The sequence below is a fragment of the Actinoallomurus sp. CA-150999 genome (assembly GCF_050942425.1).
Classification (GTDB): Bacteria; Actinomycetota; Actinomycetes; order Streptosporangiales; family Streptosporangiaceae; genus Actinoallomurus.
Map to the genome: position 1 here is coordinate 8159315 of NZ_CP192063.1, position 57671 is coordinate 8216985.

48 protein-coding genes and 3 riboswitches (2 of these 51 running past the window's edge) are annotated in these 57671 nt (G+C 68.8%); of the genes, 24 read left to right on the forward strand and 24 right to left on the reverse strand.

The annotated features are described in order from the left end of the window. Both ACQP2O_RS37725 and ACQP2O_RS37730 read left to right on the forward strand, forming a co-directional pair. Positions 1–783: the final stretch of a phospholipase C gene (locus ACQP2O_RS37725; RefSeq protein WP_433173682.1), read on the forward strand. 846 nt of this gene lie to the left of the window's left edge; the window shows 783 of its 1629 coding nt (coding positions 847–1629); its start codon lies beyond the left edge, outside the window; its stop codon occupies positions 781–783. Positions 784–977: 194 nt separating this feature from the next. Further along, positions 978–1436 carry a hypothetical protein gene (locus ACQP2O_RS37730; RefSeq protein WP_433173684.1) on the forward strand — a complete coding sequence of 153 codons (459 nt, stop codon included), beginning with the start codon at positions 978–980 and terminating at the stop codon, positions 1434–1436. On the opposite strand, the gene ACQP2O_RS37735 is transcribed toward ACQP2O_RS37730, so the two are convergent. From ACQP2O_RS37735 to ACQP2O_RS37745, 3 genes are all read right to left on the reverse strand, one after another. Beyond that, on the reverse strand, positions 1433–2275 hold the full coding sequence (locus ACQP2O_RS37735) for a TauD/TfdA dioxygenase family protein (RefSeq protein ID WP_433173686.1): 843 nt from the start codon (positions 2273–2275) through the stop codon (positions 1433–1435). The genes ACQP2O_RS37730 and ACQP2O_RS37735 overlap by 4 nt on opposite strands. 238 nt (positions 2276–2513) lie before the next feature. Next, positions 2514–3449, reverse strand: a complete 936-nt coding sequence (locus ACQP2O_RS37740; protein WP_433173688.1) for a YihY/virulence factor BrkB family protein — start codon at positions 3447–3449, stop codon at positions 2514–2516. Between the two features lie 190 nt (positions 3450–3639). Next, positions 3640–4422 carry a TIGR03084 family metal-binding protein gene (locus ACQP2O_RS37745; protein WP_433173690.1) on the reverse strand — a complete coding sequence of 261 codons (783 nt, stop codon included), beginning with the start codon at positions 4420–4422 and terminating at the stop codon, positions 3640–3642. Positions 4423–4573: 151 nt separating this feature from the next. Between ACQP2O_RS37745 and ACQP2O_RS37750 the strand changes: the two genes are divergently transcribed. The 9 genes from ACQP2O_RS37750 to ACQP2O_RS37790 all read left to right on the forward strand — a co-directional run bounded on the left by ACQP2O_RS37750 (position 4574) and on the right by ACQP2O_RS37790 (position 13413). After that, positions 4574–4726 carry a hypothetical protein gene (locus ACQP2O_RS37750; RefSeq protein ID WP_433173691.1) on the forward strand — a complete coding sequence of 51 codons (153 nt, stop codon included), beginning with the start codon at positions 4574–4576 and terminating at the stop codon, positions 4724–4726. Positions 4727–5050: 324 nt separating this feature from the next. Beyond that, positions 5051–6706 (forward strand): nitrite/sulfite reductase, encoded by a 1656-nt coding sequence (locus ACQP2O_RS37755; RefSeq protein ID WP_433173694.1) that lies wholly within the window; start codon positions 5051–5053, stop codon positions 6704–6706. After that, entirely contained in the window at positions 6703–6879 is a 177-nt protein-coding gene (locus tag ACQP2O_RS37760; protein WP_433173696.1) for an Insertion element protein, read from the forward strand. The genes ACQP2O_RS37755 and ACQP2O_RS37760 overlap by 4 nt, the downstream gene beginning before the upstream one ends. Further along, the gene (locus ACQP2O_RS37765; protein WP_360895326.1) at positions 6876–7589 is read left to right on the forward strand and encodes a phosphoadenylyl-sulfate reductase; all 714 of its coding nucleotides are present in this window, start codon (positions 6876–6878) and stop codon (positions 7587–7589) included. Before ACQP2O_RS37760 ends, ACQP2O_RS37765 begins: the two co-directional genes overlap by 4 nt. Then, the gene (locus tag ACQP2O_RS37770) at positions 7571–8332 is read left to right on the forward strand and encodes a sirohydrochlorin chelatase (RefSeq protein ID WP_433173699.1); all 762 of its coding nucleotides are present in this window, start codon (positions 7571–7573) and stop codon (positions 8330–8332) included. Before ACQP2O_RS37765 ends, ACQP2O_RS37770 begins: the two co-directional genes overlap by 19 nt. Before the next feature lie 448 nt (positions 8333–8780). Next, a riboswitch (cyclic di-AMP (ydaO/yuaA leader) is annotated at positions 8781–8925 on the forward strand. Between the two features lie 105 nt (positions 8926–9030). Continuing rightward, positions 9031–9172, forward strand: a riboswitch (cyclic di-AMP (ydaO/yuaA leader). A gap of 12 nt (positions 9173–9184) precedes the next feature. Next, positions 9185–9949 (forward strand): CHAP domain-containing protein, encoded by a 765-nt coding sequence (locus tag ACQP2O_RS37775; protein ID WP_433173701.1) that lies wholly within the window; start codon positions 9185–9187, stop codon positions 9947–9949. Positions 9950–10101: 152 nt separating this feature from the next. Continuing rightward, a complete protein-coding gene (locus ACQP2O_RS37780) occupies positions 10102–10704 on the forward strand; it encodes a hypothetical protein (RefSeq protein WP_433173703.1) in 603 nt (200 codons plus the stop codon). 260 nt (positions 10705–10964) lie between these two features. Further along, a complete protein-coding gene (locus ACQP2O_RS37785) occupies positions 10965–11819 on the forward strand; it encodes a TetR/AcrR family transcriptional regulator (protein WP_433173705.1) in 855 nt (284 codons plus the stop codon). Further along, positions 11806–13413, forward strand: a complete 1608-nt coding sequence (locus tag ACQP2O_RS37790; protein WP_433173707.1) for an acyl-CoA dehydrogenase family protein — start codon at positions 11806–11808, stop codon at positions 13411–13413. Before ACQP2O_RS37785 ends, ACQP2O_RS37790 begins: the two co-directional genes overlap by 14 nt. Positions 13414–13569: 156 nt before the next feature. Here ACQP2O_RS37790 and ACQP2O_RS37795 read toward each other — a convergent pair whose 3' ends face one another. After that, positions 13570–14841 (reverse strand): hypothetical protein, encoded by a 1272-nt coding sequence (locus ACQP2O_RS37795; RefSeq protein WP_433173709.1) that lies wholly within the window; start codon positions 14839–14841, stop codon positions 13570–13572. 353 nt (positions 14842–15194) lie between these two features. On the opposite strand from ACQP2O_RS37795, the gene ACQP2O_RS37800 reads away from it, so the two are divergent. The 3 genes from ACQP2O_RS37800 to ACQP2O_RS37810 all read left to right on the forward strand — a co-directional run bounded on the left by ACQP2O_RS37800 (position 15195) and on the right by ACQP2O_RS37810 (position 18011). Further along, positions 15195–15611 carry a DUF6153 family protein gene (locus ACQP2O_RS37800; protein ID WP_433173711.1) on the forward strand — a complete coding sequence of 139 codons (417 nt, stop codon included), beginning with the start codon at positions 15195–15197 and terminating at the stop codon, positions 15609–15611. A gap of 71 nt (positions 15612–15682) precedes the next feature. Continuing rightward, positions 15683–16285, forward strand: a complete 603-nt coding sequence (locus tag ACQP2O_RS37805; RefSeq protein ID WP_433173713.1) for a DUF305 domain-containing protein — start codon at positions 15683–15685, stop codon at positions 16283–16285. Between the two features lie 241 nt (positions 16286–16526). Then, positions 16527–18011 (forward strand): multicopper oxidase family protein, encoded by a 1485-nt coding sequence (locus tag ACQP2O_RS37810; RefSeq protein ID WP_433173715.1) that lies wholly within the window; start codon positions 16527–16529, stop codon positions 18009–18011. Between the two features lie 103 nt (positions 18012–18114). Here ACQP2O_RS37810 and ACQP2O_RS37815 read toward each other — a convergent pair whose 3' ends face one another. The 7 genes from ACQP2O_RS37815 to ACQP2O_RS37845 form a co-directional block, all read right to left on the reverse strand. Next, the gene (locus ACQP2O_RS37815) at positions 18115–19734 is read right to left on the reverse strand and encodes a UDP-N-acetylmuramoyl-L-alanyl-D-glutamate--2,6-diaminopimelate ligase (protein WP_433173717.1); all 1620 of its coding nucleotides are present in this window, start codon (positions 19732–19734) and stop codon (positions 18115–18117) included. Then, positions 19689–20210, reverse strand: a complete 522-nt coding sequence (locus tag ACQP2O_RS37820; RefSeq protein ID WP_433173719.1) for a hypothetical protein — start codon at positions 20208–20210, stop codon at positions 19689–19691. Before ACQP2O_RS37820 ends, ACQP2O_RS37815 begins: the two co-directional genes overlap by 46 nt. A gap of 241 nt (positions 20211–20451) precedes the next feature. Beyond that, the gene (locus tag ACQP2O_RS37825; protein WP_433173721.1) at positions 20452–21183 is read right to left on the reverse strand and encodes a hypothetical protein; all 732 of its coding nucleotides are present in this window, start codon (positions 21181–21183) and stop codon (positions 20452–20454) included. 319 nt (positions 21184–21502) lie between these two features. Continuing rightward, positions 21503–22450 (reverse strand): M56 family metallopeptidase, encoded by a 948-nt coding sequence (locus ACQP2O_RS37830; protein ID WP_433173723.1) that lies wholly within the window; start codon positions 22448–22450, stop codon positions 21503–21505. Next, entirely contained in the window at positions 22447–22821 is a 375-nt protein-coding gene (locus tag ACQP2O_RS37835; RefSeq protein ID WP_433173725.1) for a BlaI/MecI/CopY family transcriptional regulator, read from the reverse strand. The genes ACQP2O_RS37830 and ACQP2O_RS37835 overlap by 4 nt, the downstream gene beginning before the upstream one ends. Positions 22822–23032: 211 nt before the next feature. Beyond that, positions 23033–23965 (reverse strand): hypothetical protein, encoded by a 933-nt coding sequence (locus ACQP2O_RS37840; RefSeq protein WP_433173727.1) that lies wholly within the window; start codon positions 23963–23965, stop codon positions 23033–23035. A gap of 268 nt (positions 23966–24233) precedes the next feature. Beyond that, the gene (locus ACQP2O_RS37845) at positions 24234–25250 is read right to left on the reverse strand and encodes a CHAP domain-containing protein (RefSeq protein WP_433173729.1); all 1017 of its coding nucleotides are present in this window, start codon (positions 25248–25250) and stop codon (positions 24234–24236) included. Next, positions 25250–25394, reverse strand: a riboswitch (cyclic di-AMP (ydaO/yuaA leader). Its footprint overlaps the gene before it by 1 nt. Before the next feature lie 512 nt (positions 25395–25906). Between ACQP2O_RS37845 and ACQP2O_RS37850 the strand changes: the two genes are divergently transcribed. Continuing rightward, on the forward strand, positions 25907–26065 hold the full coding sequence (locus ACQP2O_RS37850; protein ID WP_433173731.1) for a hypothetical protein: 159 nt from the start codon (positions 25907–25909) through the stop codon (positions 26063–26065). Positions 26066–26225: 160 nt separating this feature from the next. Here ACQP2O_RS37850 and ACQP2O_RS37855 read toward each other — a convergent pair whose 3' ends face one another. Then, positions 26226–26915, reverse strand: coding sequence for a ThuA domain-containing protein (locus ACQP2O_RS37855; protein ID WP_433173733.1), 690 nt, complete (start codon positions 26913–26915; stop codon positions 26226–26228). 428 nt (positions 26916–27343) lie between these two features. Between ACQP2O_RS37855 and ACQP2O_RS37860 the strand changes: the two genes are divergently transcribed. From ACQP2O_RS37860 to ACQP2O_RS37870, 3 genes are read left to right on the forward strand one after another with little or no spacing between them, the layout of a single operon-like run. After that, on the forward strand, positions 27344–28657 hold the full coding sequence (locus ACQP2O_RS37860; RefSeq protein ID WP_433173735.1) for an ABC transporter substrate-binding protein: 1314 nt from the start codon (positions 27344–27346) through the stop codon (positions 28655–28657). A gap of 6 nt (positions 28658–28663) precedes the next feature. Then, entirely contained in the window at positions 28664–29548 is an 885-nt protein-coding gene (locus ACQP2O_RS37865) for a carbohydrate ABC transporter permease (protein ID WP_433173737.1), read from the forward strand. Then, positions 29545–30474, forward strand: coding sequence for a carbohydrate ABC transporter permease (locus tag ACQP2O_RS37870; protein ID WP_433173739.1), 930 nt, complete (start codon positions 29545–29547; stop codon positions 30472–30474). Before ACQP2O_RS37865 ends, ACQP2O_RS37870 begins: the two co-directional genes overlap by 4 nt. A gap of 58 nt (positions 30475–30532) precedes the next feature. Here ACQP2O_RS37870 and ACQP2O_RS37875 read toward each other — a convergent pair whose 3' ends face one another. The 3 genes from ACQP2O_RS37875 to ACQP2O_RS37885 form a co-directional block, all read right to left on the reverse strand. Continuing rightward, positions 30533–32116, reverse strand: a complete 1584-nt coding sequence (locus ACQP2O_RS37875) for a glycoside hydrolase family 43 protein (RefSeq protein WP_433173741.1) — start codon at positions 32114–32116, stop codon at positions 30533–30535. Positions 32117–32187: 71 nt separating this feature from the next. Beyond that, complete coding sequence (locus ACQP2O_RS37880) at positions 32188–33255, reverse strand: LacI family DNA-binding transcriptional regulator (protein WP_433173743.1); 1068 nt, start codon at positions 33253–33255, stop codon at positions 32188–32190. 65 nt (positions 33256–33320) lie between these two features. Then, the gene (locus tag ACQP2O_RS37885; RefSeq protein ID WP_433173745.1) at positions 33321–34328 is read right to left on the reverse strand and encodes a hydroxyacid dehydrogenase; all 1008 of its coding nucleotides are present in this window, start codon (positions 34326–34328) and stop codon (positions 33321–33323) included. Positions 34329–34651: 323 nt separating this feature from the next. Between ACQP2O_RS37885 and ACQP2O_RS37890 the strand changes: the two genes are divergently transcribed. The 3 genes from ACQP2O_RS37890 to ACQP2O_RS37900 are packed head-to-tail and all read left to right on the forward strand — an operon-like array spanning position 34652 to position 40792. Then, the gene (locus tag ACQP2O_RS37890; protein WP_433173747.1) at positions 34652–36169 is read left to right on the forward strand and encodes a glycosyl hydrolase family 28 protein; all 1518 of its coding nucleotides are present in this window, start codon (positions 34652–34654) and stop codon (positions 36167–36169) included. Further along, positions 36166–39531 (forward strand): alginate lyase family protein, encoded by a 3366-nt coding sequence (locus ACQP2O_RS37895; protein WP_433173749.1) that lies wholly within the window; start codon positions 36166–36168, stop codon positions 39529–39531. The genes ACQP2O_RS37890 and ACQP2O_RS37895 overlap by 4 nt, the downstream gene beginning before the upstream one ends. Before the next feature lie 34 nt (positions 39532–39565). After that, positions 39566–40792, forward strand: coding sequence for an alginate lyase family protein (locus ACQP2O_RS37900; protein ID WP_433173751.1), 1227 nt, complete (start codon positions 39566–39568; stop codon positions 40790–40792). A gap of 49 nt (positions 40793–40841) precedes the next feature. Here the strand turns inward: ACQP2O_RS37900 and ACQP2O_RS37905 are convergent, their stop codons facing one another. The 3 genes from ACQP2O_RS37905 to ACQP2O_RS37915 are packed head-to-tail and all read right to left on the reverse strand — an operon-like array spanning position 40842 to position 49659. Next, a complete protein-coding gene (locus ACQP2O_RS37905; protein WP_433173752.1) occupies positions 40842–42185 on the reverse strand; it encodes a hypothetical protein in 1344 nt (447 codons plus the stop codon). Between the two features lie 19 nt (positions 42186–42204). Next, complete coding sequence (locus tag ACQP2O_RS37910) at positions 42205–46149, reverse strand: hypothetical protein (protein ID WP_433173754.1); 3945 nt, start codon at positions 46147–46149, stop codon at positions 42205–42207. 24 nt (positions 46150–46173) lie between these two features. Beyond that, a complete protein-coding gene (locus ACQP2O_RS37915; RefSeq protein ID WP_433173756.1) occupies positions 46174–49659 on the reverse strand; it encodes a hypothetical protein in 3486 nt (1161 codons plus the stop codon). 364 nt (positions 49660–50023) lie between these two features. Here ACQP2O_RS37915 and ACQP2O_RS37920 point away from each other — a divergent pair, with 364 nt between their 5' ends. Together ACQP2O_RS37920 and ACQP2O_RS37925 are read left to right on the forward strand one after the other, a co-directional pair. Then, a complete protein-coding gene (locus tag ACQP2O_RS37920) occupies positions 50024–50506 on the forward strand; it encodes a DUF6194 family protein (protein ID WP_433173758.1) in 483 nt (160 codons plus the stop codon). 118 nt (positions 50507–50624) lie between these two features. Next, on the forward strand, positions 50625–51833 hold the full coding sequence (locus ACQP2O_RS37925) for a phosphodiester glycosidase family protein (RefSeq protein WP_433173760.1): 1209 nt from the start codon (positions 50625–50627) through the stop codon (positions 51831–51833). A gap of 181 nt (positions 51834–52014) precedes the next feature. Here the strand turns inward: ACQP2O_RS37925 and ACQP2O_RS37930 are convergent, their stop codons facing one another. From ACQP2O_RS37930 to ACQP2O_RS37950, 5 genes are all read right to left on the reverse strand, one after another. Further along, positions 52015–52911, reverse strand: a complete 897-nt coding sequence (locus ACQP2O_RS37930) for a TauD/TfdA dioxygenase family protein (protein ID WP_433173762.1) — start codon at positions 52909–52911, stop codon at positions 52015–52017. A gap of 33 nt (positions 52912–52944) precedes the next feature. Beyond that, positions 52945–53862, reverse strand: a complete 918-nt coding sequence (locus tag ACQP2O_RS37935; protein ID WP_433173764.1) for an ABC transporter permease — start codon at positions 53860–53862, stop codon at positions 52945–52947. Then, on the reverse strand, positions 53859–54755 hold the full coding sequence (locus ACQP2O_RS37940) for an ABC transporter ATP-binding protein (RefSeq protein ID WP_433173766.1): 897 nt from the start codon (positions 54753–54755) through the stop codon (positions 53859–53861). The genes ACQP2O_RS37935 and ACQP2O_RS37940 overlap by 4 nt, the downstream gene beginning before the upstream one ends. 29 nt (positions 54756–54784) lie before the next feature. Beyond that, entirely contained in the window at positions 54785–55801 is a 1017-nt protein-coding gene (locus ACQP2O_RS37945; RefSeq protein ID WP_433173768.1) for an ABC transporter substrate-binding protein, read from the reverse strand. 148 nt (positions 55802–55949) lie between these two features. Continuing rightward, complete coding sequence (locus ACQP2O_RS37950) at positions 55950–56027, reverse strand: putative leader peptide (protein WP_360890854.1); 78 nt, start codon at positions 56025–56027, stop codon at positions 55950–55952. A gap of 128 nt (positions 56028–56155) precedes the next feature. On the opposite strand from ACQP2O_RS37950, the gene ACQP2O_RS37955 reads away from it, so the two are divergent. After that, the gene (locus ACQP2O_RS37955; protein WP_433173770.1) at positions 56156–57469 is read left to right on the forward strand and encodes an MFS transporter; all 1314 of its coding nucleotides are present in this window, start codon (positions 56156–56158) and stop codon (positions 57467–57469) included. Here ACQP2O_RS37955 and ACQP2O_RS37960 read toward each other — a convergent pair. After that, positions 57454–57671, reverse strand: partial view of a winged helix-turn-helix transcriptional regulator gene (locus ACQP2O_RS37960; RefSeq protein WP_433173772.1) — the 3' portion only. The gene runs 157 nt beyond the window's last position; the window shows 218 of its 375 coding nt (coding positions 158–375); its start codon lies off the right edge, out of view; the stop codon is at positions 57454–57456. The two genes, ACQP2O_RS37955 and ACQP2O_RS37960, sit on opposite strands and share 16 nt — an antisense overlap.

Genomic DNA, 57671 nt, shown 5'->3' on the forward strand with positions numbered 1-57671 from the left:
GTCACCTGGGGTTGGTTCCAGGGCGGCTTCCGGCCCACCGGTAAGACCAACGGGTACGCCGTCTGCGGCGCGTCGCACCAGAACGTCGGCGGCAACACCGCCACCGACTACAGCCCGCACCACGAGCCGTTCCAGTACTACAAGTCGACGGCGAACGAGAAGCACCTGCCGCCGACCTCCGTCGCGGCGATCGGCCAGACCGACCAGGCCAACCACCAGTACGACCTGAGCGACTTCGACTCGGCGCTCGCGGCGCACAACCTGCCCGCGGTCAGCTTCCTGAAGGCGGCCGAGTACCAGGACGGCCACGCGGCCTACTCCGACCCGCTCGACGAGCAGCAGTTCATCGCGGGCACGATCAACAAGCTGCAGAAGTCGCCGGAATGGAAGTCCACGGCCGTCGTCATCGCCTACGACGACTCCGACGGCTGGTACGACCACAAGGCTCCGAAGATCCTCAACGGGTCGACGGACTCCGCGACGGACACGGCGCTGTGCGGCAAGGCCAAGGTGGCCGGCGGCTACCAGGACCGCTGCGGTCCCAGCCAGCGTCTCCCGCTCCTCGTCATCTCGCCGTACTCGAAGGTCAACCACGTTGACCACAGCTACACCGAGCAGACGTCGGTGCTGAAGTTCATCGAGGACAACTGGGGCACCGGCCGGATCGGCGACTCGTCGTTCGACCAGCGGGCCGGCGGCCTGTGGGGCATGTTCAACTTCTGGCACCCGCGTGCCGGCAAGCTGATCCTCGACCCGAAGACCGGCGCTCCGGTCTCCGGCTGATCCATCTTCACCATCCTTTTCCCGGAAGCCCCCGCCTCGGCGGGGGCTTCCCCCGTACGGGCGCCGGTTCGGCTCCTCCCGGGACGCACCATCCGCCCGTCCTGCGACGCGACTCGAGCGTCCCACCCCGCGGCTCATGGCGTGGCGTCCTCGCGAGCGCCCCGGCGGCGTCCTAACGTGACGCTGTGATCGCGATGGAATCTGTCCCCGCATGGTGCCTGGTCAACGGCGAGTGGACGGAGCGCGAGGACCCGGTGATGGCGGCGTGCGACCCGCAGGGCGGTGACGTGTACGCCGCGATGGCCGCGCTCGGCTTCGAAGCGTGGTGCCGGATCGGCGACGAGGAGTTCGCCACGACCCCGGTCACGCTGGCGGTCTACTCCCGTGAGAAGCCCCCGCTGCAGTTCCTGCTGCAGCTCGAGGGCAACGCCGGGAACGTCGTCGAGCACGTCTTCGCCGAGAGCCTGCCGGACGCCATGAACCTCCTGGCCGCCTGGGCGCCGGTGGCGCAGGCCGGCGCCCTCGTCGAACTCGCCCGGCGACTGACCGCGGACGGCGGCGAGGACTCCCCCGCGCTGCGGCGTACGGCCCCGCCCCAGCCGTTCACGACCGGGGCGACCCCCTCGACCGCGATGGACCGCATCGGTACCTAGAGCGACCGAGGCCCTTTGGGCACACCGTCGTCGATCTCGGCGGGCGCGTTGATCGTGACGCGGTGCATCTTGCGGCGCTGGGTGTAGTCGGCGACCGCGTAGTGCTGAGTGGGCCGGTTGTCCCAGAACGCGAGTGTGCCGACCCGCCACTTGAGCCGGACCTGGAACTCCGGCGAGCGGACCGCGTCCTGGAGGAGCGGGAGCAGCGCCTCGTTCTCGCGGTCGTCGAGGCCGACCAGGCGGGTCGTCGAGCTGCGGTTGACGAACAGCGCCTTGCGCCCGGTCTCCGGGTGGACGCGTACGACCGGGTGCCGTACGGGCGGCCACTTGCGCTGCATCTCGGCCAGGTCCAGCTGGTGGCCCTTGGTGATGGCCTTGGACACCGACATCGTGAGGTCGTGCTCGGCCTCGAGTTCGTCGCACAGCCGCTGGATCGACGTGGGCAGTGACTCGTAGGCGAGGTACATGTTGGCCCAGTTGGTGTCGCCGCCGACGTCCGGCAGGATCACCGCGCGCAGCAACGACCCCATCGGGGGCACCTTCATGAAGGTGTTGTCGCTGTGCCAGGAGTCCCCGCCCTCGCCCTTGGGATCCTTCTGGTCGAGGATGTGGATCGCGCTCGCCGACGTCTTCATCGGCGGCTCGTTCAGCGTGCCGAACCGCTCGGCGAACGCCAGGTGCTGCTCGTCGCTGATCTCCTGATCGCGGAAGAACAGGACCAGGTAATCGAGCAGGCCCCGGCGGATCTCCGCGACCTCCTCGTCCGACGGTGGTTTGCGCAGGTCCAGCCCTGTCACCTCGGCGCCGATGTGCCGTGTTACGGGATGAAATTCGATCATGCCGGGAGCCTCCGTCGGTGAACCCCGCTCTAGACAAGCAATCGCTAGGTTGCCACTTTTCCGCACGTCTGACCACCCCTCGGCGCGATGGCGTGCCCGACGTCACGTCGGAGACAGGTCGAGCGGCCGCGAACGGCGGCGTGGATCAGCGCCCGGAGGCGGCGTGGACCAGCCTGCGGAGGCGTCGTGGATCAGCGCCCAGAGGCGGTATGGGATCAGCGCCCGTAGGCGGCGTGGATCAGCCCGCGGAGGCGTCGTCCTCCAGACGGGCGCGCGAGGTGAACTCCCCCGGCCAGAGCTTGTCGATCTCGGCGTTCAGGGCGGCGCCGATCAGGACGGCGAGCGCGGTGACGTACAGCCAGGCAAGTACGGCGATGGCCGCCCCCAGCGACCCGTACACCGACACCGCCGACGTGGAGCCGTCCAGGTAGAGCCGGAGGACCAGGCTGCCGAGCGCCCAGATGGCCAGGGCGGTGACCCCGCCCGGGACCTCGCGCCACCACGCCGTCCGCACCGGAACGCTGAGGTGGTAGAGCAACGCGAGGAAGATGACGGCGACGATGATGAGGATCGGCCAGTAAAGAATGCGCACGACCGCGGCGCCGGCCGGGACCCAGTGCAGCACCAGCGTCGGCCCGGCGACCAGGACGGGAATGATGATGAGGCCGACGCCGAGCCCGGCGAGGTAGAGGAAGAACGCGCGCAGGCGGGTCCGGATCACGCCGCGGACGCCCGACAGGCCGTGCGCGATGGTGATCGTGTCGACGTAGACGTTGAGCGCCCGGGATCCGGCCCACAGGGAGATCAGGAAGCTCAGCGAGACGATCCCGACCTTGCCGCCGCGCAGGACCTCGTCGAGGAGGGGTTCGACCACGGACTTCACGGTCTTCGCGGTGAGCACCGTCTCCGCACGGTCCAGCACCCACTTACGGGTCTCGGCGATCGTCGCGGCGCCCAGGACGTTCCGGAAGTGGCCGATCATGCCGATCAGCCCGAGGGCCAGGGGCGGCAGCGACAGGAGCGTGAAGAACGCCGCCTCCGCGGCCAGGCCGGTCACCCGGTAGCGGAACGCCGACACGGCGGTGCCCCGGAGGATCTGCCAGAGGGCCGCGCGCGCACGGGAGACGACGGACGCCTCGGCAACGCCGGTCCGAGCGTCGGAGGCGGTGGTCATGACGATCTACAGTAGGGGCTTACGCACCCAGAGTGGTGCATGAGGCTCATCTCGCCGAACACCTCCGGCCGGCCGCCCGGCCCCGGGGGGAACCGGAATCCCCATCCCTGACGGGGAAGCGAAGGCTCTCCGATCAGATGACCCCATTCGCGCGACGGACGCATCGACAAGTTGTGACGATCCTCACATGTCAGGCGAACTGCCCTGGCAGCCGCCCGTTCCCGGGCGGTCCGGCGAACGCCTGTGCGACGTCCAGCCATTCCTCGGCGACCGGGCCGACGACCGTGAGGTCCGCGTCGTCCCGGTGCCGTCGCTGCGTGACGACCAGGCAGAAGTCCAGCGCCGACCCCTGGACGAGGTCGTCGGCGCCCTCCGGGCCTGCGACCCAGCGGGCCCCGCTCGGAAGGTTGAGTTCCACGCGTACCGGCGTCTCCGGGACCGGCCTGCCATGGACGGCGAAGCTCCACGGCAGCGTCCGCACGCCGATCTGGGCGATATGGCGGAGCCGGTCGGTGGGCGCGTGGCCGGCGCCGACGGCGTCGGCCACGTCCTGTCCGTGCGCCCAGGTCTCCATCAGGCGGGCGGTGGTGAACGAGGCCGCCCCCATGTCAGGTCCGTACCAGGGGATCCGCGCCTTCGGCTCCAGGCCCGCCAGGGCCTCGACCATCCGGCCGCGGGCCGTCCGGAACCAGCCCAGGACCTCCTCGCCGGGCATGGAGCGCCGCTCGGTGATGATCTGGTCCGTGTCGAAGCCCTCCGCGACCAGCGTGCGGACCTCCTCGCGGAAGGCGCCGGGGTCGGTCACGGCGCGTACGGCCGCCTCGTCGAACCACGCCAGGTGGATGACCTGGTCGCGTACGGTCCATCCCTCGGCGGGGGTGGGCAGGTCCCACGCCTCGGGCTTCAGGAGTCGCTCGAGGTCGCCCGTCTCCTCGCGCAGATCGGTGAGCAGTTCGTCCATCGCAACGGCCACGGGCCACAGCGTACAGAACCGGGTTCGGCCATCGCCGAGCGAGCCGACGAGCGAGCGGAGTGGCCGGTGAGGAACGATCCGGCCGCGAAGCGAGTGAGGAGGCGAGAGCGGTCGTAAGCGCGTACGCGATGACAACAGGCACAATGAAGGGGTGATCTGCCAAGCGTGTCGCGAGCGGCGGCACGACGAGTGCCGGGGCGGCTCGTGGTGCGAGTGCCAGCACCTGCCGCCCGAGCCCGCCGAGGAGCGGTCCGCGTCCGGCGACGGCACCGAACCGGACGTCAACTGGCTGCGGCAGGGCTAGAGCCTGGACGAGTCCGCGCCGCGGCGGGAGATCGGCATGCCCGAGCGGGCCAATGTGACGTTCGTCCGCATTCCGGACAGAGTTGGACAGTCATCGAACCACATGTCATCATCGGTGTATGGCTGCTGCGAATCCGTTGCTGGTGATGCGCCGGCACGTTGACTACCTCCGTGTGGGCAGCGCCATCTGTCGTTGACGCCTGATCACCGCCACTGCCTCATGGGCGCGCGGTATGCCGGTGTCACCCCTATAGCTCAGCGTTGAGCCAGCAGTGCGACCTGCCGGCGTGCTACGTGTCCCCCATCACCACGGAGGACGCGCACGATGCCACCCCGTCTGCAGCGGAAACGAGGCGAGGGCCAATGGGCCCTGGGCTATCGCGAACCGCTCAACAAGAACGAAGAGAACAAGAAGAACGACGACGGGCTGAACGTCCGCCGTCGCATCATCGACATCTACGCCAAGGCCGGCTTCGACTCGATCGACCCCGCTGATCTGCGGGGCCGGTTCCGCTGGTACGGCCTGTACACCCAGCGCCGGCCCGGCATCGACGGCGGCAAGACGGCGGTCCTCGAGCCCGAAGAGCTCGACGACCGCTACTTCATGCTGCGCGTCCGGATCGACGGCGGCCGGCTGAACCTCGACCAGCTGCGCACGATCGCCGACGTCTCCTCGAAGTACGCCCGCGGCACCGCGGACATCACCGACCGACAGAACATTCAGCTGCACTGGATCGAGATCGAGAGCGTCCCGGCCATCTGGGAGGCCCTGGAGTCGGTCGGGCTGGACACCACCGAGGCCTGCGGCGACACGCCCCGGGTCATCCTCGGCTGCCCGCTCGCCGGGATCGACGCCGACGAGGTCATCGACGCGACGCCGCAGATCCGCGAGATCAACGACCGGTACATCGGCAGCCCGGAGTTCTCCAACCTGCCGCGGAAGTTCAAGTCGGCGCTGTCCGGCTGCACGGCGCAGTGCACCGTCCACGAGATCAACGACATCGCGTTCGTCGGCGTGGTGAACGACAAGGGCGAGGTCGGATACGACATCTGGGCGGGCGGCGGGCTGTCCACCAACCCGATGTTCGCCAAGCGGCTCGGGGCGTTCATCCGGCCGGAGCAGGCCCACGAGGTCTGGGCGGGCATCGCCGGCATCTTCCGCGACTACGGCTACCGGCGGCTCCGGCACCGCGCCCGGCTGAAGTTCCTGATGAACGACTGGGGCCCGGAGCGGTTCCGCGAGGTCCTGGAGAAGGAGTACCTCGGGTACGCCCTGGCGGACGGGCCGGCCCCCGGCGCGCCCCGGGACCAGCGCCGCGACCACGTCGGCATCCACCGGCAGCGCGACGGCCGCTACTACGTCGGCTTCGCGCCGAAGGTCGGCCGCGTCGACGGCGACCTGCTGCACGTCATCGCGGATCTGGCCGAGGAGTACGGCTCCGGCCAGGTGCGCACGACGACCGAGCAGAAGATGGTCATCCTGGACGTCCCGGAGGACCGCACCGAGGCGCTGGCCGCCGAGCTGGAGGCGCACGACCTACGGGTCCGCCCGTCGACGTTCCGCCGTCAGACGATGGCCTGCACCGGCATCGAGTTCTGCAAGCTCGCCATCGTCGAGACCAAGCAGCGCGGCATGGACCTGATCGAGGAGCTGGAGCAGCGCCTGCCGGACTTCGACGAGCCGCTGACGATCAACATCAACGGCTGCCCGAACTCCTGCGCGCGCATCCAGACCGCCGACATCGGCCTGAAGGGCCAGCTGGTCACCGACGCGAGCGGCGCCCAGGTCGAGGGCTACCAGGTGCACCTGGGCGGCTCGATCGGCGGGGAGTTCGGCAAGAAGATCCGTGGGCTGAAGACGACCGCGGAGGAGTTGCCCGACTACGTGGAGAGGGTGCTGCGCAGGTTCCAGGAGGGCAGGCACGACGGCGAGTCCTTCGCCGCGTGGGTGCAGCGTGCGGAGGAAGGTGACCTGAAGTGACCGAGCGAGCCGTCCCCTTCTACTGCCCCTACTGCGGAGACGAGGACCTGGAGCCGTACGAGAGCGATGGCGGCTGGCACTGCCGGGCCTGCACCCGGGCGTTCCGGCTGCGGTTCGTCGGCCTCGGTGCGCTCAGCACCACCGGCGCTCCTGGACGGGAGGGCTCGGCATGACTCTCCTGTACGAGCGCGCGCCTGCGGCGCTCGACCTGACCGACATCGTCGAATCGGCCGCCGACGCGCTGGAGGAGGCCTCCGCCGAGGAGATCATCCGCTGGGCGATCGCGACCTTCGGCGACCGGATCTGCGTCACGTCGTCCATGAAGGACGCCGTGCTGGTCGACATCGCCTCGAAGGTCCGCCCCGGCATCGACGTGCTGTTCGTCGACACCGGCTACCACTTCGCCGAGACGATCGGCACGCGGGACGCCGTCGAGGCCGTCTACCCGGTCAACGTGGTCAACGTCACCCCCTCCCGGACCGTCGCCGAACAGGAGCGCGACCTCGGGCCCCGGCTGTACGGGCGGAACCCGGATCTGTGCTGCCACCTGCGCAAGGTCGAGCCGCTGAACCGCGCGCTCGAGCCGTACCTCGCGTGGATCACGGGCATCCGGCGTGAGGAGACCTCACACCGGCGCGGCTCGCGCGTGGTCGAGTGGAACGCCGCGCGCGGGAAGGTCAAGGTCAACCCCCTCGCCCGCTGGACCCAGGCCCAGCTCCACGACTACATCGAGGAGCACGGCATCCTGGTGAACCCGCTGCAGTACGACGGGTACCCGTCGATCGGCTGCGAGCCCTGCACCAAGCAGGTCGCGCCCGGCGAGGACCCGCGCAGCGGACGCTGGGCCGGCACCGGAAAGACCGAATGCGGCATCAACCTCTGAGCACCTTCGCGATCCCTCTGGTCGCGGTGGCCCACGGGAGCCGGGATCCGCGTGCGGCGGCGACGATCGAGGAACTTCTCGATCTTGTTCGCCGTTCATCGGGGGTGCGGGTCGTGACCTCGTATCTCGACCACGCTCCCCCGGCCCCGGGGCAGGCGCTCGGTGGTCTCGTCGGAGAGGGGGCCGACGAGGCCGTCGTGCTCCCTCTGCTGCTCACCGCCGCGTATCACAGCAAGACCGATATCCCGGGGGCGCTTCGCGACATCCGCAGCGCCCACCCCCGGCTGACTCTGCACTATGGGGCGACGCTGGGCCCGCATCCGCTGATGACGACGGCCCTGGAGCGGCGGCTCGCCGAGGTCGGCGTCCGCCCCGACCCGGACACCGCTCTGGTGCTCGCCGCCGCCGGTTCCAGCGATCCGGCGGCGAACGCGACGATCGGCCGGCTGGCGCGCGCCTGGCGCGGCTGGCACTCCGTCGTCCCCGCGTACGCCTCCGCGGCCCGTCCCGCCCCTGCCGAGGCCGTACGTATGCTGTACGACGCGGGCGCGCCGCGAGTCGCGGTGGCGTCCTACTTCCTGGCCCCGGGCTACTTCGCGGACAAGGTCCGTGAGGAGTCCCTGGAGACCGGAGCGGTGGCGGTCTCACCCGTGCTGGGCGCCGCGCCGGAGGTGGCGGAGATCACGTCGCAGCGCTATCGCGAGAGCCTGACGCGTGGCGAGCGCGTAGCGGCGGCGGGCTGACGCCTTCCCGGCGCTCCGGCGCCGTCCGGCGAGCCTCCCGCCGGGCCCGTGGTCACCCATCGTGACGGGGCCCGGAATACCCTGTGTCACGCGACTGTTGGGATATCTGACGATTCCACAGTGCTTTGCGGCCGTTCATGATTGTTTCGGCCGGAACGTAATGTGGATCACAAGACGCACCAGATCGATCTTTATAGCGATCTTTGTAGTGCCGATCATGTGACTAATATTCGATGGCCATATTTGGCACGTCGGTATTTGTCTGATATGTTCCTCTAACACCGGCGACGCTCCCCATGCGCCGCCCGAACATCCGCCGGCGCGGCCGGCCCACCAGCGCAGATGGCGCGGCGCGAAGACGCGTGCGAGGGCCTCCGTACAGAGCCGAGACGGTTCATATCCAAAATCGTGCCACTCCCGCTGAGTACCCATTGATCCATTTAGAGCGGGAGCAGCAACGTCGAGTCCGTGAAGATCACGGAGCCGGGGACCCATCAGAAGTCCCGGGGTGAATCGGCACATCCCCTGTGCCGTAGGGCCGACTTCCACGCCCGAACCCGTCAGCTAACCCGGTAGGCGTACTGGAAGTAAGGAGTAGAACCTTGTCCGCTAGTCCGCCCTGATCTGAATACCGGCCGTCACCGCTACCCCTAGCCGATGACGGCAGACGTGTCTCTTTGTTCGAGCCGCCCGCATGAGCGGGCGACCCGCTGAATCCGCACCTCGCGGAGCCGGGGACCCACCAGAAGTCCCGGGGTGAATCGGCACATCCCCTGTGTCGTAGGGCAGCTTCCACGCCCGAACCCGTCAGCTAACCCGGTAAGCGGCATGGAAGCCGAAGGAGTACCCCCCGTGTCCCCTCGACACGCCAAACCCCGCTTTACCTTTGATCGCAAGACTCTCGCCGGCGTCATCGCCGGCACCGCCACCGCCGGCGTGGCCGCGATCACCGTGGCCGCCGCAGGGCCGGCGCTGTCCGCGCAGATCCCCGGTGCGTCCCGCGCCGTGGCGCACCACGTCGCCCAGATACCTAATCCCAGTATGGGTAAGGCGATCGAGGCCGGTTCCCTGGCCGACGCCCCGCACGTCAAGGTGCGCGCCCTCGCCGAGCCGAAGAAGCAGGTGCAGAAGAAGCTGCCCTCGGCCACGGACGTTCTGAAGCTCGCCGTCTCCCAGGTCGGCACGACCGAGAACGCCGCCGGCGGCAGCAAGTTCAACCAGTGGTTCATGGGCACCCCGTACGCCGCGCGCGGCGTGGCGCAGAACGGCGGGGCCATCAGCGACTACGCCAACGCCTCGTGGTGCGACATGTTCGTCTCCTGGGTCGGCGACCAGCTGGGCGTCAAGGGGATGGGCGCCGACGCGTTCACCCCGGACCACGCCAAGTGGTTCATCTCGCAGGGCCGCTGGGGCAACACTCCCAAGCCCGGAGCCGTCGTCTTCTTCTCCTGGAACGGCAGCGGTGTCGACGGCATCGACCACGTCGGCCTGGTCATCAAGGACAACCACGACGGCACCATCCAGACCGTCGAGGGCAACACGGACGACGCCGTGAAGGTCCGGACCCGGAACACCTCCTCTGTCGTGGGTTACGGCTACCCGGAGTACCCCCAGTAGTCGCCCGTGCCGGCGCGTGCCGCGTCGCCGCCGAGCAACGCGGCACGCGCTGGCCTTCCCTTCCCGGGCGGTCCCACGAATCCCCCTGGCATCGCCTCGGGATGCCCCCAATCCCGCATGCCCCCGTTCCCCATGCCCCCGAAAGGAATTCCATGATCAGGTTCTCGACGAAGGCCATTGCCACCGCGGCCGCCGGCGTCACCCTGGCCGGCGCCGGCGTGACCACCGCCCTCGCCTACGGAACCGCCTCGGAGTCGGCATCCTCGGCGCAGAGCGCCCCCGCGCCGTCCGCCGCGCAGGCGTCCAAGCAGGCACCGCAGACCGAGCAGCGCGTCGCCACGGAGAACAAGGACCGGCTGTTCGTGAGCGTCAAGAAGGACCCCAAGAAGGAAAAGGCTGCCCTGCCCGGCGGCGTCTCGACCGCGACGTCCTTCTGGGACCCGTCGACGGCCTCCGGCAAGCCGATGTCGTTCCACACGCTCGCCAGCCCGTACTGGCCGCTCGGCACCAAGGTGAAGGTCACCTACAACGGTAAGAGCGAGATCGGCATCGTGGAGGACTTCGGCCCGGCCGAGTGGGCCGTCGCGCAGCACAACCCGCCGGCGCTCATCGACCTGTCGGAGAAGATGATGCAGCAGCTCACCGGCACCGCATCGAACTCGATCACGGTCAAGTTCCAGGTGCTGGAACTGGGCAAGGGCGGCGTGTACCGCCACTCGGGCACCGGCTACGACACGGCCACCGGCAAGGCGTAACCGCCCCTCTCGACACCGGCCGGCGTCACCCGCTCCCCCCCTCGCCTGCCGGTCCCGGACGGCGTGGGATCCCCTCACCTGAGGTGATCCCGCGCCGTTCCGTCGTTCCCGACGACCCTGCCCCACCGACGGCTTCGTCCTTCCCGACGGCCTGCCCCACCGACGGCTCGGCCGTTCCCGACGGCCTGCCCCACCGACGGCTCCATCGTTCCTGACGGCCACCCTTGCGGGGAAGGAATGAACTGAGGTTCAATTCTTGCGTGCCGTACCGCCGTACGCCCCGTGTCGAGGCCCGGCTCAGCGCCTCCCGGGACCGCATCCGCGCCGCCGCGCTGGCGGTCGTCGCCGAGCACGGCTACGCCGGCTGCTCGATCGCGGCCGTCGCCCGGCGAGCGGGGGTCGCGACCGGCAGCGTCTACCGCCACTTCCCGGCAAAGGCCGACCTGGTCGCGGAGGTCTTCCGGGTGGCCTCCCAACGTGAGGTCGACGCGTTCGCGCGCGCCGCGTCCCTGGAGGGCTCGGCGGCGGAGGGCATCGCGGCGGTGATCGAGACGTTCGCGGGCCGGGCCCTGCGGGCCCCGCGGATGGCGTACGCGCTCCTCGCCGAGCCGGCGGATCCCGCCGTCGACGCCGAGCGCCTGGTCTTCCGCCGAGCGTACGCCGCCGTCCTCGCCGGGCTCATCGGCCGCGGCATCGCCGCCGGCGAGCTCCCCGAGCAGAACGTCGAGGTCAGCGCCGCGGCGCTCGTCGGGGCCATCGGCGAGGCCCTCGTCGGCCCCCTCGCGGTCGGCGCCGACCGTTCCGCCGAGCCGTATGCGGCCGGCGACGCGAACGTACGGCCGCATGCCGCCGACGGCGCGGACGCACGGACGCATGCCGCCGACGGCGCGGACGCACGGACGCATCGCGCCGGCCGTTCCGCCGAGCCGCCTACGGTCGGCGACGCGGACGCACGGACGCGTGCCGCCCGCCGCACGGACGCACCGGCGCATGCCAGCGGCCACGCCGGCGCACCCGCGAATGCCGGCGGCGACGCGGACGCGCAGGTCGGCCTGATCGCCCATCTCATCACCTTCGCCCAGCGCAGCATCGGAGCGGTCGATGACGACACATGAGGTCTTCAACCAGGTCCCCCCGCTCGTCGGCCATGACGTGGCCGACGACCCCGCCCTCCTGGACGGGCTCTTCCGCGAAGGCGGCGGCTGGGCGGCCGAGGCCGTCCACGAGCTCGGCCGGCTGGGGGGCACGGAGCAGGCGCGCGAGTGGGGCCGTCTCGCCAACGAGCACCCGCCGGTGCTGCGCACCCACGACCGGTACGGCCATCGCGTCGACGAGGTCGAGTTCCACCCCGCCTGGCACGAGCTCATGCGCGTCGCGGTGGGCCACGGCCTGCACGCCCGGGCGTGGACCGAACGATCCGGGGCGCACGTCGCCCGCGCCGCGAAGTTCTACGTCTGGCGGGTGGACGCGGGGCACGGCTGTCCCATCTCGATGACCTACGCCGCCGTACCGGCGCTGCGCCACGCGCCCGAGCTGGCCCGGCAGTACGAACCGCTGCTGACGTCCGGGACGTACGACTTCGGCCTGCGGCCGCCGGCGGAGAAGCAGGGCATCCTCGCCGGCATGTCGATGACGGAGAAGCAGGGCGGCTCCGACGTCCGGGCCAACACGACGCGGGCCGTGCCCCGGCCCGACGGCACGTACCTGCTGACCGGCCACAAGTGGTTCACCAGCGCGCCGATGTGCGACGTCTTCCTCGTCCTCGCGCAGGCGCCGGAGGGCCTCACGTGCTTCCTGCTGCCCCGGGTGCTGCCCGACGGCACGCGCAACGGTCTTCGGCTGCAGCGCCTCAAGGACAAACTGGGCAACCGGTCGAACGCGTCCGCCGAGGTGGAGTACGAGGACGCGGTCGCCTGGCGCGTCGGCGACGAGGGGCGCGGCGTCCGCACGATCATCGAGATGGTCAACATGACCCGGCTCGACTGCGTCATCAGCGCGGCAGCCGGAATGCGGGAAGGCCTCACCCAGGCGACCCACCACGCCGCCCACCGTCAGGTGTTCGGCCGATACCTCATCGACCAGCCGCTGATGCGCAACGTCCTCACGGACCTGGCGGTCGAGTCGGAGGCCGCGACCGTGCTCATGCTCCGCCTGGCCGGGGCCACCGACCGCGGCGAGACCGCGTTCAAGCGGCTCGCCCTCGCCGTCGGCAAGTACTGGGTCTGCAAGCGGTGGCCCGCCCACGCCGCGGAGGCGCTCGAATGCCTCGGCGGCAACGGCTACGTCGAGGACTCCGGCATGCCCCGGCTGTTCCGCGAGTCGCCCCTCAATTCGATCTGGGAGGGCTCCGGGAACGTCGCGGCCCTCGACGTGCTGCGGGCGATGGTCAAGGAGCCGGAGACGGTGGAGACGTTCTTCACCGAAGTCGACCTGGCCTCGGGTGCCGACGCGCGGCTGGACGCCGCCGTCCAGGAGGTCAAGGACTCGCTCACCGACGTGGCGACGATCGAGCCGCGCGCCCGGCGGGTCGTCGAGCGCCTCGCCCTGGTGCTGCAGGGCTCCCTGCTGGTCCGCCACGGCCACCCGGCGGTCGCCGACGCCTTCTGCGCCTCCCGGCTCGGCGGAGATTGGGGCCACTCCTACGGCACATTGCCGCCCAGTACCGACTTCGGCGCCATTATCGAAAGAGCGCGCCCGAAGACCGGATGAAGGCCCGTGAATCAGCAGTACGGGAGAGATCTCAGGACGTATCACCGCACCATCCACTAGATAGCCTCTGTAGGAGGGTAAGGACGGCGCCGCAGAGATCGCCCGCGTGCCGTGGCCGGCGCAGGGTACGCGATCCTGCACCAACCCGACCGAGCTTCAGGGTTTGGGCGGAGTGAAGCGGAGCACGTCGATCCCGCCGCTGTACTGGGCGGCGTAGACGAGACCGTCGTGGTAGGCGGGGGTCGCGGCCTCGCTCCCGTTGGGGATGAAGTAACCGACCTGACGGGGGTGTCGAGGGTCGCTGATGTCGAGGAACCGGGTGCCCTGCCCGTAGAACGCCTGGACGATGATGTTTCCGTCGCCGACGCCGGTCATGGGGTCGAACCAATGCGCCGAGCAGTCGGCGTTCGGCTGCAGACCCGCGCTTCCCACCGGCCCCCAGTCGGCCACGACCTTCAGCCGGAACGGGTGCTGCGGTGTGGAGCGCCAGCCTTCGCCGTGGTAGCTGCCGGCCAGTGAGACGATCAGCAGCCGCCCGGCGTCGGCGCAGGTGTCACCGAAGTCCTCGTCGGTGACGAGCAGGAGGTCACCGCGGCGGAACCCGGCCAGCCGCTGCGGTGGCCGCCAGGAGTTGTGGTCGAAGGTGTAGCCGGCGTCGTTCGGGCTGATGATCTTCCCGCCCGCGTACGGGACAGGGTCTGCCGGGGAAGCGCGCCGTACGCGGTGGGCGACCGGGTCGTAGTGGGCGCCGCGGGTCCAGTACCCGCGCACGCCGCCGAGGCCGGAGGTCCAGGCGATGCCGGTCGTGTCCACGTCGGTGCTGTGGACATAGGCGGTGGTGCCGTCGTCACGACCGAGGTCGACCGGCGTGGGGAAGGTGACCGGGTGGTCGGGCCGGCGCATGTCGGTCACCCATGCCGGCTGGCCGTCATAGCTCGGTGGGGTCTTCCGGAACGGGCCGCCGGTCCACAGGTACCGGCAGCCGTCGATGCAGCCCGAGGTGTGCCCGGCCGGTGCCGGGTGGAAGGTGACCAGCCGCAGATGGCGGGGATCGCGAGCGTCGATGACATAGATGCCGGGCTGCCCGGTCTGCAGCGCGCCGCCGAACGCTCGCGGGTCCCGGGTCAGGAACACCAGCTTGCGGGACTGATCGACCTGCAGGTTCTCGCCTTCCCAGAACCCCTTGGCGGCGTCATCGCCGGGCAGCGCCAACTGTTTCGCGGTCACGAGGCCGGTCAGGCGCGGATGCGCTGGATCGGACAGCGACCATGAGGCCAGTCCGAACGGCCCGTCACCGAACATCACGTCACGCTCGCCGCCATGCGCGTACCGCAGGAACGCCAGCCCCGCGATCGATGCGCCGTCCTCCGCTGCCACTGGCGACGGCGTCGGCGTGTGCGACAGCCACGTCACGTTCTGCTGCTGCACTGCCTCCGATGGAGCGTGGCTTGCCCGAGCCGTCCCTGGGATCGAAACGAACGCCAGGGCGATGGCGTATGCGGCGAGCGAACGGGACCGCATCACCCTACGTTGGAAGATCACACAATTACTTGATCAACGGTGTGCTCTGTCGTCAACCCGTCACGATCTGGTGGCCGAGCCTGGCCAGCCGCACGCAAGGTGCTCTGCCGCCCGTACCCGCAGAAAGGCGGTTCCGTTGATGGTCGCGCCGATCGTGGTGTCCCCACCATGCTTGGTCACCGGCATGGGCTCGCCCGTTCGGGCAGTGCGTGCCGAAGCGCAGCAGAGCGGACGGGACCACCTCCGGTATGGTCGTGAGCGTGGGCGAGCAGCGGGGGTCGCGCGAGGCGGCGAGGTCGCCGGGCCGCCTGCTGCTCATGGCGTTGACGATGCTCGGCCTGTTCGCGATGCACGGGCTGCAGGCCACGGCCAGCCCGGCCGAAACCCACCCGACCGCGGTCGCCGTCGCGATGCCCGGCATGAATCACACGAGCGCCGAGACCGGGCACCACATGACCGTGCCACCGGCGCACCACCCTTCTGGCCACCAGCACCCAGGCGGCCAGGTATGCCTGGCCCTCCTGGTCATGGCCGCACTGTTGCTCCTCGCCGCCGCATTCGTCGGCCGCAGCAGGCGGCCTGCCGCTACGGTCGGCTCGGCCGGCCGTGGATACGGTCACCAAGGTCGCGCACCGCCTCGACCATCAATCTTCCAACTTTCCGTACTCCGGCTGTGACAGGCGTCCGGGTCCGCCGATGACCCGCTACGCCTGATTCAGCACACCCGAGTACGGAAGGTCAAAGGTCGATGAAACGCGCTTTCTCCCTCATCGTCGTCCCGGTCGCCGCTCTCACGCTCGCCGCGTGCGGCGGGAGTGACAACAAGGACACCGGTCACTCGATGAGTGGTCATTCCATGGGTCCGTCCATGAGCATGAGCTCGGCTCCGGAAACGGCCGGCCACAACGCCCAGGACGTGATGTTCGCCCAGATGATGATCCCGCACCACCAGCAGGCGATCACCATGGCCGAGCAGGCCGCCACGAAGGCATCCTCGCCCGAGGTCAAGAAGCTGGCAGCCCGGATCGAGAACGCCCAGCAGCCGGAGATCGATAAGATGACCGGCTGGCTGAAGGACTGGGGGGCCGCCATGCCGTCACCGGGCGGCATGCACATGGGTGACGGAATGATGTCCGAGCAGGACATGAAGAAGCTCGGCACCCTGTCCGGCAAGGCCTTCGACAAGGCGTTCCTGCAGATGATGATCAAGCACCACCAGGGCGCCATCACCATGGCCAAGACCGAGCAGGCACAGGGATCGAACGCCGACGCCAAGGCCCTGGCGAGCTCCATCATCAGTTCCCAGAGCGCCGAGATCACCACGATGCAGAACCTGCTCAAGAACATGTGACCCGTCGGGAGGGGCGGCCTACCAGCATCGGCCGCCCCTCCCCGAGCGACATCTCGGCGACCCGCCCACCGCGCCGTCAACCGGCAAGCGAGCCACCGCCGAGTAGATCCAGCGGACCCCTGTGATCGCGGGTTCGTAACGGGCCGCACCATCCAGCCCTGCGCCTACGGCCTCATCCGGGCCGATCCCCTGACGTTTCCCTCCGGGCAAAGGACGGGATTTCACCAAAGAGGTGTCTTTCATGCCCCCTATAGATCGCCGGGCGTTCCTGCGCACTGGCCTGACCGCTTCCGGGATGGGGCTACTGGCCGCATGCGGCTCCTCCCCCACCAAGCCGCGTTGGATCCAGGCCACCGACTCGCAGGTCAAAACGATCGAAGCCGCTCGCCGTACCACCGGCCGGACCCGCACCTTCACCCTGAACAGCATCCCCGTCCGCATCGACCTCGGTGGGCCGACGGTCACGACCTGGACGTACGGCGGCGCGCTGCCCGGCCGGGAGATCCGGGTCCGCGCCGGAGACGTCATCGAAGCGCGGCTCGTCAACCACCTCCCAGCGGACACCACCGTCCACTGGCACGGACTCGCGCTGCGCAATGACATGGACGGCGCTCCCGACCTCACGCAAAGTGCCGTGAAGGCCGGGCAGACGTTCAGCTACCGGTTCGTCGCCGAGAACCCCGGCACGTACTGGTTCCATCCGCACACCGGTGTCCAATTGGACCGCGGGCTGTACGCGCCGCTGATCGTCGAAGATCCCTCAGAACCGGGCGCCTACGACGACGAGTGGACCGTCGTGCTCGACGACTGGATCGACGGCACCGGGAACACCCCCGACCAGGTGCTCACCATGCTCCGCAAGGGCATGGGCGACATGAGCGGGATGGACGGCATGGACATGGGTCCGATGCTGATGGGAGCCAAGAGCGACCTGCTCGGCGGCGACGCGGGCGACGTGAAATACCCGCACTACCTGATCAACGGCCGGGTCGCCGCGGCGCCCGTGACGTTCCGCGCCCGACCACGCCGCCGGGTACGGCTCCGCCTCATCAACGCCGGGAGCGACACCGCCTTCCGGGTCGCGCTCGGCGGGCACCGCATGCGCGTTACCCATAACGACGGGTTCCCCGTGGTCCCCGTGGACACCGACGCCCTCCTGATCGGAATGGGCGAACGCTACGACGTCGTCGTCACTCTGGACGATGGAGTCTTTCCTCTGACCGCGATCGCCGAGGGGAAGGGAGCCGCCGCAAGGGCGCTGATCCGCACCGGCTCCGGAGACCCGCCATCGGCGTCCGCCCGGCCCCGGCAGTTGACCGGGAAGATCCTCGGCTACGCGGATCTACGGCCGGCCGATCAGGTAAGGCTGGCGCCCAAAAAGCCGGACATCGAGCACCGGCTCGACCTCACCGGCTCGATGATGCACTACAACTGGGCGATCAACGGCCGCCCCTACGACCCGGGACGTCCGCTTCCTGTCCGGTCCGGCGAACGGGTCCGCATCACCTTCCGGAACCGTACGACGATGTGGCATCCGATGCACATCCACGGCCACACCTTCCAGATCAACGGCAATGGCCCCCGCAAGGACACCGTCATCGTGCTACCGAACCAGACGGTGACGTGTGACTTCGATGCCGACAATCCAGGCCAATGGATGAGCCACTGTCACAACGCCTACCACTTGGAGGCGGGAATGATGACGGTGCTCGGCTACCGCGTCTGACCGGCCAGGCCTTCGACCGCCGGTGGCGGTGGCGGGGACCGCCCGGTCGGGCTCTGGCTCCGTCGAGGGATCGGGGGGAGCCAGAGCCCTGCACTCCGTCGGTTCAGGCGATGGCCCGGCCGAGCTCTCGAAGAGCGGTTTCGACCTCGGCGCGTTCGTCCCACGGCACAGGACCGTCGGCGAGCAGCATGGTCCGCTCAGGTCCCTTGCCTGCAAGGATCACGACGTCACCCGGCTGCGCCATCTCCACTGCTCGCCAGATCGCGGTACGCCGGTCGAGGATCACCTCGTAGTCGGTGCCGCGACGCCGTCCTTTCACTCCGGACTCGACCTGTTCGGCGAGGTCTCCTGGGTCCTCGCCGGCCGGATCATCGGTCGTGATGATGAAGAAGTCGGCATGTTGCGCCGCCGCACGCCCCATGCCCGCAGGGTCGTGATCCGCACGACCGGTGGTGCCGAAGACAGCGATCAGCCGCCCGGGTGTCTTGCTCCGCAGTTCGCCGAGCACGGTTCGGAGGCGGAGGGAGGAGTGCGCGAAGTCGATGTAGACGTCGAACGGCTGCCCCTGATCGACCCGTTGCAGACGCCCGCGGACGCCCTCGAAGCGTGCCAACGCATCGGCCACAGCCTCCACCGGCACCCCGAGTGCCAGGCATGATGCGGCGGCGCACAAAGCGTTGCGCACGTTGAACAGCGCCGGGAGTTCGAGGCGGACGTGCGCTGAACCGGCGAAGGTGCGCATAACGAACCTGACATCGCTTCTGCCCACGGACACATTGGTGGCCCGTACGTCGGCGGGATGCTCGATCCCGTAGGTAAGACGCCGTTCGGTCAGGCAGTGCGCACTGAGCGCTTCCCAGGAAGGATCGTCGCGGTTGATGACCGTCGTCTTCGGCACACCCTTGTCGACCGCCCTGGCGGTGAGTTCCATGAGGCGGGTCTTGGCGAGAAAGTAGTTCTCCCACGTTCCGTGGTAGTCCAGGTGATCGGCGCCGATGTTGGTGTAAGCGGCGACGTCGAAATCGCACGCCGCCACCCGGCCTTGCTCCAGAGCGTGGGAACTGGTCTCGACGACCGCGGCACGCATCCGCCGTGCCACCATCCGGGCCAGCCATGCCTGATTGTCCGGTGCCGCCATCGTCGTCTGACCCGACCTGTTGTCCTTGGCGGAGGACCCGGTCCCGTGGGCGACGGTACTGAGGTACCCGGCCGGGGTGCCGGCGGCTGTGAGGATGTGGGCCGTCATGTGCGTGGTCGTCGTCTTGCCCGCCGTGCCGGTGACTCCGGTCACCAAAAGCTCCCGAGCCGGTCTTCCGTGCAGGACTGCGGCGAGTTCCGCCAGTCCGGTACGTGTGTCCGGCAGCCGCAGCACCGGCGCTCCGGCCGGAAGCGGCACCGTACGTTCGACGGCGACCGCGATGCCCTCCCGCGCCAGGCAGGAGACGTAGTCGTGACCGTCCGCGCGCAGGCCGCGCACGGCGACGAACAGATCACCGGGTCGAGCGTGGCGAGAGTCGTGGACGACGCGGCGCACGTCGTAGTCGCCACCACCTGTGTTGAGAACCGCATCGGGTACGTGCATCGCAAGATCGGATAGGCGCATGGGAACACTCCGTGGCTGAGGTACTTGGTGACAGATGGCCGAGGCAGATCCGCCGAACGGATCTGTCCGACCCCTCACAGCCGCAGCACGGAGAGTTCGAGGACCCCCGGAGGCCGGCATGGACGGTCTCTGGGACGTGGCGCGCCGCCCAAAGCCGCTGCGCCGATGATGGGGATGCGCTCGCGGGCGGTTTCAAGCCCCCCGGCGGCCAGGAGAAACGTCAATGCGAGCAGACCCAGGCAGACCTGCCCGGCCACCTGCGGCGTCTTCGCCGGATCGTGGTGTCGCCCGGCGAGCAACCGCTCGTGGCCGTCAGCCGCCGCCGTGCCTCGCACGACCGACGGCGTGGCATCCGCAGAACGAACTGCCGGACCGAGCATGATCGACTGACCCGATTCGGTCGTCGACGGCGAATTCTCCGGCCCGTGCAGGACGAGCAGTGCCGACAGGACCAGCAGACCGATCAGCGGCAGCCGACGACCACACCGCATGTGGCGCCGGCGAGAGCGACGTGTGCTCTGGCCAAGGAAGCGAGTCGGCATTCCATCGAGACTCTCTGGTGCGCGGCCATCGTTCATCGGCTCTGCAGGTTCCATGCGCCGACGAGACATCGGACGCAAATCTACTATGCCCGATAGTAGAAGGTGAAGCTGCAGGCACCACAGCACACCCGACGCCAACGAGGCATCACCCAGCGGACGGTGTCGCCGAAGCCTTTGCGAGCTGGTCATCATGTGTTGCCACGATGGGATGACTCCAAAGAGTCCCACCCGCCCCCACTCAGAGGGAGGCCGACACCAAGAATCTAACTACTATGGCGCTTAGTAGAATTTGCGCTCAAGAGGATCCCGCCGACCGATCGGTACACGGACGCCCAGGCGTCGCCCCTGGTGGTGATGCGTCTACGTCGCGGTCGAGGAGGTGAGGCATGACCGCCAACTGTCCGAATTCGTAGAGGGTCTCGAGGGCGCGCTGCAAGTGATGGGCGACAGCAGCTCTATGCGCCCGTCCAGGGCCGTCGGCCAGCAGCTCATCGGCGAAATAGATCGTCGCGGATGACTCGGCCAGCATGTGCCGGAGACGGCCGCCATGCTCCACACTCGGCCTTGGACCGCAAGCGCCATCGGCCAGTACGCCGACGGCACGTCGGGCTACTTCCTTCCCCGCAGCGACCATCGCAACCAGGTGGGCACGCGGACAGGGATCGATCGCGACCCAGCGCGGAAACGAGGCGGGGAAGCAAGCCTGCTCAGCCTGACCGCCGGCGCCGGAGACCTCCCCTCCTGCTCGGGATATCCACGGCTCAGCCTCGTCGTAGAACACCGAGACCTGCTCTGCCGTTGTCATGGATACGAAACCGGCCGTCTGCGGGTGAGCGGCGTAGTCCGCGTCCAGCATGTGCTCCGCCAGAGTCTGAAGGGCGCAGGCGTTCCAGAGCGACGCCCACCGTTCAGCCGACTTGAGCGACGCCTGCCGTTCGGCGGCGACGCCGAGACCGTCGCACCACGATCGCCCGGTTTCGCGCAGTTGTTGGCATGAGATGCGATTCCTCTGCCTGCGATCCTCCAAGGGATCCGCGGACACCTCGCCACGACGGGCTGCTAGCAGTCGAACCCATGTGGTCGGCCGACCCGGCATTCCTGCCCTCCTCAGCATTCACTACTACTTGTAGGAGTTAAGACGACGCAACCCCGCCCTTGGATCGGCGGACACCAAGTGATGTGGGTCGAGCACTGGGAGAGTCCTTGCTTGGATGTTCGCGAGCCACAGCGCGAACGGACCACATCTCCTACGCACTGTAGTAGCATTCGGAGCGTCATCCGGGAGACCGGCGGCTACCTGTACTACGAGTTCATCTGCCGCATCGTCTGCTGATGCTGCAGGTCGTTCAGCCCACCGGGCAGTGGCGCTCGAAGATCGCGACGACTGCTGGATTGAGGGCCAGACCGATCGGCAGGGCGAGAAGCAGAGCGATCCCCATCGCATTGATGCCGCGAGCGACACGACTCAACGGCCGGGCCGGACGGAGAAGCCTGCGCACCCGGGTCAACAGAGCAGTCCCACCGGCTCCTAGCGCAGATGCCGGGACGGGACCCGTCGCGACGGAGACCAGCGCGGCGGCCACGATCGTCCGGTCATGATGGCGTGCGGCCGAGTCATCGGCTATCAGTTCGATCAGACGTGCGATCTCCAGCCTCGCGTCCCGGAACAGACGAACCCGGGGAAACGCCCGCGCGAGCGCGACAGCGACGTTGCGGGCAAGGTCGTGCCGTCCTCGCAGGTGGGCCTTCTCGTGCTCCAGAACGGCGGACAGCTGTGCGTCGTCGAGGCGTTCCAATGCGCCTGTCGTGAGGACGATGCGTGAATGCCGCCCAGGAATGCAGTAGGCGACCGGCACGGCGTGCTCGACGACGACGATGTCCTTTCCAGAGAGCGGACGCGCGACCAGGGCGAGCGCACCGAGGTGACCTCTTCTGCTCCACCACGCTCGGGCGAGGGTCGCTACGACGTGACCGCTGGTCCACAGGACGAGACCGGCCGAGCTGAGCAGGCCGGTGATCGCTCCCACGGGTTGTGACACCCCGGAGTAGTGGTCGCGCATGGCGTTGACGCAGGCGTCGAGGACGTGGGTGAGGCCGCCCGCGTCCCGGATCGCCGGCACGGCGAGGACCAGACCGCCCAGGATCAGAGAGAGGAGCACCGAGGAAATCGCGGCCTGCCACATGGCCAGCCCGAGCCGTGGTGCCCGGTCGATCCAATCGACCCTCTTCAACAAGCGCGGCCCCACGAAAAGAAGCGCCGTGGCATAGGCCAGCAGCGCTACGGCCGCCGTCACGAGTCCTTCTCCGGGGACACGATGCGCATCGCCGCCTGCAGCGCCTTCGCCTCGTCGGTGGACAGCTCAGACAGGAAGTGGACGAACGCTGCGGCCTGGTTGTTACTGGTCGCCAGCGCCGAGCGCATCAGACGGGCGGTGTAGGTTTCGCGGCTGACCAACGGCTCGTACAGGTGTCCTCGTCCCGCCCGCTCCCTGCGCAGCCACCCCTTCTTGTGCAGCTTGTCCATCACCGTCAGCACCGTGGTGTACGCGATCGTCCGCTCTTTCTGAAGATCGTCGACGACGTCCCGAACGGGCACCGGGCGGCCATAGCACCAGAGGCGATCCATGATCGCTGCTTCCAGTTCGCCGAACTGCCGTAGTGCCATCGCCTACTCCACGCTGCTGATTTGCTATCGCACATAGTAGCCAGGCGGACGACACCGTACAGGGCACCGATCTCCGGCCGGGCCGAGCCATGTACGTCGCTCCTAGGTCAACTACTACGAGGCATAGGAAGTAGTGGACATCAAAGCGCCGAATGCCGGGGCCCGGCGTTCAGCCATCGACCTGGCTTTGAGCGGACTCCTCGTCGACTGGTCAGCCGATCCGCGCATCCGCCGACGTGAAGACCGACACGACGATGCGGCGTGCGAACAGCGGCGTTTCGCCGGGACCTGTGACGTCGTAGGTGAAGTGCTGCAACGGCCATAGACGGATACCGCCGATGGTCACCGGATGCCGTACCTCATAGATGGCCGGCCACGGACAGCGGTGGAAGCTGCCCAGTCGTTCCCCGGTCCGGTCGACCGCGAAGTCGATCGCTCCCGTCCGCAACGCAGCCTCGATCTGGGCCTGGATACGGGCCGTCGCCATCGGGCATGTGTCGGCGGCCCACATCCTCTCGAGCGCGGCGCGCGCCGGCGGAAGCGCCCGCAGGTCGTCGCGCTGGTGGGGATCCGTCAGACACCAGCGGTCGATCTCCGCCGGCACATGGGCGACCAGTGAGACCGCCCTCGTCGTGTCCCGGCCGTCGAGGAGCTGTGGCATCGCCAGGAGCTGACCGAAGGTGTACAGCGTCCGGACCGCGTAACGCAGGTGGATGTCCGGCGGCGTGAGCAGGGTCAGCCCATCGCTTCCGGAAGGCGATCGCTCCGCACACCCGATCGCGTCCATGGCGCGCGCGAGCATCCGCCTCAGCTCTAGGAGATCTTCAGATCGGCCATGTGATGCGTGTGCGTCGTCGGCCAGGGCGACGATACCCCGCGCGTGGATCGCCCGCGTGGCCGTCACTGTGGCCGTCAGGAGCGGAGCGGTGGTCCCGCCCTCATGCCATGGCGGTGGTTCCGCAGGCAGATCAACATGGTTCTCGATCCGATACGTCGGATCGATCGCTATTCGACGCGCCTGGAACAGCCAGCGCTCGACCTGCCCGAACGATGCGAGGATCCGGGTCGCCGCCTCCCCTTGAACCTCGCCGTCGTCGTACGGCTGCACCGCGTCGAGCAGGTGCTCGCCGATCGTTTGCAGCACGTAGGCGTTCCAGACGCAGAGCAACCGGCTCGCGGCGACGCGTATGTGGTCCGATGTGCCGGCAGGCCGCCTGAGAAGTTCGCGTCGCCACCGTTCGGCGTCTTCGAGCTCTCGACGGACGAGACGCCCCGCACGCCGGTGGTCCTCAAGAGTCCGCACGGAGACCCGGCCATCGAGGGCTCGCACCGCTCGAATGCCATCGGCTGAGGAGGTCATCATCCGGCGGCCGCCCGGAGAAATGCCTGACGGTGAAGACGGCTGAAGGCGTTCAACGGCCGCGTGACGTCCCCGACCTCGACGAGGCCGCCATCGGTCGCGTGTCGGCCGCAACCGAGTGCAACGAGTCCCAGAAGGCGAGCTCGGCGTCCTCTTCGAGCTCAGCGATCTTCCCCCAGAACTCTCGGTCCTCGGCATGCGCCGCTGCCGTCGCCGTCAGCGCGGGCATGACGGCGGTGCTCGCATCGGCCTCGTCGAGGTGAGTCACCGTGACATCGGCCGGCAGCTCCACCGGAACGCGGTGGTGCCGCCCCCGCTTACGAAGCTGCACGCCGGACGACGGCACCGGCACCTTGACCTTGGACTTGGCGATGGCCAGCGCGGCCGTGCCGAACACCACGACGGCCAAGAGTCCGGTCAGCGCGGCCCCTTGCTCGATGAGCGGGGACGGCCGGTCGGGAGTGGAGTGGGAGGTGCGGGCGATGTTCGTCGCCGGGTCGGAATCGGTGACGAGGGACGTGACGGACGGCGGTGGCGCCGAGTGCCTGGGCACGTACTTCTGCTCGGTCTTCTCGACCTTCCGCTCGGTGCCCGGGATCTGCTTGCCCTTGACCTTCACCTTCGCCGGGTAGCCGAACCCGACGACCTGGCCGATGTCGCGGGTGACCCGCAGCAGCTGATCGTTGTGGTTGGCCTCGATCGTGTGCAGCGTGTGGCCGTCGACCTTCTCGACGATGCCGACGTGCTCGATGCCGCCGATGCTCTTGCTCCCGGAGAAGGAGAAGAAGACGATCGCTCCCGGCTCGGGCTTGTGCCCCCACGCGTGATGCTTCTGGAACCACAGCGCGTGCTCAGGAGTGGAGGCGAACTGCCCCGCCCAGTCTTCGACGCCGGCCTTGTCGGCGGCCCAGGCCAAGAACATGTCGCACCAGGGAGCCGTCTTGTAGTACGACCCCTTGTCGACGTGCTTGCCGTACCAGTCTCCGTACTTGGTGTATCCGCCGCTCTTCTCCGCGTACCCCAGCTGGCTCTTGGCGATCTGCAGCAGCTTCTGCCCTACCGGATCCATCGCTCTCCCTACGCCGCCGACCGGGTTAGCTGACGGGTTCGGGCCAGGAGAAGCCCTACCGCATACGCGGATTCACCCCAGAGGACGCGTGGGTCCCCGGCTCCCGCGTCGCGGCCGCAGCGCGGGATTAGGCGGGTCAGGCCGTACCTTCCGGGTGGAAGGTAGATCGCGGCCCAACTCCGACGCAATGTAGTAGTAATGCCATGAGGGCGGCAAGTCATCCCCGGACGCACCACGAACAGAGGTGCCCATCTAACCGATCACACCCGGGTTGGACACATAACGTGACGATGATCGATTTCCCAGGTAGCGCCTATCGATGATCCTGATACCCCGTGGAAGACACACCCGCCACGAGGCCGACCCGGGGCCGCCGATGACGCCAGCACGGCACCGCACGGCCGCGAGCCGGGTTGCTTCACCCAGGTATGCCCACTAACCCTTGTAGGAGATACCTATCGATCATCTCTATGCCGAAACCGGGGTGCAGTGCGGCGCGTAATGGTGACCTTCGAACGCACCGAGGGCGGCGGATACCCGACGCGGATCGAAGGTGAGGATGGCCTCGTCTGGCGCGTCGAAGCCGTCGTCGGGACTGCACCGCGCGCTACGGCCTGGCGGTCGCCTGGTCTTCCTGTGCTGGCAGGCGATATCACATGCACGACAATCCGCTGGGACGCGCCCTGCTGGGCCAAGCCGACGCCATCACCATGAGCAAGGCGGTAGACGCTCTCCGCTCGGCCCTGAAGACCTACGAGACCCCCGACGGCGTCTTCCTCGACTCCGCCGCCTTGCTCGTAACCGCCCACCGGTGATGCGGCCACCGTGACATCCGGGTGACCCACCAAAGCGATCACCTCGAGACGGCTTCGGGGTGATCGCACCCTGATCCGCTCGCAGGTAAACCTATGTGATTCACATCATGGTGCTCCGCACCTGGCCGTACCGTTGGTCACGCCGCTCGGTCGCCCCCGGTCAGGGTGTCACACCCACAGGGCGGTCATCGGGAGTCCAGTCGGCGGCCCAGCGCAGGGCACCGAGCAGATGCTCGCGAAAGTCCGGCTGCGCGAAGGCCTCCGCGGCGTGGCCCAGCGCGGTGTAGAAGGTACGGCCGGCACCGTACTCTCGGCACCAGACGAGCGGGTGGTCCGGTCCCATGTGACCGCCGCGGTAGGTGCGCTCGTCGACCGTCGCCAGCACTCGGACCTGTGCGGGCCCGTCGCGGAAGTCGTACCACTCATCGGTCCGGTGCCAGTGTTCCGGCAGGTGGGCGGTTGCCGGATGCGTCCGGTCGAGCACCCTTACCAGGCCCGGTTGCATCTCCGGATGCCCGTTGAAGCGGGCGCCGAGGAGCACGCCGTACTCGGGCCAGTCGTACTCGGTGCAGGCGGCCGAGTGGACTCCCAGGAATCCTCCGCCCTCGGCGACGTACCTCCGCAGCGCCTGCCGTCCCGCCGGATCCAGGACGTCCCCACTCGTGGACAGGAAGACGACCGCGTCACAGGCGGCGAGCCGCTCCGTGGTGAACGCCGCGGGATCCTCGGTGGCATGCGCGGAGAAGTGGTGCAGCGCGCCCAGCTCGCGGAAAGCCGTGACACCCGCGGGGATGGAGTCGTGCCGGTAGGCCGTCGTCCGGGTGTAGACGAGGATGCTTCGGCTACCCAAGGGACTCTCCACAACAGATAGAAAACGTTTTCTATCGCATAGTACGCCGCAGGGGCGCCCGTGTCGACGGGCAATCCGGCGAGGCCTCGCCCTTCCCGATCGACCGCCACCGGGGACGGCCGGAATTCCGCGCAGGTCTAACACTGCCCAGAGGGCCGTAGCAGGTGAGGGAGGTCGTTACAGAGGCAACATGACGGACAAATCCGGGCAACAAACTGGCTCGCCCCCTCTTGCCTGATCGGTGGCTGGTCCCTACATTCGACAGCAATCGTTTTCTATCCCTATCCACAGTCCCCGTCATCAGCCGAGCCGCCCCCGCCGTCGCCGGCGCCGGCGTCCCCGCGCTCAGCGCCGAGAACCGAACACGCCCCGGCCATGTCGGCCGTCCCGAACCCGCAAGGATCCCGCGTGAAACAAGGAGCAGCCCGATGAACCGGACCACGAGGCGTCTCACCGCGGCCGTGGCGGCCTTCGCCGTCGGCGGCCTGCTCACGGCCTGCGGCTCGTCCGGGTCGAAGGCGTCCGGCGGCCCGGCCACCCTGACCTACTGGGGCTGGGACCAAGGCCAGGAGGCCGCCGTGAAGGCCTTCAACGCCGGTCACAAGGACGTTCAGATCAAGTACACGAAGATCACGGACTCCACGGCCCCGCAGCAGCTCACCAACGCGTATAAAGCCGGCAACGCGCCCTGCCTGATGCAGAGCACCGCCGAGTTCGTCACGACCTACGTCTCGCAGGGCATGCTGGCCGACATCAGCAAGTGGATCGCCCCGCACAAGGCGCAGTTCAACCCGGGCGCCTACTCCGGGACCCTCGTCCAGGGCAAGGTGTACGGCGTCGCCACCAGCTCCTCCCCCGCCTTCACCATCTACCGCACCGACGTCTTCAAGAAGTACGGCCTCAAACCACCGGCCACCTGGGACGACGTCATCTCGGCCGGCAAGGTGCTGAAGAGCCACGGCATCAAGATCACCAACTACGCCGGCGAGGACCCCAGCACGCTGGAGACCCTCGCGATGCAGGCGGGTGCGCACTGGTACAGCATCGACGGCGACAAGTGGAAGGTGAACTTCCAGGACCCCGCCACGCTCAAGGCGGCCGCGGTGATCCAGCAGATCATCGACGACGACCTCAACTCCAGCCTGTCCTTCGCCGACTACGCCGCCGTCCAGCGCAACTACGACAACGGCGGAACGGTCACCCGCCAGATCTCCACCTGGCAGATGGCCGGCATGGTGAAGAACTTCACCAAGTCCCTGGGACAGTGGGCGCTCGCGCCCTGGCCCACCTTCAAGGGCGAGGCACCCCGTACCCCGGCCGGGACGAACAAGAGCGGCGGGCTGAACGTCGTCACCTCACAGTGCAAGTACCGCGAGCAGGCCGCGCAGGCGGCGCTGTGGCTGTCGACCGACCCTGGAGGGGTCAAGATCATGGCCGACCCGAAGACGGGTGACGGTCTCATGCCCGCGGTGGCCGACGCCTCGCCCTTCATCGACAACGCGCTCCCCAAGACGCTGCTGGGCGACGGCTACGACGCTTCGAAAAAGGTCGTCACCGACAGCTTCCCCCTCGTCGCCACGGACTGGACGTTCGGCCCGGACTGGACCGCGATGTACACCGAGATGGCCACCGGCTGGGCGAAGGTGATGACCAAGCAGCAGAAGGTCACCGATCTGCTGGCCCACATGCAGCAGTGGACGGTGAACGACCTGAAGTCCCGCGGCATCAGCGTCGAGGGCTGACGCGGCATGATACGCGCGCAGCGTTGGAAGGGCGCCGGGTTCACGGCGCCCTTCCTGCTCGGCTTCGTCTTCCTGTACGTGATCCCGATCGGCTACGCCGTCGAACGCAGCCTGTTCACCGTCCGGCAGTCCGGCCTGGGCCTGAGCGGCGGCACGACGCGGTTCGCGGGCCTGCACAACTACCAGCGCGGGCTGTCCGACTGGACGTTCCTCGGCGCGGTGTGGCGGGTCTTCCTCTTCGCCTGCGTGCAGATCCCCGCGATGCTCGTCATCAGCCTGCTGCTCGCCCTGCTCCTCGACCACCTGGCCGGGCGTGTCGCCAATCGGTTCCGGGTCGCGCTGCTGGTCCCGTACATGATTCCGGGCGTGGTGGCGGCGATCGTCTGGGTCAACCTCTACAGCCCGGACGTCGGCCCGCTCACCGCGGCCGGCAAGGTCTTCGGCTGGTCGGTGAACTTCTTCGCCCCGAGCATGGTCTGGCCCTCCATCGGCAACCTGCTCACCTGGCACGGCATCGGCTACAACATGCTGATCATCTACGCGGCGCTGCAGAGCGTGCCGCGCGAGTTGTTCGACGCCGCCCGCGTCGACGGAGCGTCCGAGCTACGGATCGCGCTGCGCATCAAGGTGCCGTACGTCCGCGGGGCCCTGGTGCTCACCGGCATGATCTCCATCATCGGCATGCTGCAGATCTTCAACGAGCCGATGCTGTTCCGGCACGTCACCCCGCAGACCGTCACCGACAGCTTCACCCCGATCATGGTCATCTACAACCAGGCGTTCAACGCCGGCGACTACAACTACGCCGCCGCGCTGTCGGTGCTGCTGGCCGTCCTGCTGGGCGCCGCGTCGTACGTCTTCTATCGGCTCACCACCCGGGAGGGCGCGTGACAGCGGTGTCCGACACCCGGAAAACCGAGCCGCGGTCCACGCACGCCGCGGTCCGGCGTCGTACCCGGCCCGACAACGTGAGCCCGGCAGCCCGCCGCGCCGGTCACCGTTTCGTCCTGCTCGGGCTCGTCCTGTTCACGGTGTACAGCCTGTTCCCGGTCTACTGGCTGCTGGTCGCCGCCACGAAGGATCAGGCGGGCCTCTACCAGACGAACGGGCTGTGGTTCTCAGGCATGCACCTGTGGCAGAACGTCCGCCAGGTCTTCGGCTACGACCACGGCATCTTCTGGCGCTGGATCGCCAACTCGTTCCTGTACGCCGGGGTCGGCTCCCTCGGCGGCACGCTGGTCGCGCTCGCCGCCGGGTACGGACTGGCCCGGTTCGACTTTCCCGGTCGCAAGGTCGTCTTCGCCTGCGTCGTGGGCTCGTTCCTCGTCCCCACCGCGCTGCTCACACTTCCGCTCTACCTGTTCTTCTCTTCTCTGGGGCTGGTGGACACGCCCTGGGCGATGCTGATCCCGTGCCTGATCAACCCGTTCAGCGTCTATCTCGCCAAGGTCTACACCGAGTCGGCGGTCCCGTACGAGCTGCTCGAGGCCGCCCGCCTGGACGGTGCGGGAGAGCTACGGATCTTCGTCAGCATCGTGCTGCGGCTGATGACCACCGGCGGCGCCACGGTGTTCCTCCTCGCCTTCGTGAACACCTGGAACAGCTTCTTCCTGCCGCTGACCGTGCTGCGCAGCCAGAACAACTGGACGCTCGCCCTGGGCCTGTACAACTGGACCGGCAAGCGCGCCGAAACCGGCGTCGACCTCACGAGTCTGGTCCTCACCGGATGCCTGCTGTCCATCGTTCCCATGGCCGTGATGATGGTGGCGATGCGCCGCTACTGGCGCTCCGGCGTGACGTTGGGCAGCCTGAAGTGACCACCCGGCCCGCCGGCTCCGGAGACCGGCGGGCCGCCTCCCGGAGAGACCCGAGGTTCTAGAGGGGCCGCAGCTCGAAGAGGTCGAAGTCGGCGGGGATCCGGGTGCCGCCGAGGTCCTGGGCGCACACGCCCACGTGGGCGCCGGTGAAGCGCAGCCGCTCGCCGTAGTCGTCCGAGAGCCTGCTCGCGTCGAGGACCGGACCCACCGGCCACCAGCCGTTTCCGTCCGGCGAGGCGGAGAAGCGCAGTGCGGCGCGGTCGAAACGGGCGCGCAGGTGCACCAGCGGCCAGTCGGCGATCCCTATGTCGTCATCGGGGAGTTCGCGGTAGACCCCATCGTCGGTGAGGACGATCCCGAGGACGCGTCCGCGCCCCTCGACATGGGTCACCCGAAGGTAGTAATGCGTGCTGGTGTCGTACCAGCAGATCAGGCCCGCCAGCTGGGAGAAGTGCGAGGGACGGAAGTCCAGCACGGTCCGGGCCTCGCAGCGCACGGCGGTGAGGGGCGTGGCGACGAGGCTCTGGTCGAACAGCGAGTGGTGGCTCTGCCTGCCGCGCAGGCGCAGCCAGCCAGGGCGTTCGGTGAGGCTCAGCCAGGAGGCGTCGGCGGGCACCCGGAGCGTGCTCCACGTCGGGTCCAGCTCAGGCGAGTCGAAGTCGTCGCGGACCGGCCGCGCCGCCGGCGGCGCGGCGGACGCCGAGCGCGGTGCCGGCACCTCCAGCCGCGGCCTGCTACCGCCATCGGCGAGCCGCAGCCAGCCGTCGCTCGTCCACTCGACCCGTTGCAGGCAGGTCTCGCGCCCCAGGATGCAGCGCGGCCCGGCGGGAGTCTCCACGGGCCGGGAGGCCAGGTGCGCGAGATACCACTCCCCGTCGGGGGTCGCCACGAGCTCTCCGTGCCCGGCCTTCTGCAGGGGGAAGCCGGGGGAATCGCGGGTGGTCAGCAGGGAGCCGCCGGGGTCGATCTCGTACGGGCCGGTCAGGGAGCGGGAACGGGCCATCAGGACGCCGTGGTTCCAGCCGGTGCCGCCTTCGGCGAGCATCAGGTGATACCAGCCGTCGCGGCGGTAGAGGTTGGGCCCCTCGATGAGCTCGTCCTGCCGCAGGATGTTGACCGGCTCCCCGACCAAGGCGCGTTCGCCGTGGTCGTACTCCTGCAGGACGATCCCCGCGAAGGACGGGTGGCCCTCGCGGTGATCCCACTGCTGGTTCACCAGCCATGTGCGGCCGTCGTCGTCATGGAACAGTGACGGGTCGAAGCCGGAGGAGTTGAGGAAGATCGGTTCCGACCACGGGCCGTCGATCGCGGGCGCGGTGATCAGGAGGTTGTCGACGTCCTTGAACGGGGAGCCCACGGTCCGCACGATGCTGTAGACCAGCCAGAAACGGCCGTCGTGGTAAGAAAGGGACGGCGCCCAGATACCGGCGGAATCCGCCACGCCGCGCAGGTCGAGCAGATCGGGCCTGTCGAGGATGTGGCCGACCGGCTCCCAGCGGACGAGGTCGGGCGAGCGGTGGACCATGACGCCCGGGTACCACTCGAAGGTGGACGTCGCGAGGAAGTATTCCGTGCCGACGCGCACGATGCTCGGGTCCGGGTGAAAGCCGGGCAGGACCGGGTTGTGTATCCCCGGGGTCATCGGTGATCCTTCCGTACGTCCCGGCCGCCGATGGAACGGGTCGTCGCCGGGGTCGTGCCGTGAAAGTGTCGTCAGCTCCGCGCGGGACCGACGGAGTCCCGGATGACGATGTGGGTCCCCATCTTCAGGTACTGACCGCCGCCGTGCTCGCTCCGGTTGAGGGACATCCGGACCGCGGCGCGACCGAGCTCCTCGTGAGGTACATGCACGGTCGTCAGCGCGGGATAGAGATCTTCGGCTAGGGGAATGTCGTCGTAGCCGACCACGGAGACGTCGTCCGGGACGCGGACTCCCGCCTCGCGTAGCGCGAACAGCACGCCGGCGGCCACCATGTCGGTCATGGCGAAGATGGCGCTGAACTCGGCCTTCCGGTCGAGGAGGTCACGTGTCGCCCGGTATCCGAACTCGCGGGCGAAGGGGCCCTTGACCATCAGGTTCGGGTCCATGGAGAGGCCTCGGCCGCGCAGTGCGCGCTCATAGCCGTGTACGCGCCCGGTCGAGGTCGGCAGGTCGTCGACCGTCCCGAGCAGCGCGATGCGTTCGTGACCGGACGACAGCAGGTAGCTGGTCATCGCGAACGCGCCGCCCTCGTTGTCGTACTCGACCACGGTCTGCGGGACGTCCTGGTTCAGCGCCGGCCGTCCGCACAGGACCAGGCGGGAACCGCTCCCGTCCAGGGCGTCGGCGAGCTTGGCCATGCGGTCCTGGTACTCCGGTGTCTCCGGGACACCGCCGACCAGAATCACCGCCTCCGCGCGCTGCTCTCGCATCAAGTTGATCAAGGCGAGCTCGCGATCGGGGTCGCCGTGGGTGGTGCAGACGAGGCACAGCCTGCCTTCGGCGGTGGCCTGCTCCTCCACGCCGCGGGCGATGTGCGCGAAGAACGGCCCGGTGACGTCGTTGACGACGAAGGCAACGGTGTTCGACGTGGCGGCGACCAGCGCGCGGGCGTTGGCGTTGACGACATAGTCGAGCTCACGCATCGCCCGCCGTACGCGGGCGCGAGTGGCCGCGGCGACCGGGTAGGTGCCGCCGATGACCCGGGAAACGGTCGCCGGGGACACCCCCGCGCGAGCGGCCACCTCTTTGATCGTGCGGCGTTCGACCGATGCGCCGTCGGCGGCCGAGCGTCTCGCCATCGATCCTCCCCGCCTGTCGACCTGTCCAGGGTCATGCTATTGGCTCCACCCCGCCTCCCGGACGGTCATGCCACGCGGTCCAGATCGATCTTGTTCACCTGGTGGCCGAGCGGCCGCCCGGCCGTCAGCCGTTCCAGCTCTTCGACCGCGCTCCGTCCCAGCCGTTCCAGCTCGTTGCCCATCGAGCCCGCGATGTGCGGGGTCAGGAAGACGTTGGAAAGCTGGAACAGGGGCGAGTCGGCGGGCGGCGGCTCGGGGTCGGTCACGTCGAGGACCGCGCTGATCCGGCCGTCGACCAGCTCGTCGATCAGCGCGTCGTGATCGATGAGGGCTCCCCGTGCGGTGTTGATCAGCACGCCGCCGTCCGGGATCAGCGCCAGGCGACGTCGGTCCAGCAGCCCGCGCGTCTGCGGGATGTCCGGCGCGTGCACGCTGATGATCGTGCTGGTGCGCAGCAGTTCGTCCAGCGGCAGGAGCTCCGCGCCGAGGCGACCGGCCTCGGCGGCGTCCAGGTAGGGATCCGCGAGTGTCAGGGTCAGGTCGTACGGCCGAAGCAGTTCGAGCACGCGGCGGCCGACCCGGGACGCCCCGATCAGGCCGACCCGGCGCCCGTAGTTGCCCAGGGCGAGGTCGTCTTCGGGACGACGGTAAGCGGGGTCGGCGCGGTAGCGCTCTCGCGCGTCGAACACTCCCTTGCCGGCCATCAGGACCGACGCCACGGTGTATTCGGCCACCGGCATGGCATTGGCCTGCGCCGCGCTGGAGACGAGGAGACCCCGTTCCCAGCAGGCGTCGCCGACCAGGTCGCGCACACTGCCGGCGGCATGCAGCACGGCACGCAGCTGCGGGGCGGCTGCGAGGACGGCGTCGTCCAGCCGGGGCGAGCCCCATCCGGTGATCAGGATCTCGGTATCGGCGAGGGCCTGGGCGATCTCCGGCTGATCGAACCGCTGAGCCACGAGTGAGGTGTCGATCTCCACCAGCTTCTCGAGGCGGCTCATGAGAGGCGCCGGGAAGAGCTGGGACACATACTGCGCGCGCATGGCGAACAGCGCTTTCGGCCGGTCGGCCATAGACCAACTCCCATGATCTAAATAGAAAACGATTTCTATCGTAGGGTAGCCCATTCGAGCGGTCAACCACTCCTCCCAGGTCGATCAACGAATCCGGCGGAGCGCCGATAACGCCGTGTCCAGGCAGGTAATGAAGGCATCGCGCAATCCTCGCGAAACGTCGGCGCAACGTCCCCGCCATCGACCCCTTGTGGCATCGCCTCGCTAGTCGTACATTCCGCAGTAACCGTTTTCTACTGTCAGTCTCCCCTCCCTGCTCGACAGAGGCTCGCTACCCTCCCCCGCCTTCCCTCCCCCGCCAAGGGTCTCCTCGGAGGTATCTGATGAGCGCCTTCATGTCCCGTCGTACGGCCCTGCAGACCGCGGGTGCCGCGGCCCTGGCGAGCTATCTCGCCGGCAGTCCGGGCACCGCGCGAGCCGCCGACGACGAGGCGGACGCCTCACTGGTCACCTATCCCGTTCCGAACGGGGCGCCGGTCAACGACGGCTTCATCGTGAAGGTCCGCACACCGCGGCGCCGCTGGCAGAGGCTGGGCGTGTACCTGGCCACGCTCAACCTGATCAACACCACCACCGGCGCCGGCCAGACGCAGAACTCCTCCATGGCGTACTTCGACTTCACCGGCTCCGTGGAGGTCTCGGTCACCTACACCAAGGGCCGGATCCACCGCGCCAGGATCCGGCCGGACTCCTACGGCATCGAGCCCAGGGTGCACGGCGACACGCTGACGTTCACCCTGACCGAGCCCCGCAACGTCGTCATCCAGGTCAACGACGACATCTTCGACTGCGTCCACCTGCTGACGAACACCGTCGAGACCGACGTTCCCCACCCCGACGACCCGAACGTCATCTACTTCGGCCCCGGCGTGCACACCACGGCCGATGGCACCGTGACCGTCCCGAGCGGCTCGACGGTCTACCTCGCCGGCGGTGCCGTGCTGAAGTCGCGGGTGGTGTTCTCGAACGTCCAGAACGCCAGGCTGATCGGACGCGGCGTCATCTGGGCGGCACCCGGAGGCGGCGTGACCGCCGAATACTCCTCCGACATCACCATCGACGGCGTCACCATGCTGGACCCGAACGGCTACGCCGTCACCGCCGGTCAGGTAACCGGGCTGACGATCCGGAACATGCGGGCGTTCAGCGTCAAGGGCAACGGGGACGGAATCGACCTGTTCAGCTGCCGCAACGCCGTGATCGACGGCGTCTTCATGCGCAACGCCGACGACTGCGTCGCCATCTACAACCACCGCTGGAACTACTACGGCGACAGCAGCGACATCACCGTCAAGAACTCCACTCTCTGGGCCGACGTCGCCCACCCGATCAACGTCGGCACGCACGGCAACTCCGACAGCCCCGAAACGCTCTCCGACCTGACCTTCAGCAACCTCGACATCCTCGACCACCGCGAGCCGCAGATGCTCTACCAGGGCTGCATCGCGCTCAACCCCGGGGACAGCAACCTCATCAAGAACGTGCGGTGCGAGGACATCCGGGTCGAGGACTTCCGCCAGGGCCAGCTGATCAACATGCGGATCATGTACAACGCGAAGTACAACACCTCGCCGGGGCGGGGCATCGAGTCGGTGTACGTCAAGAACCTCCGCTACACCGGCACGCACGCCAACCCGTCGGTTCTGGTCGGGTACGACGACCAACGCCTCATCAAGGACGTCACCTTCGAGAACCTCGTCGTCAACGGCAGTGTGATCGCCGACAGCATGAAGAAGCCCAGCTGGTACCTGACGTCGGATTTCGTGCCGATGTACGCCAACGAGCACGTGACGGGCCTGAAGTTCATCACCACCGCCGAAGCCCAGGCGGCCGGCCGATGACCCGCGCGCTGAGCCGCCGCGGGTTCCTCGGCGCGGCGTCGTCCCTGGCGCTCGCCACCACGGTCCCGCTGTTCCCGCAGGAGCGGGCGCGCGCGGACGCGGGTCCGCATTTCGCCTTCGCGCACCCGGGGATCCTGCACCGGCAGGGCGACCTGGACCGCATGAAGGCGGCCGTCGCGGCCCGCCAGGACCCCGCCTACTCCGGCTATCTGGCGCTGGCCGCGCACCCCCGCTCGTCCGCCGGCTACACCGTGCAGAACACGGGACAGATCACATCCTGGGGCCGAGGCCCGACGAACTTCATGAACCAGGCGGTCGCCGACTCCGCCGCGGCCTACCAGAACGCGCTGATGTGGTGCGTCACCGGTGAGCGGGCCCACGCGGACAAGGCGCGCGACATCCTGAACGCCTGGTCGGCGTCGCTGCGGGTCATCACCGGAGCGGACGGCCAGCTCGGCGCCGGCCTGCAGGGCTTCAAGTTCGTCAACGCGGCGGAGCTGCTGCGGCACGGCGGCTACGACGGCTGGGCGCCGGCGGACATCGACCGATGCGAGCAGTCCTTCCTCGAGGTCTGGTACCGGTCGGTGTCGGGCTACATGCTCTACGCCAACGGCAACTGGGACCTGACGGCCATGCAGACGATCATCGCCATCGGCGTCTTCTGCGAGGACCGCACCCTGTTCGAGGACGCCCTGCGATTCGCCGCCGCCGGGGCGGGCAACGGCAGCGTGCCCCATCGCGTCGTCACCGCCGACGGTCAGGGCCAGGAGAGCGGCCGCGACCAAGGGCATGAGCAGCTGGCCGTCGGTCTGCTGGCCGACGTCGCCCAGGTCGCCTGGAACCAGGGCGTCGACCTCTACGGGTACCTGGGCGACCGGATCCTGGCGAACGTCGAGTACGCCGCGCGCTACAACCTCGGCCACGACGTGCCCTTCGTCCCGGACCTGGACCGGACCGGCAAGTACATCAAGCAGTCCGTTTCGGCGATCTCGCGGGGCAACCTCCCGCCGATCTACGAGATGGCCTACGCGCACTACCACGGTGTCCGCGGGCTGCCCACGCCGTACACCGAACAGGCGGTCTTCCGCGGCTCCGGCGGCGCCCGCGTGGTGGAGGGGAGCAACGACGACCTGCCGAGCTGGGGCACCCTGACGTTCGCGGGCACGACCACGCCGGCACCGCCCGCCGGACCACCGGCCGCGCCCGCCGGGCTGCACGCCGTGCCCGCGGAGAGCACCGTCACGATCTCCTGGCTCGCCACCGCGTGGGCGGACACCTACAGCGTGCTGCGGGCCACCGGCCCGGACGGACCGTACGAGCGGATCGCCGACGGGGTCGGGTCGACGTCGTACACCGACCGGCCACCGCACCGCGGCCGGACGTACCACTACACCGTGTCCGCGGCGAACGCCTCCGGCCGCAGCGCCGGCTCGGCCGTGATCGCCGCCTGCGCCGGGCTGCCGGAACCGTGGACCGGCCGGGACGTCGGTGACGTCCGGACGCCGGGCGGCGCGGCCTTCGACGGCGAGCGGTTCACCGTGGAGGCTGGTGGCGCGGACATCGGCGGTACGGCCGACGCCTTCCACCTCGTCCATCTTCCGCTGCGCGGCGACGGCGTCGTCACGGCACGAGTCGTGTGGCCGCTGAGCTCGCAGTACTCCAAGGTGGGCGTGACGATGCGCGGCGCGCTGACGGCCGACGCGCCGCACGCCTCGATGCTGATCCAAGGGCTTCCGCTCAGCACCTGGAGCGGCGTGTGGGCCGCCCGGACCTCGTCCGGCGGCCCGACCTCGGCCACCGGCAGCACGCCGGTGCCGCCGTCACAGCAGCAGGCCATCACGACGGCGGCCGCCTTCCCGCTCTCGAACCTCGGCACGCTCCCGGACTCCGCGACACCGCTGGCGGCGCCGTACGTGGAGGCGGCGGGCGACGGCTACCGGATGCGCATGCCGTTCTGGGTGCGGCTGGAACGCCGGCGGAACCGCTTCGTCGGGTCGATCTCCCCGGACGGCGCGGAGTGGACCGAGGTGGGCTCCACCGAGATCGACCTCGGCCCCGAGGTCCACGCCGGCCTGGTGCTGTGCTCCTGCCTCGGCGTCGACGAACCGTACGCCGAGACCGGAACGGCCGCGTTCGACAACGTCACCGTGACCGCCCGCGCCGATGGCGGCTGGACCACGCCTCGGCCCGCGCGCACGGCCACCGGCCTGCGGGCCGACGCCGGGCGCAGCGCGATCGAACTGACCTGGAGCGATCCGGATCTGGCCGCGACCTACACGGTTCTGCGCGCCACCGGCGCGAACGGCCCCTACGAGCCGATCGCCACCGGCGTGGCACCCGTCGGCTTCGGCGCCCGCATCCGGTACGTCGACGCCACCGGGACGCCGGGAAGGACGTACCGCTACGTCGTCGCCAAGACCAACTCCGGTGGCCGGGGGCCGCATTCGGCACCGGCGAGCGCGGTCATGCCGGCCCCGCCGGCACCCGTGATCACCGGCCCGGCCGCCGCGTTCGCCGACCGGGGTGAACCGTTCCGGTACCTGATCAGCGCCTCGTCCGACCCGGTGCGTTTCTCCGCCCGCGGTCTGCCCGAGGGGCTACGCCTGGACCGGCGCACCGGTCTGATCTCCGGGACGCCCGCCGAGACGGGTCCGTTCGCGGTCGTGATGACGGCGGCCAACGCCACGGCGTCCGTCTCCGCTCCCCTCGCCCTCACGGTCGGCACGCCACCGCCCGAACCCTGGTCGTACGGCGATGTCGGCGATGTCGTCCTCGACGAACGGCAGTCGGGCACCTTTGGTGTCGCCGCCGTTCACGCTCCGGGGATCACGAGTCATGACGGCGGCGTCTTCACCGTGCGCGGCACCGGTCCCGACCTCAACGTCAACGGCCAAGGCTGGACCGGGCAGTTCGCCCGCGTTCCCGTCACCGGCGATCACACGCTCACCGCTCGCGTCGTCTCCCGCGCGGGCGCGGTGACGGCCGATCGCGTGGGCCTGCTCATGGCCAAGTCGCTCTCGCCGTTCGACCAGGCGGCCGGAGCCATCGTGACCAGTACGGGCGGTGCCGCCGCCGGGACGCCACAGCTCCTGCTGCGCAAGACCGTCGCCGGCGGAGGCACGACGCTCGCGGGCGGCTCCGAGGTCCGGCTTCCGCTCTGGCTGCGCCTGACACGGACCGGCACCACCTTCACCGCGGACGTCTCCTCCGACGGCCTGACCTGGACCCCCATCGGCCAGGGCACCATCCCCGCCTTCGGCGACGCCCCCTATTACGCCGGCCTCGTGGTGTGCTCCCACGATCCGGCCACCCTGACGACGGCGCTCTTCGACCACGTGAGCGTCACGCAGACCACCTCCTGACCGAAAGTCCCCGCAGGGAAGGAGTTCCACCACGATGGACGGCAGGAACACGCACCGGATGAGCCGACGCGACCTGCTTCGCACAGCCGGCGGCGTCGCCGCGGCCGGCACGGCGGCGGCGCTCATCGGCGGCAGGGCGAGCGCCGCGCCCGCCACCTTCACCCACCCCGGCATGCTGCACAACTGGGGCGACATCAACCGCGCCAAGGTGCGGGTGAAAGCCGGAAACGACCCGTGGCTGTCGGGCTGGAACCGGCTGGTCGCCAACCCGCACTCCGCCAGCACCTGGAAGGCCAACCCGCAGGCCACCATCATCCGCGGTGGCACCGGCCAGAACTACGGCATCCTCTACAACGACATCGCCGCCGCCTACCAGAACGCGCTGCGCTGGAACGTCGCCGGAACCACCGCCAACGGCGACTGCGCCCGCGACATCCTCAACGCCTGGTCCGCCAAGCTCACGACCGTCACCGGCGACGCCGACCGGTTCCTCGCCGCCGGGATCTACGGCTGGGAGTTCGCCAACGCGGCCGAGCTGATGCGCGGCTACAGCGGCTTCGACCTCGCCCGGTTCCAGAAGATGATGGTCGACGTCTTCTACCCGCTCAACAACCAGTTCCTCACCAAGCACAACGACGCCTGCATCACCAACTACTGGGCCAACTGGGACCTGTGCAACGTCGCCTCGGTCCTCGCCATCGGCATCCTCACCGACAACGCGGCAAAGTTCGACCAGGCCGTCGACTACTTCAAGAACGGCGCGGGCAACGGCTCCATCGCCCACGCCGTGCCCTTCCTCTACTCCAACGTGGACGGGTACGACCTCGGCCAGTGGCAGGAGTCGGGCCGGGACCAGGGCCACACCATGATGGGCATGGGCCAGATGGGCGCCATCTGCGAGATGGCCTGGAACCAGGGCACCGACCTGTACAGCTACGACGGCCGGCGGTTCATGAAGGCCGCCCAGTACGTCGCCAAGTACAACACCGGCAACAGCGTGCCGTTCACGACCTACACCTGGGGCAGCGGCACCAACTGCTCAAAGCAGTCGCAGACCGTGATCTCCTCCGCCTCGCGCGGGCAGGTGCGGCCGGTGTGGGACATGATCTACTACCACTACGCCCGCCGCCTCAATCTGAGCGTCCCGTACATCGCCACCATCGCCGGGAACGGACGCCCCGAAGGCGGAGGCGGCGACTACGGCTCCGACAGCGGCGGCTACGACCAGCTCGGCTTCGGCACCCTGATGTACGCCAAGTGAGCGGTTCCGGCCGGCGAGGGGCCCGGGCTCCTCGCCGGCCGGACGCCGTTCATCGAGCGAGCCCGCCCGACGACCGGCTGCCTCTCAGCAGGAGGCCGCCGTGGGCTGTGGACGGGGCCCAGATGCCGTCTCCGGCGTAACTGACGTCGTAGCCGAGGAGCCCGCCGAGGAGGCCACCGCACGTGGCCTTCCCGTCGGCATCGGTGACCACGTCGCAGGCCGTACGGCCGCCGGCGCTGAACTTCACGGACCGGCCCGCGATCGGCCTCCCGGTCGCGGTGTCGGTGAGCGTCGCCGTCGCCGAACCGAGCGAGATGCCCCCCGCCCGCATCGTCGTGGCGTACGGAGTCGGCGGGCTCATCCTGAGGGAGGCCGCGACCTTGACCTCCCCGGAGGGGCTCGTGTTCGCGTCCGCCGACCAGAGGTACTCGACCGCCGAGTCGGCGTTTCCCTGCTGGTTGAGGCAGTCGGACCGAGGGTCGCTGATGTCTCGGGTGTTGTCGGTGACGTATCCGCCGAGCGGGGCGAAGATCGCGTCCGGCCAGCACAGGTACTTCACGGAATCGGGCGCTGCTTGGGGATTGTCGGAGCCCGACAGCGCGACGGCCAGGCTCGGCGGCCCGCTGTTCACGTGACCGTCGACGACGACGGTGTCGCCCGCCGTCGTGCTGGTCTGCTCCACGCCGACGGTCGGGTCGAACGGCCCGTAGGGCACGCCCGCCGTCCGCGGTTGGATGACGGGTCCGTCATCGGCGCCGATCGCGGTGTCCCACAGATACTGGATCTGGTACTTGTGCCGAGGCGTGTTGAAATCGTTGATCGTCGTTGTGACGGTGACGCGCGAGTTCGCCACGGTGTCGCCGGTGACCGAGACGTCCTGAGCCAGCAAGAAGCCTCCGGCCTGCCAGTGGGTCGTCCTGGTGGTCCCCGTGGTCTGCTGGAACGACACCCGGTCGTCGAGCGAGACCTCGTTCGCATGGGTGAGCATCCGGCCCTGCACGTAGTCCACGCCCGCGGTCACGTCGCGGACGATCATGTAGCTCGTCCCGGGCGCTCCCTGGCCGAACAGCACGTCGCGGCCCGCGCCCGACGGGTTGTTCGCGCCGGTCATGACCGTGAACTGACCGACCCCGGCGCTGCTGCCCGACGGGGTCTCATAGACCTGGAACACGCCGTTCCCGAACCCTCCGGCCGGGAGGGCGGACCCGGCGCGCCGCGCCAGTGCCTTCGACGCACGCAGAACGCGGGACTTCACCTGCCTCGGCTGCGGTCTGCCGGCCGTCGCGGAGGGCCGTCCGCCCGCGGCGTCGGCCGTGGAATGTACGGCGACCGCGCTGGAACAGCCAAGGACGGCCACGACCGCCAGGCGCGGAAACCAGAGGCTTCGTCTCATCGTTCTCGTTCCTTCGCTGTCAGATCTCGATGGCGTCTGCGTAGACGAGCCGGGTGCCCTGGTCGGACAGCCGTTCACGCTCCTCGACCACCAGCCGCATCCGCCGGCTGCCGCGGCTCGCGGGCAGCCTGATGTCGCTGCCCCACTGGCCGCCGGAGGGCGCGAGGTCGACCTCTGAGTCCGTTCTCCAGCCCACGGCCCCGACCGGCTTCGGGTCTGCCACCTGGACCAGGACCTTCAGCTGAGCCTTCTTGTCCGTGGCCGCCGTGTAGGTCGTGCCGGCGACGGCGACGTGAACGAGAGTCGCGTCAGAGGCGTTGAAGACCATCGACAGGGTGCGGTCCGGATTGAGCTGGGCGAACTGGGCCGGCACGACCGGTGATATCTCGAGGCCGCTCAAGGAGTTCGGCTGGAAACGCGCCAGCGCGAGCCGAACGAACGGGTCATAGGAATCGTCCTGCGTCATCGTGATGTCGCAGTACCACAGCTGCCGGTCCTTGTCGTAGGCGACCGCGTGCGGTGCCACGGCGACCGTTTCGGTGAGCTCCTTGAGGTGGTCCGACTCGGCCAGGCGATATCCCGGCTTCGCGCCGCGTGCCAGCGGAAACTCGCTCATGCCGGGGGCGACCGTCGTCGGCGCGGAGGCGAATATCGGGTCCTGCCCACGCAAGGTGACGTACTGCCGGAGCTTCGCCGGCAGGTCGCCCTTTCCCTCGAACAGGACGACGCCCAGGATCTCGCCGTCGCCCGACGAATACCACGGGCGGCGGAGATATACGCGCAGTCCGTTTCCGCGCCGGATGCTGGAGATCTTCGTGCTGTCGGCCGTCTTCTCCCAGCCGAAGGTGGGGACGATATAGGCGATGTCTGGGACCGACGGCCGCGCCGAGGATCGGACGTTCACCACGACCGGCTGCTGCGCCTCGGTGTTCGTCCTGGTCACCGAGCCCTCGACGAATTCGACCGCCACCGTGGCGCCGTCGCCGATGGCCGATTCCTGGCCGGACCGGGCCAGCGTTCCGGCCGCGTGGCTCACGACGTAGTCCCCCATCACCTCGCTCGACGAGCTGAAGTCCTGCTTGAAGACCTTGTTGGTGAGGAGGTCGGTGACGGTGAGGGTTCCGGGCGCGATGCCGCCCTCGGCCAGTGTGACCGGTGTGGTCCCCGACAGCGCGACCTCGGCCTTCTTCACGAAGAACTCCACGTAGCGCGACGATCCGGTCGCGCCGAAGGTGACCTGGCGGTGGATGGTGTCGTGGAACTCGTGACGGTCGGCCAGGGAGAGCCGGTCGCCTGCGGGGTCGTCCGCCGCCGCCACGAGCTTCACGACGTGTGCGCTGCCCTTGCGCTGGGTCGGCTCCGGATTGCCGGGGTCGTCGAGCGGCTCGGTCCACGTCGCCTCGATGTCCACGTGGTGCGTGCTCGCCCGGTGGAACTTCAGCACGTCGATGATCCGTGCCGTGGTGTCTCCCGGCTGACGCACCGCCACCGGCTTGACGTAGGTGGGCGGTGCGATGGGCTGGATGACGGCGTGGGAGAGCCGCAGCGTCTTCGGCGGGGTCAGCTGCCAGAGCTGCCCCTGGGCGGCGAGCTTACGGAGGTCCTGAACGGTCCGTCCCCCGCTGGGGGTGTGCCCGCTCCGCACGAACCAGTTCCAGACCCCCAGCAGGTCCACGTCGGCGTCGTTCATCCGGCTGGAGTAGGCCACGTCGACGGTCTCGCCGGGAGGGAGCCGAACCGTCAGGACCCGGGACACCCGGTCGTAGTTCGGTTCTCCCGTGCCGTTGATCAGGCGGATCCGGAAAGCGTTGGGCCCTCCCAGCGGGAGAAGATTCGCGAAGTCGACGGAGAAGATCTCATCGGGGTCCGTTCCGGGGAGTCCGCGGAAGGCGACGCCGCGAGCGAGCACGTCGGTGATGTACGGGACCGCGAGCACCGGATCGGAGTGGTAGTGGGTGTCGCCCCAGCCGTCCGGATCGGCGCTGCCGCCGGAGTTCAGCGATCTCCTGTCGCGTTCGGCGATCTCGGAGTAGGCGGAGACGTCCATCCCGCCCGGGTTGAGGGGCGAGGCCGGCACGTCGTACAGGCCGTGGTGCTCCGCCATCAGCTGGCTCATCCGCGGCTGGGCGACGTGGCGCTGGCAGTCCCCCGTGGCCGGAGCGTTGTAGTTCCCCCTGACCACCATGAGCAGTGCCGACTCCCCCGTGGTGCGCGGAGCGGTCGGCAGGAGCACGGGCGCGGTGACCGCCTCGAACCGCAGGTACGTGACCATGGGGGAACCGGAGTCCGCGGCCGGGTCCTCCGGTCCTCGGCCGTTGCCGGTGATGTCCACGGTCCGCGCCCGGAACCGGTAGCTCCGGCCATAGCGCAGCTTGGGGAGTCCGGTCGCGTGAAAGGAGGTCTTGAGCTTCACCGGACCGGTGGCGTCACTGTCGGGGCCGACCGTCACCTGTTTCCCGTTGATCGTCTCCTGCGTGCTTCCCGGACGGTTGGTCACCAGGCTGTAGCCGCTCCAGTTGAACACCGACTCGTGCAGGTAGATCGTCGGATCGTCGACCCGCTGGGTGTGCGCGAGGTGGACGATGCCCTCGTCCTCGGCGGTGATCGCCAGCCCGTTGACGTCGTAGGTCCCCTTGCGGCGGCACAGGCTGTACCAGCGCTTGGACGTGTCGTCCCAGACGTCGACCCGAACGCCGTAGGTGAGGTCCTCGGCGGAGAAGGGGTCCGTGGCGAGCCCGGTGAGGTTCGCCGCCCGCGTCGTGGTCTTCGTCAACGTCTGGTGGAGCTGCTGGGCACGGCCGAAGTGGACGATGGAGAAGCCGCTGCTGCGCAGGGCCGGCACTGGCGCGGGCTCCCCGCCGCTGTCCTGAGGGCGGGCGGCGGTCGTCGCCTGGTGTGCTTTCTTGAGCCCGAATATCGGGGCCGTGTTGCGGGTGTTGAGGGTCGTGCTGAACGTCGTCAGCAGGGCGGCGGCCGAGTCGGCCTCGACCTCGATGACGCCGTACTGATCGGTGTTGAGCGCGAGGAAGCCGTCCTTCGTGGTCGTGCCCGAGGTCTTCGCCGCGAACGCGGTCTTGGTCAGCGTCGCGGCCACCACGGGGTAGATCGCGTCGTACGACGCGGACCCCGGCCAGTCGGCCTCCAGGGTGAGGTTGACCGGGTCGCTGGGGATGGGAATCCCGATCGCGGCCGGGTCCACGGTGAGGTCCACGATCAGGCCGAGCGAGCGCTGCAGCATCGGGTACTGCGCGAAGGAGCTCAACGCCGTGTGAAAGTCCAGATCGCCAGGGCTCTGGATGATGTTCATGTGGGCGGCGAGGGAATGGGTCTTCGGTGTGGGATTGGTGTTGTCCTTCCTGTTGTGGAACAGCTCGGCGAGGAGAAAGTTGATCTCCGCCGCGGAGAACCCCGGCAGCGCGCCTCCCAGGAAGAAGCCCTTGGCCAGTTCCGTGTTGATCGCCTCGATGGCCTTCAGCCGCCGTTGCGGTGACATGTAGATATCGGTGACTGATTCGCTCTCGGCAAGGTGCTTCCGGGCGATTTCGCGCCCCTCGCTCGGAAAGTAGTCGTTGACGGTCGCCGGCGCCGTCGGATTGAACGCCATCGTCAGGGTGTGCTCGGAATAGGCCATGGACCGGGCCGCGACGCTCGGCCAGGAACGAATGGGCGGAACACCCGTGGCGGCCAGCGGGACGGGCCGCGCCGTGACCGGGGTGTCCTTGGTGAAGAGCCGCTGCCACAGATCCAGCCGAGGGGCAGCGCTCACGATGGTGGCGGGCGCCTTCTTGCCGCCCTGGAAGGTCACCGAGTACGCCGGCTTGACCTGGGGCCAGCTCAGCCAGTCGACAAAACCGCTCAGCGTCGCGGCACCCGACAGGCGGGGGGCGACGAGAACGGATATCCGCAGCATTCCGCTGGAATAGCCGTTCGGCACAGGCGTCCACACGATTTGTGACGCGGCCATTTCACAACTCCTCGCGGATCATCGTCAGCCGGCGAATGAGGCGCAGTAGAGAGCCCAGTCGTCCCTGCTCATCAGATCGCCGAACGTATGGCTGCGATCCGTGAGGGCACGGGCCGACGCGTGCGCGGCGACGGTGCTCGGCGAGCTGCCGCCGCCGAAGACCTTGGTGAATTCGATCCCCACGCTCACGTGCCAGAACGTGATGTCGATGGAGACGGTCAGGTGCGCGTGGAACCAGACGGAACCGACTCCGTCCACGTTGACGTACTCGATGTCGGCGTAGAGCTCCGCGGTGATGTTGATCAGGCCGAGGACGCTCAGGCGGCCGGTGGCCCGCATGTAGCCGCCCAGCTGGACCTCGGTGTAGCTGCCCGCGCCGGGCGTATGCGGATCCCTCTCCTTGACCTGCGAGCTGAAGAAGACACCGAGCTCGATGAGGAGCCGGCCGGCGGCGACGACGAGGTCGAGGGACACATTGCCGATGACCTCGATCGACGCTTCGAGCTTCTCCAGCCTTCTCGTGCTGGCCTCCAGGAGGAAGTGCCCGCCGCCGCCGAGACCGTAGACGCTGACCTTGAATTTGTCGGCGGGGGCCCCGAAACCGAGCGAGGCCCGCAACGGGCCGCCTTTCGCCGCCGCGGTGCCCGTCACCGGCCCGCCCAGCGCGAGCGGCGAGAAGGGGAGGATCACGCCGACGTCAACGTGGATTCCTTCGAGCGTGAAGAGCCCCAGCGCGAGATCGGGGAAGTTGAGTGAGACGCCGACCCCGATCTTGGTCGTGTCGAAATCGGTGATTTTGAAGCCGAGTCCGAACTTCTTCGTGGCGGCGAGGCGCTTACCGCGCTTCCTGACGGCGAGGCGCCCACCGGCGCGCGTGGCCGAATCCGAGTCCGAGGGGGCCAGGCCGATGAGCTTCATCAGCCCGGTCAGGAAATCCAGCGGCGCGGAGAGCTCGATGGATTTGATGTCCGGATCGCATTTCGCGCCGGGTCCGAGCTGATAGGAGAAGACGAACTTGTTGAACGTGACGACGATGGGCGTCAGATCGACCTTGAAGTCCGTCACGCTCGCGTCGACCTTGGCGATCGCCTTGTCGACCGTGTCGGCATCTTTGTTATCGAAAAGGATCTGATTGGTGACGACCAGCGAGACCTTTGTCAGAACGCCACTGAAGCCCGTTATCACCTTGAATGGAGGAGGCGGCTTGGCCGTCACCGTCTCCTCGAACGTCATGGTGATCGTCTGGCCGATCGGTGCATAGGTGTAATGTATTTTGCCGTCTTTGTCCTTCGGAAAATCAAAGACCTTATGTATTTTGGGCCCATGGTCCTTGATGTTGCCTTCATCGAAGAGCAGGCCCAGGGCGATCTCACCGAACAACCCCGCCTGTGAGACGAGGTCCTTGATGTTGGGCGGGAAGGCTTGATCGAACTTTATCTTTCCGCTGTCCTGGACGGTGTCGATCGAGTCCTGCAGCCCGAGGGCCACGCCGGTGAGCCTGGAAAGACCGCCGATCTCCATGTGTGGGGTGGCGACGCCGCCGGCATTGAGGCTGTTCTCGACCGAACGCCGGACCGGCTTGTCGTCGCTCCGGTCCCCCCGGCTCAACCGGTCGAGGGCGGCGACCGAGTCCTGCACCCGCACGAAGATCTGCGGGTCGTTTCCGGCGGCGACCAGCGCCTTGTTGAACCCGAAGTCATGTTCCAGGTACTTCGGATCCGGCATGAGGAACACCGGGCCGCCCGTGCCGATGATGGCGTCGACGGCCGGGACCTGAGCCTCGGCGGCGAGCAGCCTCGGGTAGAACACCGGCGAATCCACGTGGGCGTGGTCCTTGCCGTCCGAGGGCCGGCCGGGTTCAAGCGGAGGGAGCACGGTGCCCCGTGGTCCTTCGACGCCCCAATACCAGCGGACCGTCGGGAAGCTCGCCGTCCCCCGCGTCTCCTCCTTCGCGTAGGCCACGGTCTGGCCGCGCAGGTCGATCACCCGCCGGGCGTCCACCTCCGGCCCGACGATGTCGGCGTAGGTGCCGAACTTACCGAGCACGCTCTTGAACAGGGGGTCGTCGGTGTTCCGGGCGGGATCCGCCGGCACGAACGCCATCGGCGAGGTGAACTCGATCCGCCGGCCGGTCACGTCGGTGGCCACGAAGGCGAAGACCACGTCGGAGTGGCCGCCGCCGGGCTTGAGGGCGTTGATGTCCTGGATCCAGAACGCCGGCGACGTCGCGTCGGGCGGCCCGCCCAGGAGCGGGTCGAGCTTCTCCGGCAGATCCGGAAGCGTGGTGTTCTTGATGGTGACGTCGGTGAACGGGAACGCGCGCCCGCCCCAGTTCTGGAACGGCGCCGCATAGGTCTTCACGCGCTCGGTGATCCGGATGAACAGGCGTTGCTTCAGGTAGGCGACCCCGGTGGCCGCGTCGACCTCCCGCTTGGTCTCGGAGATCAACTCCGCCCGATGCCCGAACGGGAACAGGAAGCCGTACTCCTCGACGACGACCTTGTTGTCGCGGCCCAGCCAGGAATGGTGCTCCCAGCGCTTGAGCTCGAACCCGACCGTCGGGATCCATTGGACGTCGAAGTCCAGCGTGGCGCCCACCGCGCTGAGCGCGAGCAGGTTGGCGTTGATCCGCTTGTACGCCCCGAGCGTCGGATTGCCGGCCAACTGGACGATCTGGGTGGGCGGATCGACGAAATGCGGCGGAAGCAGGTCGCGGTAGACCGAGGCCTCGTCCCCGACCGGCTGGTCGCGGTATACGGCGCGCAGCTTCGGAATGGCGACGTCGGCCGGCGCCGGGACGCCGATCGACTCCTGTGGCCTCCCCTTCGGGCCGCGCGGCGACAGCCGTGTGTGCCATAGCTCCGTCCGGTCACCGCGGGTGACGGGCGTGGCGGAATGCGCCCAGGTGGACGTCGGCTCGGGGGATTCCCACCCGGGGGTGAGGTGCAGCCAGTCGACCAGCAGCAGGTCGGTGTGCAACGCATCGGGAGGCGACCCGTTGGGCAGTCCGGTGGGCACCTGCATGATCCACTGCCACCACTGCAGCAGGCCTTCCTCGGTGTAAGGAAGGAGCTTGACCGTCTCCGGCACGACGAACGCGATCCGGCTGGGGCCGACCCCTTTGCTGCGTACGGTGCCAGGCGTCGGGTGCGGATTGCTCGAGTCCTCCAGGATGGTCTGTTCCATCACGTGCTGTGATTCGAAGCGGACCACGACGTAGGCGAGGACCGAGGAGTCCACGCGGCGCAACTGCGGCGGGTCGGTGTCGAACGTCGGCGCCAGGTTGTAGAAGTCGAAGTCGAGTACGAGCATGTCCTGCGGACGGACCAGGTGCAGGGTCGCCGTTGGCGCGCCGGCCGTCCCGGCCGTCAGCGCCCGCGGAAGCAGTCGTGGACCATCGCCCGAACCGAGCCCGACGACCATGATCGCGCCGCCGGCCGACAGCAATACCGTGCGCCTGGAGACGGAACGCTCCAAGGGAGATCGGCCGGAGTTCGCCCGCTCAGACATCGGCCGCCCTCCTCGCTGAGGACGCATGCCAAAAAACCATCGAAAACGACTCCCCCGGGCCCCGTGTGTCAAAACCGTATGTCAGGCCACAGATTGAACCCTTGACTCCGATCCGGACAAGACTCAGCAGAATTTGTTGCCACATCCGGCCAGCCGACGGTTACAGATAGTCATGATCGCAGAGTCTGACTGAAGATCGCGGTAGGGACGCGCCACCCGAGAGCCGCGCGGAGGCTACGACCGCTACTTGAGGGTTCGACGGTTGCGTCCAGGCGGTCTGTCGGCAAAAGTCCCAAATAGCACTTCAATGGAAGACTTGAAGGCAGGGATCTGATCGACCTCTTACTCGAAAGGGACGTACATCGTGACGAAGGACGAGATCGTCGAGTTCGTTGCCGGCCTGCCGGGGACCGTCGGTATGACCGCGAGCGAGGACAACGGAGCGCCGGAGGCGGCCTGGGGGGATTCCTTCTTCTACTACGACCCGTCCGGCGACGTGCCCACCGACCGCCAGCCTTTCGCCACGGTCGTGATCAAGGACTACGACGGGTTCGACACCGCATCCGACCTGAACCGCGACGGCGTGTTCCGGGTCAACATGGCGGTCGGCCGTAAGCGGTTCGAAGAGCTGATCGGCCACCCGCCCGCGGCGCACGCCGACCACCACGACGGCTTCGACTACACGGCGACCGACCGGCTCCTCCCCCACCCGGTCTACGCCGCTCAGGGCTGGGTCTGCGTCCTCAACCCGGGCGCCGCGACCGGCGAGCAGACGCTCTCCCTCCTGAAAGAGGCACACGCCCTGGACGCCGAACGGTTCGACCGGCGCAACCGCCACCGTTCGTAGCCCCTCGCCCGCCGTACAGGGGACGGGCTCTCCTCACCCGCGCGTCATATCGCCGCCATGGGCACCAGGTCATGATCACCGATGAGCCCTGGTACCCCAGAGAAAGGCGTTGCCGGTGATGAGGAAGTCATTGGTCGCGGCGTTCGTGGCGGCGGTGGTGACGTGCTCCGGAGCGGGCACGGCCACCGCGTCCGCCGAGGACGAACCGCAGTACACGAGTAAGACGCAGATCGCACCCGGAGTGGTGTTCCGGACCTTCCAGACGAACAGCGCGGGCGGCCTGGTCGTCGGTGACCTGCTCGAAGTCGACCTGCACAACCCGCACGTACGGGTCGGCCTGCTCCATCCCCCGGCGATCGCCCAGCGCGCGCAGGTGTCGGCCATGGCCAACGCCCAGCGGGCGGTGGCCGGGGTCAACGCGGACTTCTTCAACATCAGCGAGACCCATCCGGGGATCGTCCCGACCGGCTCGTCGGACGGACCGGAGATCGCCGACGGTCGTGACCTCAAGGGCGCGGTCCCCGACGGGCAACGGTTCGGCCCGGCGCTGCCCCCGGGCACGTCGACCAAGGACGTGCTCGGGGTCGGCCGGGACCACGAGGCCCGGGTGACGAGCCTGCGCCTGACCGGCTCGATCCGCACTCCGCACGGCAGGCTCCCGCTGCGCGGGCTGAACCAGTACGCCCTGCCGGTCGGCGGGATCGGCGCCTTCACCGCCGACTGGGGCGCGACCTCTCGGGCGCGCGCGGTCTGCGGCACCGACGCCGTGCGAAGCGATCCGTGCAGCCTCGACGCCGCCGAGGCGACCGTACGGCGCGGCGTCGTGACCCAGGTGAGCGACGTGGTCGGCGCGGGCCCGATCCCGGCGGACACCACCGTGCTGGTCGGCCGGGAGGAAGGGGCCGACGCCCTGCGCGGTCTCCACCCCGGCGACCGGGTACGGGTCCGCCACGACCTCGCGGGCCCCGGTCACCTGCGGTTCGCGGTCGGCGGCTTTCCGATCCTCCACGACAGGGCGCCCCTGACGGGTCTGGACGCCGTCACCCGGGCGCCGCGCACCGGCGCCGGAGTGAGCCGGAACGGCCGGCGGCTGTACCTCGTCGTCGTCGACGGCCGCCTCGCGAACAGCGCCGGCATGACCGTCGCCGAGCTGTCCGCCTTCCTCGCCCAGGTGGGTGCCGACGACGGGATGAACATGGACGGCGGCGGTTCCTCGACCTTCGCCGTACGCGCCCCGGGCGAGCCGTACGTGACCGTGCGCAACGCCCCGTCCGACGGGTCGGAGCGGGCGGTCGCCAACGGCATCGGCATCTTCACCCGCCCCTGAGGCGGACGGCGCCGCCGTGCCCGCCTGAGCCGGGCGCGGCGGCGCCGAGCTTCTCGTCCCTGTCGACGGTACGGAACCGCCATTCCTACCGGCCACGCGCCGTCCTGAGCTCGTCCCGCCCGTGTCGGCGCGTGATGGAGACGGGACCCGGAGCCCCGCTACTCCGGGTCCCGTCGCTCTATCAGGCGGCGACGGCCGGCGTGTAGTGACGCGCCTCGTCGCCCTCGATGACGTAGCTCTCCCCGCCGTCGACGCCGACCGGCACGTCGCCCGCGACGGTGACCCGATGCAGTCTGCGGGGCTGGTCCCCGAAGTCGTCCGGCGCGTAGTGCTGAGTGATCCGGTTGTCGAAGACCACCAGGTCACCCGGGTTCCACTGGACGCGCAGGATGTTCTCCGGCCGGATGACGTACTCCTGGAAGATCCGCAGGATGTCCCGTGACTCCGTGCCGTTCAGGCCGACGATCCGCTGCGCGAAGCCGCCGACGAACAGGCCGCGCTCGCCGGTCTCGGGGTGCACGCGGACGACCGGATGTCCCGTCCGGTAGCGAGTGGAGACGAACACCTCGCGGTACTTCGCGGCCTTCTCCGAATTCGTACGGGGAACCGCGTAGTCGTAGTCGTTGGTGTGCACCGCCCACAGCCGGTCGGCGAACTCCCGCAGCTCGGCGGGCAGGTCCCGGTAGGCCGCGGCCGCGTTGGCGATCAGCGTGTTGCCTCCGTACGGCGGGATGACCAGGGCGCGCAGCGTGCTGACCTTCGGCGGCGTGCGCACGAACGTCACGTCCGTGTGCCAGTGGTTGGAACGGATGCCCTCCTCTCCGTCGACCGGAAGGACATTGGGACTTCCGTCCACGGACGGGACGGTGGGGTGGGCCGTCGTCAGGTCGCCGAACCGCGCGGCGAAGCGGATCTGGCCTTCGTCGTCGAGGTCGGCGCCTCGAAAGACGAGCGCCTTGTGCTCGAGCAGCGCCGCGTTGATCTCCTCGAACGCGCCGGTGTCGAGGTGACCGAGGTCGGCGCCGGCGACCTCCGCGCCGATACGCCCGCCGATCTTCCGGATCTCGAGTGTGGACATGGGTCTCCTTCTCTCAGGGGTTCTCAGGGGTACTCAGGAGCGACGGACGGTAGGGTCGGCGGCCCGCAGCAGGAGGCGGAGCAGGCCGTCGAACGCGAAGCCGAGCACGGCGATGACGATGATCCCGCTGAAGATCAACGGGGTCTGGAGATAGTTGCCGGCCTGGAGGATCAGGAAGCCGACTCCCCCGGTGGCGGCGATCATCTCCGCGGCGATGATGCTCGTCCAGGCGCCGCCCATCGCGATCCGCATGCCGGTGATCACGCCCGGGACGGCGGCGCGGAGCCGCACGTGCACCATCGTGTAGAAGGAGGACGCGCCCAGGCTCCGGCTCGCGTGCAGCAGTTCGACCGGCACGGCGTCGAGCGCGCCGAGCGTGGCGATCGTGATGACCGGCAGCACGCCGAAGAACAGCAGCGCCACCTTCGACGTCTCACCGATGCCGAACCAGACGACGAGCAGCGGGATGAACGCGATGGGCGGCAGCGGCCGTACGACGGTGAGGATCGGGTCGGCCAGCTCGCGGATCACGCGGACGCCCGCCATCGCCGCGCCCAGCACGAGTCCCACGGCCGTGCCCAGCCCGAAGCCGGCCAGGATCCGGCCCGTACTGATCAGGGCGTCCTGGACGAGGGTCTTGCCCTGCACCTCCGGGTACGGATGGGTGAGGTAGTGCACGAGTTCGCGGACGGTCTGGGAGAGCGTCGGCAATGTCACCGGATCGCCGATGACGACCGCCGCGACCTGCCAGACGGCGAGCGCCAGCAGCAGGCCCGCCGCGCCGTACAGCACCCGACGCGGCGACCGCCGCCTCCGCTTCGCCTGCGTGACCGCCGGGCCGGCAGCCTCCGACGCGCCGGGCTGTTCCTCCCCGGGAGCCTTCGGCGGCAGAGGCGCCTCGGTCCCGTCCGGACGGTTCGCGGCGAGGGTGTCCACGGGTTCGCCGGTCATTGCTCCAGTACCTCCCTGATGCGCCGCTTGGCGGTGACGAATTCGAGCGTCTCGGTGTCCTCGTAGGCGCGAGGCCGCGGCAGCGGGATGTCGACGATCGCCTTCGTCCGGCCGGGCCGCCCGGACAGCACCGCGACCCGGTCGCTCAGCAGCGTCGCCTCCTCGACGTCGTGGGTGACGAACACGATCGTCATGCGCCGCCGCTGCCAGAGTTCGAGCAGGAACCGCTGCATCCCGGCGCGGGTGATGGCGTCCAGCGCCCCGAACGGTTCGTCCATGAGCAGGACGCTCGGATGGTTGATCAGCACGCGGGCGAACGCCGCCCGGTGCCGCATGCCGCCCGACAGTTCGTGCGGATAGGCGTCGCGGAAGTCCGTCAGCCCGACGGTGTCCAGCAGCGCGTCGGCCTCCGCCCGGGCCTCCGGCGTGAGCGTGCCTCTGGCCCGCGGGCCGTACAGGACGTTCTGCCGCGTGGTCAGCCAGGGGAACAGCGTCGGCGTCTGGAACAGCACCCCGCGGTCGGGGCCGGGGCCCTCGACCGGCCGGCCGTCGACCAGCACCTGACCGGAGTCGGCGGACGTGAAGCCGGCCAGGATGCCGAGCAGCGTCGACTTGCCGCATCCGGACGGGCCCAGCAGGCACAGGAACTCCCCGGCCTCGATGTCCAGGCTCACACCCTCGAGCGCCCGGGTCTGCCGGTGCCGTCGGCGGAACGTCTTGCCCACGTCGCGGAGCCGTACGGCGGCCGGCCGCTCGGTGTCCCGCCGTTCTTCGACGACCGTGCTCGGCTCCCGCCCCTCGGCGCCCTCCGGGGACGCGACTCCGGGACGGTCGCGCACGCCGTGCTGATCGCCCACATCGGGCCCGTCGCCCACATCGGGACGGTCGCTCACGCCGGGACGGTCGCTTACGTCGGGACGGTTCATGAGCAGCCTCCCGACTGCGCCTTATCCCAGAAGCTCGGGTCGATGTGCGCGGCGATCGTGTCGAGGGACGGAACGGTCTTGGCACGGCCCTGGGTGACGAGGAACTCCGCGGTGCGCTGGAAGTTCGCGGCGAGCCGGCCGGAGGACGCCTTTCCGTCCGCCCCCTTGAGCCATCCGGTCTCCTCACCGGCGGGAATGTAGGGATAGGTCTTCGTGGCCTCGACGGCGTCGTCGGGCCGGACACCGAGGAACCGCGCCGCCGGGCGGACGTACTTCGCGGCCTGGTCCCCCTTCGCCAGCGTCTGGGCCTTGGAGATCTGGCAGACCAGTTGCTGGACCACCGGGCGGTTGCTCCTGGCGTACGGCGTGCCGACGGCGAGCAGGTTGACGGCGGCGTACCCCAGCTTGGCGATGTCCGACGCGGTCGTGAGCACGCGGCCGCCGTGCTTCTTCAGCTCGATCAGGAAGGACTGGCTGATGTAGACCGCGTCGATCTTGTGGGCCTTCCAGGCGGCGGCCTCGGCGGCCTCGCTGGCGAAGCTCGCGATCTGGACCTTGTCGGTGAGGCTCTGGGACTTCAGCCAGCCGCGCAGTTGGAAGTCGAGGGTGGAGCCGACCAGCACACCGATCTTTTTGAGGTCGCCATTGGACTTGATGGCGTCGCTCACCACGAGCCCGGACTCGTCGATGCTCTCGGCGAACACCACCTCGACGTCGGTGCCGGAGGAGAAGGCGCCCACGAACGGCGGATTGCCGACGCCCGAGACGACGGGGAAGGCATCGGCGCGAAGCTGGGCCATGCCGGCGACGCCGCTGTCGATCGGGCGTAGTTCGAGCTTGGCTTTGACGTGGGAGGCGAGGCCGGGATCGGCGGCGACGACGGCCTCGGGACCGGCGACGGCCCCCTGGAAATATCCGATCTTGAGCGTCGACGAGTCCGAGCTCGCGTGCGCCGCGCAGCCGGTGGCGGCCAGGGTCAGGGTCAGGGCGGCCGATAGGGATCTTCTGGGCATGAGGAAGTGCGCTCCTGTACGGGGCGGTGCCGCGCTCGAGGACGGGCCGTTCGCGCGGGAGAGGTGTTCGCGGACGATCGCGAGGTGGAACGCGGCCGCGTCGGACGGGGGGCCGCGGAGGGAGAGGGAGTCTGCCGAAGGGAGATCGTCAGCCGCGACAGCGGGCGGCGGCGACACGGACCAGGTCGACGTGCCGCCGGCGGGTGAGAGCGGGCCGGACGCGCATGAACAGATGCAAACACGCCGATACCAGGCAAGTCAACCTTCCCTACCAACTTAATCGGGAATCGATTCCTTCATCTGTGGGTAAAGACCGGGCCGGGGGAGATCAACGGATCGGACAAAGGACGACAGATGGGCATACCCCTGCTCGGCGACATCCGTGATCAGGCCGGTGGCCTCGACCGCGACCAGCGGAACGCGTTCCTCGCCGCGTTCCTCGGCTGGATGATGGACGCGTTCGACTACTTCCTTCTCGTCTTCGTCATCACCGAGGTCGCCAAGGACTTCGGCACGTCGGCGGAGAAGGTCACCGTCGCGACGACGCTGACCCTGATCGCCCGGCCGCTCGGCGCGTACCTGTTCGGGCTGTGGGCGGACAAGGTCGGCCGGCGGCTCCCCCTCATGGCCGACGTCATCTTCTACTCGGTCATCGAGCTGATCTCCGGGTTCTCGACCTCGCTGACGATGCTGCTCATCCTGCGCTTCCTGTACGGCATCGGCATGGGCGGCGAGTGGGGCCTGGGCGTCTCCCTGGCGATGGAGAAGCTCCCCGCGGAGAAGCGCGGCTTCTACTCCGGCTTCCTCCAGGTCGGTTATTCCGCGGGCTACCTCGTGGCGGCGCTCGCCTACTTCGCGATCACCCCGTTGTTCGGCTGGCGCGGCCTGTTCGTCTTCGGGGCGGTGCCCGCGCTCATCGCGCTGTACGTGCGCTACCGCGTGGGAGAGTCGGAGGTCTGGGAGCGCACCAACGCCCGGCTGCAGATGACGCGCACACCGCTGCGCAAGGTCTTCTTCGACCGGAAGGTACTGATCCGGTTCTTCTACCTCGTGCTGCTGATGACGGCGTTCAACTTCATGTCCCACGGCACGCAGGACGTCTACCCCACCTTCTTGAAGAAGGGGCTGCACCACTCCCCGCACTACGCGGTCGGCATCGCGGTGATCTACAACATCGGCGCCATCCTCGGCGGCGTCCTGGTCGGCACGCTCTCCCAGCGATTCGGGCGACGCCGGGCCATCGTCGGCGCGGCGCTGTTGGCTCTGCTCGTCGTGCCGCTCTTCGCCTACTCCAAGAGCACCGCGATGCTGGCGATCAGCGCGTTCCTCATGCAGTTCTTCGTCCAGGGCGCCTGGGGCGTCATCCCCGCCCACCTCACCGAGATGTCACCCGACGCCATCCGCGGCTTCTACCCCGGCGTGACCTACCAGCTCGGCAACCTGCTCGCCGCCATCAACCTTCCGCTCCAGGAACGCCTGGCCGACTCTCACGGCTACTCGTTCGCGTTCGGGGTCGTGGTGGCGCCGACGCTCCTGGCGGTGATCCTGCTGACCGCGTTCGGGCGTGAGGCGCACGGCGTGGAGTTCGGCAGCGCCCCGACCGCACCACCGGATGCCGGGAGTCCGGTCCAGGCCCCCGTGGCCGAACCCGGTCAGGCGGCGTCGTAGCGCTCGCGGGAGCGGGCGATGGCCGTGATGTGCTCCTCCGCCCACGTGCGGAGGACGTCCAGCGGGCCGATCAGGCTTCGGCCGAGGTCGGTCAGCGCGTACTCGACGCGGGGCGGCACCTCCGCGTAGACCCGGCGGCTGACCAGGCCGTCGCGTTCGAGGGCGCGAAGCGTGCGTGTGAGGACCTTCGGGGTCACTCCGC

Coding starts and splice junctions, on each gene's coding strand:
- ACQP2O_RS37730 (WP_433173684.1), top strand. CDS start 978: ATGGAATCTGTCCCCGCATGGTGCCTGGTCAACGGCGAGTGGACGGAG.
- ACQP2O_RS37735 (WP_433173686.1), bottom strand. CDS start 2,275: ATGATCGAATTTCATCCCGTAACACGGCACATCGGCGCCGAGGTGACA.
- ACQP2O_RS37740 (WP_433173688.1), bottom strand. CDS start 3,449: ATGACCACCGCCTCCGACGCTCGGACCGGCGTTGCCGAGGCGTCCGTC.
- ACQP2O_RS37755 (WP_433173694.1), top strand. CDS start 5,051: ATGCCACCCCGTCTGCAGCGGAAACGAGGCGAGGGCCAATGGGCCCTG.
- ACQP2O_RS37765 (WP_360895326.1), top strand. CDS start 6,876: ATGACTCTCCTGTACGAGCGCGCGCCTGCGGCGCTCGACCTGACCGAC.
- ACQP2O_RS37770 (WP_433173699.1), top strand. CDS start 7,571: ATGCGGCATCAACCTCTGAGCACCTTCGCGATCCCTCTGGTCGCGGTG.
- ACQP2O_RS37780 (WP_433173703.1), top strand. CDS start 10,102: ATGATCAGGTTCTCGACGAAGGCCATTGCCACCGCGGCCGCCGGCGTC.
- ACQP2O_RS37790 (WP_433173707.1), top strand. CDS start 11,806: ATGACGACACATGAGGTCTTCAACCAGGTCCCCCCGCTCGTCGGCCAT.
- ACQP2O_RS37805 (WP_433173713.1), top strand. CDS start 15,683: ATGAAACGCGCTTTCTCCCTCATCGTCGTCCCGGTCGCCGCTCTCACG.
- ACQP2O_RS37810 (WP_433173715.1), top strand. CDS start 16,527: ATGCCCCCTATAGATCGCCGGGCGTTCCTGCGCACTGGCCTGACCGCT.
- ACQP2O_RS37815 (WP_433173717.1), bottom strand. CDS start 19,734: ATGCCGGCCTCCGGGGGTCCTCGAACTCTCCGTGCTGCGGCTGTGAGG.
- ACQP2O_RS37820 (WP_433173719.1), bottom strand. CDS start 20,210: ATGGAACCTGCAGAGCCGATGAACGATGGCCGCGCACCAGAGAGTCTC.
- ACQP2O_RS37835 (WP_433173725.1), bottom strand. CDS start 22,821: ATGGCACTACGGCAGTTCGGCGAACTGGAAGCAGCGATCATGGATCGC.
- ACQP2O_RS37845 (WP_433173729.1), bottom strand. CDS start 25,250: ATGGATCCGGTAGGGCAGAAGCTGCTGCAGATCGCCAAGAGCCAGCTG.
- ACQP2O_RS37850 (WP_433173731.1), top strand. CDS start 25,907: ATGCACGACAATCCGCTGGGACGCGCCCTGCTGGGCCAAGCCGACGCC.
- ACQP2O_RS37860 (WP_433173735.1), top strand. CDS start 27,344: ATGAACCGGACCACGAGGCGTCTCACCGCGGCCGTGGCGGCCTTCGCC.
- ACQP2O_RS37865 (WP_433173737.1), top strand. CDS start 28,664: ATGATACGCGCGCAGCGTTGGAAGGGCGCCGGGTTCACGGCGCCCTTC.
- ACQP2O_RS37875 (WP_433173741.1), bottom strand. CDS start 32,116: ATGACCCCGGGGATACACAACCCGGTCCTGCCCGGCTTTCACCCGGAC.
- ACQP2O_RS37880 (WP_433173743.1), bottom strand. CDS start 33,255: ATGGCGAGACGCTCGGCCGCCGACGGCGCATCGGTCGAACGCCGCACG.
- ACQP2O_RS37885 (WP_433173745.1), bottom strand. CDS start 34,328: ATGGCCGACCGGCCGAAAGCGCTGTTCGCCATGCGCGCGCAGTATGTG.
- ACQP2O_RS37890 (WP_433173747.1), top strand. CDS start 34,652: ATGAGCGCCTTCATGTCCCGTCGTACGGCCCTGCAGACCGCGGGTGCC.
- ACQP2O_RS37895 (WP_433173749.1), top strand. CDS start 36,166: ATGACCCGCGCGCTGAGCCGCCGCGGGTTCCTCGGCGCGGCGTCGTCC.
- ACQP2O_RS37900 (WP_433173751.1), top strand. CDS start 39,566: ATGGACGGCAGGAACACGCACCGGATGAGCCGACGCGACCTGCTTCGC.
- ACQP2O_RS37905 (WP_433173752.1), bottom strand. CDS start 42,185: ATGAGACGAAGCCTCTGGTTTCCGCGCCTGGCGGTCGTGGCCGTCCTT.
- ACQP2O_RS37910 (WP_433173754.1), bottom strand. CDS start 46,149: ATGGCCGCGTCACAAATCGTGTGGACGCCTGTGCCGAACGGCTATTCC.
- ACQP2O_RS37915 (WP_433173756.1), bottom strand. CDS start 49,659: ATGTCTGAGCGGGCGAACTCCGGCCGATCTCCCTTGGAGCGTTCCGTC.
- ACQP2O_RS37925 (WP_433173760.1), top strand. CDS start 50,625: ATGAGGAAGTCATTGGTCGCGGCGTTCGTGGCGGCGGTGGTGACGTGC.
- ACQP2O_RS37930 (WP_433173762.1), bottom strand. CDS start 52,911: ATGTCCACACTCGAGATCCGGAAGATCGGCGGGCGTATCGGCGCGGAG.
- ACQP2O_RS37935 (WP_433173764.1), bottom strand. CDS start 53,862: ATGACCGGCGAACCCGTGGACACCCTCGCCGCGAACCGTCCGGACGGG.
- ACQP2O_RS37945 (WP_433173768.1), bottom strand. CDS start 55,801: ATGCCCAGAAGATCCCTATCGGCCGCCCTGACCCTGACCCTGGCCGCC.
- ACQP2O_RS37950 (WP_360890854.1), bottom strand. CDS start 56,027: ATGCGCGTCCGGCCCGCTCTCACCCGCCGGCGGCACGTCGACCTGGTC.
- ACQP2O_RS37955 (WP_433173770.1), top strand. CDS start 56,156: ATGGGCATACCCCTGCTCGGCGACATCCGTGATCAGGCCGGTGGCCTC.